Source organism: Deinococcus roseus (assembly GCF_014646895.1).
Lineage (GTDB): Bacteria > Deinococcota > Deinococci > Deinococcales > Deinococcaceae > Deinococcus_C > Deinococcus_C roseus.
The window spans coordinates 115,344-173,014 of the sequence record NZ_BMOD01000003.1 but is presented as its reverse complement, the minus strand read 5'-3'; the positions used below and the strand labels follow the sequence as shown (position 1 = coordinate 173,014).

The following is a 57,671-nucleotide window of genomic DNA, read 5'->3' as shown; positions in this document are numbered from 1 at the left end:
CAATGCGGGGAAACACAGCGCCTTTTTGCAGGCGTTCTGTGCTCACGGTTTCAGCAAGGGCAAAGGCGGCAGCAGTGAACAGTTCATCCGGGATGGTGCTGGCCCCCGCAGCCTGCACCCCCCAGCCCACCCCTGGAAAAATGAAGGTGTTGTTGCCCTGCCCAATTTCGTAGATTCTGCCTGCATGGTACACGTCTGGAAAAGGGCTTCCGGTCGCCACAATGGCCGCTCCATCTGTCCAGGCCAGGGCATGCTCTGGGGTGACCTCTGCCAGGTGGGTGGGATTGGACAGCGCAAAAATCAGGGGGGTGGAGGTGTTTTGATGCACGGCCCGGACCACTTCTTCTGTGAAAGCCCCTCCGGCACCTGAAAGCCCCAGCAGTGCAGTGATTCCAGCGTTCTGGATGGTTTCCAGCATGCTGGGAATCTGGCCTGCAAAAGTCCAATTCTGGATGTCCTGCACTGCGCGGGCAAACGGAGCCTGGTGGTCCTCCAGCCTGGAATCCCCCTGCAGCAGCAAGCCATTGCGGCCCATCAGGTAGATGCGGCTTCTGGCCTCCTCTGCAGAAAGGCCCAGTTGTAACAAACCCTGATAGATCTGCCCGGTCACGCCCATTCCTCCGGCACCTGCGCCCAGCACCAGAAATTTCTGGTCTTTCAGGTGTTTGCCCTGATCGGTGGCAGCAATCAGGCCTGCCAGAGCGGTGGCCCCGGTGCCCTGAATGTCATCGTTGAAGCTGGGAAGCCGGTTGCGGTACCGCTCCAGCACCCGGAAAGCATTGCCCCGGCTGAAGTCCTCCCATTGCAGGATGGCATGGGGAAAACGCTTCTGAAACGCCTCAATGAAGGCATCCAGAATCTCAAAGTAGGCTTCACCCCGCAAACGGGGTTCTCGCATGCCCAGGTAGTAAGGGTCCTGCAAGAGGCTCTGGTTGTCGGTGCCCACATCGAAGACCACTGGGAGGGTGCGGGCCGGGTCAAAGCCCGCCACCAGCGTGTAAAGGGTCAGCTTTCCAATGCTGATCCCGATGCCCCCAAAACCCTGGTCTCCGATGCCCAGGATGCCCTCTGCATCGGTGGCGACCACCAGTTCGGTGTCATCGTATTCTTCCAGAATCTCGTCCAGGCGGATGTAATTCTCTCTGTTGACCACCAGGCCTCTGGGCTCTCTGAAGTTGGTGCTGTAGGTCTGGATGGCCTCTCCCACCGTGGGGGTGTACACGATGGGCAACATCTCCTCCACGTGGTTTTGCAAGAGGGCGTAATACAGGGTGCGGTTGTATTCCTGCAAGGAACGCAGAAACAGGTGCTTTTCCAGCGGATTGTGGTTCTCCTGATACTGGGCATACATGCGCTGAACCTGCTCGTGCAGGGTTTCCACCCTGGGGGGCAGGCGGCCTTCCAGATGAAAGCGTGCCCGCTCTTCGGGGGTGAAAGCAGTGCCTTTGTTCAGAAAAGGGTCTTGCAGCAATGCGCGGCCTTGCAGGGAAACGGGAATGGACGTTTTCACATCTGCCTCCGGAAAAGTTCAGAGATGGGCTCAGGGGCTGACTCAGGACAGGCCAGAGAATTCGGGAAAGATGCACCACAATACCTGCTGGAAGGCAGATTTCCAAATGGTGTAATGCCCTGCCACTACACAGGGCAATGGTGTACTGCAGGAGAGGGAATTCTCTGTTTGGATCGGGAACAGCACTGAAGGTAGAGACAGGGCAGGGGACTGGAAATTCTGCTAAAAACATAATATAATGGTTGTACTTCGCAAGGAGACCCCACTGAGGTTTCCCCACCAGACCTTACAATTCACCCCAGAACACTTTCTGGGAACCCTCAAGGAGAACTGCATGACACAGTTGGCCACCATTGATGCTTTTTCCCCCCAGCGCTTTCAGGTGATGTGCCAGATGGCAGAAGTCTTCATCCGCTCTCGCATGCTGCCCCCCTCCATCCAGACCCCCGAACAGGCCATCGTGATCATGGTCAAAGGGCAGGAGCTTGGATTGCAACCCCTGCAGGCCCTCAACGGGATCAATGTGATCCAGGGCAAACCCACTGTGAGCCCGCAGCTGATGCTGTCCCTGATCAACCGCAGCGGCAAGCTCGAAGACATCCGCTTTGAAATCGGAGCAGATTTTGTGACCTGCACCATGAAACGCCAGGACCGAACGGAACACACCGAACGGTTCGGGCAAAAAGAAGCCCAGAACATGGGCCTGATCGGCAAGGACAACTACAAACGCCAGCCTCTGGTGATGTACAAATGGCGTGCTGTTGCAGCCTGTGCCCGCGTGATGTTCCCGGACATCATCGATGGTCTGTACACCCCCGAAGAAATGGGCGCAGAAGTGGTGGTGGACGACGAAGGCACCATGACCATCCAGGCTCCGCAACTGCAGGAAAAAACCCTCAGCGCAGAAGCCGCCCAGCGACTCACCACCGCCCTCACCAAATTTGGCGTTCAGGATGTGTCCCAGCTTGCAACTGCTGTGCTGGGCCGTGAAGTCAAAGAGCTGACCACCCTCACCAAAACCGAGGGCACCCAGATCTTTGAATTTGCCAAGAAGAACTTCGACGATGCCCAGAAAGCCCTGGAAGCCCAGGCTGCAGAAAAATCCTCCGAAGAAGCGGGCAAAAGCGAAAAACCTGCCAGAACCAGCAAAAAGGCCCAGGCCGACAACCCTGAAACCCCTGAAAATCCCACTGGCCTGAAGGCCGGGTAAAATCCTTCACAGAAACAACCAGAAACAGAAAGCCCTGCACGTTGCAGGGCTTTCTGTTGATTGGGCTTGCAAACCTTGCCTGATCCTCAATCCTCTCCCCCATCCCTGTTTTTCCTGTCTTCTCCCGATTCTCCAAAAGTGGCTTTCAATCCTGAGATCAATTGCTGTTTTTCACTGTCGGTCAGGCGGGCCTCGGGGTGCAGGGGCAGGTAAGAACGGTCTGGCATCTTTCCTTCTTCCACGGTTTCTGCAGCTTCATGGGCTTCCCGGCCAAAACCCGGTTCGTTGATGTTGAACTTGCTGCGGCCTTCCTGCACATGGCTCTGAACCAGCCATGACACCGGAGCCACGTTGGAGTACCAGGGCCAGGTGGTCTGGTTGCTGTGGCAATCCTGACAGGCCCGTGCAAAAAGTTGTGCCGTCACAGGTCGGTCCCATTGGGGGGTCGCCTGCACAGGTGGGTTGGTGTGGGCACGGCCAAAAGGGACAACCTGAATCAGCAGAAAAAGGGCAAAAACGACCAGCAGAATTCGGGGCCAGGGGGAACGTCTGGGAGAATGCATCGGCATATTGATATGGTCTCATGTTCGTGAAACCTCTGCCCGGAGAAAAGTTACCCTTTTGTGAACCCCATTTGACAATCCCCCCCTGTCCCCGTCATGGTAAAAGCTGCATGTGGACCATCCGCAACAAACTGCTTTTGCTCTGTCTGGGGGTGGTGCTGTCGGGTTTTGTGGTGGAATCCCTGCTGACCGGGGTGTTCTACCAGCGCATCGTGCAGCTTTACAGTCAGGAGCGTGCTGCACGGCTCGCCACCTTCATGGCCGATGTGATGCAGTGGTGGTTTGATGGGGATGAGTCTCCTGATCCTGGAGACGAGGACTGGCTGCGTGAAGAACTGGGGCCTGCCCGTTCGATGGTCTACCACATTGATCTGGACACCCGCAAATACAGCAAAACCCCGGTCTGGAAAAGCATGAAAGCCAGTCTGCCCCCGCTGGACCCGGCAGGTTTGCAGCAACTGGCAGACAACCTGCAAGAATCCGATGTGATGTGCGTGTGTGGAGCTTACCGGGTGGCCACCAGACGGGAATGGAAATACATCGTGCAGGTGGCACTGCCCCTCAGCATTGACCGCCAGAACATGGCCGGTTTCAGGCAGACCACGCTGCTGGTGGGGGGCATCATCTTCCTGCTGGTCGGTCTGCTGGCATGGTTGCTGGCCCGCAGCATCACCCGGCCCCTGGTGGAACTGTCCGGGCAGGCCCGAAGCCTGGAAAACAATCCGGAATTTCTGTATGCCTCCAGACAGGACGAGGTGGGGGTGCTGTCGCGCGCTTTGCAGGAAGGGGTCAAAGAAGTGCAGGAGGCCAGAGCAAGAGAGCGGCGTTTTCTGGCTGCAGCCTCACACGAACTGAGAACCCCCATCACGGCCCTGCTGGTCTCCATTGAGCAGGAGGCCAGACGCTCCAGAAGCATCGAGGAGCACCACCAGACCCTGCAACGGGTGCATGCCACCGCGTTGCGTTTGCGGGAACTCAGCAGCAACCTGCTGACCCTGGTGAAACCCCCCTCCCAGACGGATTTGCAGGTCAACCTCACCGAGATCACCGCCTCGGTGGTGGATGAACTGATGCCCCTGGCAGCAGACAAAGGGCTCTGGCTGGACTTTGATGGAGAAAACCTCTCGATGTCCGGGGACCCGCACGCCCTGAGGCAGATGGTCACCAACCTGATGTCCAACAGCATCAAATTCACCCAGCGTGGAGAAGTGGTGGTGCGCCTGGAGCAGCAGGACAGCAACATCGAATTGACCATCGAGGACAGCGGAATTGGTCTGCCCGAAAACCACCAGGATCTGTTTCAGGCTTTCACGCGGGGCAAAGGGGCAGCCCAGCTCAGCCCTGGGTCAGGTCTGGGGCTGGCCGTGGTGCAGGAAGTGGTGCAGGCCCACCACGGCACCATCACTCTGAAAAACCGATCTGCAGGGGGCACCCTGGCCACCGTGCGCCTCCCCATCAAGGAAAAAACATGAAAATTTTGATTGTGGAAGACGACAGAGACATCCGCACCGCCCTGGGCGACGCATTGACCCACGCAGACCACCAGCCAGAACTGGCCGCTTCGGTGGCAGAAGCCTGGGGTCTGCTGGACCTCTACACCTTCGATGCCATCATCTGCGATGTGGGCCTTCCAGAAGGAGAACGGGCAGGCTTTCAACTGGTGCGGGAATTGCGCCACCGTGGTGTTTTGACTCCGGTGATGTACCTGACAGGTCTGGACAGCCTGGAAGACACGGTCAAAGGTCTGGATGCAGGCGGTGACGATTACATCCTCAAACCCTTCCGGGTGCCCGAAGTGCTGGCCCGACTGCGTGCCCATTTCAGGCGGGCCAGACCGGCCAGCATGACCGATCTGGAACACCTGGACCTTGTGCTGCAGTGGGAAAGCAAAAAAGTCACTTTAAAAGGTCAGGAGGTGCGCCTGACCCAGAAGGAGTACCAGTTGCTGGAACTGCTGGCCTCCCACCGGGGCAGGATCTTCAGCCGCGATGAACTGCTGGACCGGGTGTGGGATGGGGAATTTCAGTCCTCAACCAACCTGGTGGACGTGTACATCAGCATGCTCAGGAAAAAACTGGGCGAGGGGTACATCGAGAACGTGCGGGGCCGGGGGTACCGCTTTCCAGAGTGACCTCCTGGATTTTTTGCTGTCAGACAACTTTAAGGTTTTTTTAAGTTTGTTCGGGCACACTGACAGCCATGAAGAAGTTGATGGCAAGTGCACTGTTCTCCTCTGTTCTGCTGGCTTCCTGCAGCAGCGTACAGACCCCCGAATTTCATTCGGAGCTGGCCCCCAGCATCAATCAAAGCATCAATCAATCTGCATCCCAGAACATTCAATCCCAGGCCGCGGGTTACACCATCAGCGGAGCCAACATTCTGGATCCCATTGGTCAGCCTTTCATTGTGAAAGGGGCCAGTGTGGCCTACCAGACGTTTATTTTCAATGGGCAGGACCACGGCGGCTATGACCGGGCCAATTACCTGTACCTGGATGCCATGCTGGACGATCTGAAAGCCCGCGGGGTCAATCTGGTGCGCATTTTTGTGACCGAGCCCATCGCCACCAGGACTGCAGCCTGGAACAAAAACCAGTCTTACCTGACCATGCTGGACCGCGTGGTGGACGCTGCCAACGCAAGGGGCATGGTGGCCCTGGTCACCAACTCCTACCGCAAGTACACCACCGCCGGGGTCAGCTTCGTGGGTTCGCTGGCTTCCCGTTACAAGAACAACCCCAAAGTCTGGTTGACCCCCATGAACGAGCCCAACTGCGCAGGCAACACCTACAGCGAAACCAAATGCGAAAACTGGGCCAACTGGAAAAAAGAGCAGAACCAGTACATTCTGGCCATCCGCAATGCCGGGTTCACCAATCCGATCCTGATCAACAGCATCAGTTACTCCTGGGACCTCACCGGGGTGACCAATCCCAGTTACAAACTCAGCGATCCGCTGAACCGCCTGATTTATGGGGCCCACCGTTACGGCAACGACCATGAAACCTGGACCACAGATCAGGCTGCAGATGCAGACCGCAACTGGGCCAACCTGAGCAGCACCCTTCCTGTGGTGGTGGATGAGGTCGGCGCAGACAACGGTGAAGGCGAATTCGGCACCCCCTTTGTGAACAGCCTGGTGTGGGCAGATGGATTCATGCAGTACGTGAAAAACTGGGTCCAGAACCGTGGGGGAGATGGAGCCATCGCTTTCACCAGTTACACCTCGGATGGCAACACCATGTACGAAGATGCGGGTTACATCAGTGGGAATGTGCCTCAACCTGTTTTGCCCCTCAGGCTGTCTCCCTGGGGAAGCATCTTCTACAACCGTTTCCTGTTGCCCTGAAGGGCAATCAGTAGTCAGCCGTCAGCCGTCAGCAAAAACAATCTCAGCAGCCAGAACCGGACAGGTCATCTGTCCGGTTCTCAGGTTCCCGATCGTCATCATCTGTGATCTGTGGAGTGTCTGTTGTGGAGTGTCGGCTGTGAACTTAATGCGCAGCCTGTACAGGAACTGGAGCAGTCACAGGAAGCAAAGTGGTCACCACTTCTCCTCCCACGGTTTTCAGCAGGTCCTCCACTTTCAAATGGTCTTCGGGAATTTGCACGTCTACAGCCACCATGAATTTGCCTTCATGTTCGGCGGTGGCCTGCACAGCAGCCTGATGGGCCTTGCGGCGCAAGTCGTATCCGGTGCCCACCACACTGCCCAGCACGCCGCCGAAAATGGTCCCCAGCACGGCAGTCACTGCCACTCCCATCATGCCTCCCAGCAGCAAGGGACCCACCGGACCCCACAACGCCAGAACCAGACCAGCGATGGTTCCCATCAGCAGACCCAGCAGGAGGCCACGCGAGGAACCCCTGTCCATGTCCTGCTGCAGGACGCTCATCAGCTTGTTGTTCTGGACGGTGGTGAGGGTGGCACCTGAAATGCCCACGCTTCTGAGTTTTTCCAGGGCACATTCAGCGGTTTCCAGGGTTTCAAAGACTGCGGTGATGCGTTCCACTGTATCCTCCTTGGCTCTGGGATGCATTGCAGGCTGGTGATTGAAGTCCATCTGCGGTGTTGTTGCATTCTTGGAGCGTGCAGATCTATAAGAGATTGGTTTCATTGTAAAGACCTCTGCAGGCAAACAGTTTTGAAAAAACCCTGAAACGCTGAGCATGTCTCCATCAATTCATCAGTTCCCAGACAGCTTTTCTTCAAGCCACATTCAGCTTGCTGATCTTTCGTCAGAAAACCCCGATTTGCAGCACATCCCTAAATGAAACTTTAAGTTTTCCATATCAAGCTGTTTTTCCCATGCATCAACATACAGTCATGCCTCCAAAATCCATGGGTTCCCATTCACAAAACACTGCCCAATCTTCCCCGCCAGACTCCATTTCCAGCCGGGCCAAAGCCCACGTCAGGGACAAAGTTCAAAAAGCTGCCCCCTGGCTGGAAAAATTTGCCCGATTTGGCTACTTCTGCAAAGGGATCATGTACCTGACCATCGCTTTTCTGGCCATCCGGGGGGTGCTGCAGGAAGGGCGCAATCCAACAGACCAGCGGGGGGCGCTGGAATACCTGGGGCGCAACACCTTCAGCGATGTGATGCTGGTGGTTCTGGCCATCGGCTTGCTGGGATACAGCCTCTGGCAATTCCTGAGGGCTTTTCTGGATCCCGAAGGACAGGGGAAAAAATTAAAAGGCATTTTCAAACGGATGGGTTATGCCTTCAGTGGTGCAGCTTATTTGACCCTGTCCTGGGCTGCTGTGCGGGTGTCTTTGCTCAAGGACCACGTGTGGGACCAGAACTCTGAGGAACACTGGACTGCCCGCATTCTGGAGCTTCCTGCTGGCCGTGAAATGGTGGGATTGCTGGGACTGGTGTTTCTGGCGTTGGCACTCAACCAGATCTATGTGGCCGTCAAAGGTTCTTTCATGAAGCACATGGAAAGCTGGCACCTGAACCGTCACCAGCAAACCGCCATGGTGGTGGTGGGCCGGATCGGCATCCTGGCCCGTGGACTGGTGGTGGGCATGGTGGGCTGGTTGTTCCTGAAAGCCGCATGGTACATCGATGCAGAGAAAGCAGGAGGCATGTCAGAGGCCATTCGCAGTTTTGAACGGGCACCAGGAGGTGTCATTGCCTACAGTCTGATTGCATTGGGCATGTTGCTGTATGGACTGTACGCCTGGATTCAGGCCGCATACCGCAGAATCCCTTTGCAGGATTCCTCCCAGCAGGCCTGAATATCTTTTGCTTCGATCCCTGATGCACAAACACACCCCACAAATCACACTCCACAAATCAATTCAGACAAGGATTCAGACATGGAAGCGACCCTGATTTACAACCAGAATGCCGGTGGCAGCAACAGAATCACCCCTGAAGCCCTGATCGATGCCCTGTCTGGCATTGGATACCAGCCCGTCTATCAGGCCACCAGTTGCGAAGATGACCTTGAAAAAGCCCTGCAAGATGCCCGTGGAGCGGTTTTTGTGGCGGGCGGAGATGGCACCGTGAGGGCCACAGCTTTGCACCTGCTGGGCAAAGACCTGTATCTGGGTTTGTTGCCGATGGGGACCGCCAACAACATTGGACGCACCCTGGGCATCATTGGAGAGCCCCTGGAGGTGATTTCCCGTTATGCTGGCGGGACCACAGTGCCCTTCGATGTGGGCCGGGTGCGTGCCCCCTGGGGCGAGGATTTTTTTCTGGAGGCCTGCGGATGTGGCCTTTATGCCGATGTGCTGGCCGCTTACAACCCCCAGAACGGCAAGAGTCCGGTGCGGGCACTGCAGGCCATGAGCACCACCCTGAGTGGCTACCAGCCTGTGCCCACCGTGCTCTGCGTGGACCACGCTGACTTTTCTGGCAGTTACCTGATGACCGAGGTGCTGAACACCCAGGCCACCGGACCCCGTTTGCGCCTTGCCCCTCTGGCCCATACGGGAGATGGCTTTCTGGATGTGGTCACCATCAATCAGGAGCAACAGGAAAGCATGTTCACCTACCTGGGTGGACTGCTGGGAGGGAATTTCACCGATCTGGCCAGTGTTTCCCACCACAAGGGTGAATTCATCGAACTGCACTGGAGCGGGCAGCCTTTCCACATTGATGGGGAAATCCGGCCCCATGGGGCCACAGGCATGGTCCCCAACGCCGAGGGGCAAATTGTGATTGAGGTGATGAAAGGTGCCCTGAACCTGCTGGTGCCCGCACAGGAGAACCACCATGTCTAAGATCACTTCTGAACCCACCCCACCAAACATCCCCTTCACAAATTCCAGCCGTCCTCGTCCCACCATCGATCCGGTCTATCGGGAAGGGGTGCCGGTGATGCGCATTGACCTGCACTGCCATTCGGAGGCTTCCCACGATTGCAAAACGCCCCTGAAATTGATGCCCGGAGCCTGCCTGACCGGCAACATCCGGGTGCTGGCCGTCACGGACCACGATCAGGTGTGGGGCGGTCTGGAATTGCAGAAGATTGTGAAGGAAGAAGGTCTGGATCAGGATTTCTGGGTGATTCCCGGAGAGGAGGTCACCACCAGCGAAGGGGAACTCAACGCCCTTTTTTTAAAAGAGCGCATTCCTCCAGGCCTCACGCCAGAAGAAACCGTAAAGGAAATCAAGGCCCAGGGTGGTCTGGTGATGCTGCAGCATGGCTTCGATCCATTGAAACGCTACCGTTTGCGTCCTGAAGCCACCATGCGCATTGCAGATTCCATTGACATTGTGGAAACCTTCAATTCCCGGCTGTCCAGAAGGCGTTACAATGCCGCTGCGGTGGTGTGGGCCAACGAACGCAATCTGCCCCAGTGTGCAGGCTCTGATGCCCACACCATTCAGGACATCGGGGAAGCCTGGGTGGAAACCCCCCTGCGTCCGGTGCACACCCCGGAGGATTTGATTTCTGCCTTGAGGGCCGGAACCGTGGGAGGGGCCTGGACCCATCCTGTGGAAGCTTTCTTGAAGAAGCAATGGCGGCAAATCAAGCAAAAATACGGGTGGTGAAGGGAGATGCAGGACATCAGGGGAATCCCTGATGCTTCTTCACTTCAGCTTGGTCCTTTAAAATCCAGCCATGCACCATTTCAACACCCCACTTTATGGGGATGGAGAGGGCTTTGTGGTTCCTCTGCCCACCCGACACATTTTCAGTGTTTCTCCGCTGGCAGCACAACAGCTGTGCTCGATTTCAGATTTGTATTATGCTTATGGCCCCCAGGAGATGCCTTTTGGCACCTCCAATCTGGACCAGGCTGCCCGCTTTTTTGAAGTCGATCTGTCTGCTTATGCCCACCTGGGGGCTTACCGTTATCCTTTTGCCCTGGAATCTGCCATTCTGCGCAAAGCCGCTGTGGGTGAGGTGCACACCCTGTATGTGCTGCAAAAGCAGGGTGGGTTTGAGTCGGGCTGGATGTGCCTGATTCCCAACGCGCGGGCCAGTGGCCTGAACCGCATTTTGCAGCAGCACCGCCTGATCGTGGAGGAATAAGCAGGGGTGATTTTTACGCGATGAATTCACTGGAAACGTTTTACGCAATCGATTCCATGACCATTTGACGTTTTTGCCCACCTGCTCCAGCAAAACCCCAGGCCTTCTTGTTGAATTACATCGTTCTGGAAATCCTTTTTCTGGCATTTGTCTTTTCAGAGAACAATTGAAAGCAACAACCACAAAGCACATTTCCTGCTCAAAAACAGTTCTGTAAAGCATTTGTATCGTCTGAAAGCGCTTTTCGCTGTAATAATTCAGAGAGGGTTTGCCTGCTATTCTGCCTGCATCCACTGATCCTGGCAAACTGTTCGTTTCAGTCAGCTTTCCCCTGCGTGCCCTGGTCAAATTCTTCTGACCTCTTCTTGCACACAGCCAACCCAGGACCAGCAATGGCCAGTGAAGGAGCACCATGAACATCAGCACCTACAGCGCCACCACCACCGCATCTGCACAGGCCGTCTGGCAACTCTGGACCAATCCCAAACACTGGCCTACGTGGGATCCCACCCTGCAGAGTGCAGAACTTTCTGGACCCTTCCGTCAGCACGTCAAAGGCACCCTGACCTACAAAGATGGCAAAGCCGTGGCTTTTGAAGTGGTGGCCTGCCACATGCTGGAAAACTTTGTTCTGGCCGTCCCTTATCTGCAAGGCACCCAGCTCTTGATCAAACGTTCCCTGCATGTGCAGGGTGAGGGCGTGGAAATCGAGCAGGAGGTCACCCTGCAAGGTCCTGCCCTGGCCAAACTGATGCTGAGGTCCAAAAAAGACCAGCTGCTGCAAGAATCCGGGCAACAGATCACCCGTTTCTTTGAGATGCTTGAAGGCATCAACAACAAGGAAAAAGGCAGTCATGAAGGAGCCAGATCCAGACAGGCCTTCTGAAGCAGACTTTGAACAGCAACGTACCAGCCCAGTACCGGCTGGTGCTTTTTTGGGTCTGGATTGTTGAGACCCTGCTGCGGGATTCCCCTGACTTGAATTTATTAATAAACAAAGTTAATATATACCCAGCCTTCCCTTCAAACCCACACCAGCAGAGCTGAATCCAGACCTGCCTCAAAAGTTTGCACCCGGATCCCAGAAATTCATGCTCTGGCTGTTCCAGGGGAAAGCCATTCACAACATTGCACCACACCATCAAGGAGAGCCATGACCCAGACCCGCAAACTGTCCATCCTGCTGCTGACGGCTGCCACCCTGAGTGCCTGCACCCAGCCACCCACCCAGGCGGTTGCCCGGCAGGCCACCTGGGATGCGTTTGGCCAGATTGAAGCCGAAAGCCACGACAGCCAGACTGGCACCCAGAAAGAAACCACCACCGACACCGGTGGAGGTCAGAATGTGGGTTACATCGATCCCGGAGACACCCTCACCTTCAACACCGTGAATTTCAGTGCCCCAGCCGTGAAAATGCAATTCCGGGTGGCCAGTGCTTCCAGTGGCGGCACCATTGAAGTACACGAAAACTCCAGCACCGGAACGCTGCTGGGCAAGGTGACGGTCGCTGGAACCGGAGGGTGGCAAAACTGGACCACCGTCAGTTCTGCAGTCAACATCTCCCCTGCCACCCGCAAACTGGTGCTGCTGTTCAAAGGCACCGCCACGGGGGGCCTCCTGAACGTCAACTGGTTCAAATTCCTGAAGCAGGACACAGTCGCTCCCAGCATTCCCACAAGTCTGAAAAGCAGCAACCTGACCAGCAGCAGTGTGGACCTCAGCTGGACGGCCTCCAGCGACAATGTGGGCGTGACCGGATATGACCTCTTCAGGAACGGCACCTCTCTGGGAAGCAGCACAGGCACCAGTTTCAAAGCAACGGGTCTGGCCGCAAACAGCAGTTACAGCTTCACGGTGCGGGCAAAAGATGCAGCAGGCAACACCTCCGGGCAGTCCACAGCCCTGAGCGTCAAAACCCTGGCCACCCAGACCGGCGTGGACCTCACCGACCCACGCAAAAAAGACATCGCCATGCAAATTGTGTCCAGTGCAGAAAACTCCTCCCTGAACTGGAAAGCCCAGTATGCCTACATCGAGGACATCAACGATGGGCGGGGCTACACTGCAGGCATCATCGGGTTCTGCTCGGGCACCGGAGACATGCTGGAAGTGGTGCAGAACTACACCAGCAAAGCCCCCAGCAATGTGCTGGCCAAATACCTCCCGGCCCTCAGGCAGGTCAATGGCACCGATTCCCATGCCGGACTGGACCCCAACTTCACCCGTGACTGGAAAACCGCTGCCCAGGATCCGCTGTTCCAGCAGGCCCAGGATGGCATTCGTGACCAGATCTACTTCAATCCTGCCGTACAGCAGGCCAAAGCAGACGGTCTGCGGGCCCTGGGGCAATTCATCTACTACGATGCCATCGTGATGCACGGACCCGGAGAAGATTCGGTGAGCTTCGGGGGCATTCGCAAAACCGCCATGGGCAAGGCCAGAACCCCCGCACAGGGCGGCAGTGAAGTCACTTACCTGCATGCCTTCCTGGATGCCCGGGTCGCCGCCATGAAAACCGAAGCTGCCCACGAGGACACCTCACGGGTGGACACCGCCCAGCGGGTGTTTCTGAACAATGGCAACCTGGACCTCAACACCCCCCTGACCTGGCAGGTGTACGGAGACACCTACACCATCCAGTGATCTTCAACAGGTCCTGAAAAACGCTTGAATTCCAGCAAAGTGTTCAGTTTATGTAACAAGACATCCTGTTTCATCTTGCTGACAGCAAGCGCAGGGTCTAAAATCAGGACAGGCATCAAGCCTGTAGACCCACAAGATTGGGTCCTGTAGGAGACTGACCAATATCAGTCTCCTCTTTTTGTTTTGCTCCTTACTGCGTTGATCAGTGAAATGGAAGGATTCGGTTGAATCCTTCCATTTCAAAAAATACCGTTCAGAGATCAAACCTCTTATTCTTCTGTCAAAGGCTCTAAAACCCTGACCTCAACGTGCAGGTTCCACCTTGAAATGTTGCTGCAACACCTTCAGAAAAGCACTGGCCTGCTGGAGATCGCCTTCAAAGGAAACCTCAAAAGTCATCACCTTGCTGACCCCAAACCAGGAACTGCGGGTCTGGTCCTGCACACTGACCTGATGACCAGTCAGCACCTCAATCCAGGACCCCAGCGCCTCCGGGGTCCACTTGCTGTTTCCTGCCCGTGAAATCAGTGTGAACCGATGAACGCCCAGCATCATGCCCTCAAGTCTGCCAGAATTGCATGATGTTCAGGTGAAGTCGTCTGGTTTCTGAAACACCCAGGGATTTTACGGATCACAACCAGGGCAAATCCTCTTCTTTTTTCTCAGGGCAAACCACCAGGACACCTGCTGTTCTCTGAACAACACCAACTGAAGCCCAGCCATGCCAAAAATCCAGCACTGTCTAAGCAGACTGGGCATCTCCGGATCATTTCATCTTGCACACTGAAGCCATGAACCTGTGGCCTGAACCTGCCCAGCCCTTGGATGCTCCCGAATTGCTGGCCCTGCAACGCCTGTGTTTTCAATCGGAGTCGGATCTGCTGGGCGGCCTGCCCATCCCACCCCTCATGCAGAGCCTGGAAAGCCTGCAAACAGACCTGCAACAGCAAACTGTGCTGGTGCTGCGTTCAGGAGACCAGCTCATTGGTTCTGTGCGGGCACATCAGCAAAATCACACCTGCCATGTGGGCAGACTGATGGTGCATCCTTCGCATCAAGGTAAAGGTCTGGGCCAGCTTCTGATGCAGCACATTGAGGAAAAATTTGCAGGTGTTCAGCGTTATGAACTGTTCACCGCAAAGGTCAGTGTGGGCAACATCCGGCTGTACCAGAAACTGGGCTACCAGATTTTCCTGGAACGGGAAACGCCGCAAGCAGTCTGTCTGGTGTATCTGGAAAAGCACAACAAAAAGCACAACCCATAACAACACGGGTTGTGCTCTGGACTTCCTATTTTTGATGCTCAGGCTTTATTTGCGGCCCAGTTGATCGTCCCGCAGGGTGGTTTGACGGGCTTTTTCTTCCTCTTCGGTCAGGCGGGTGCCTTCCGGGAGTCCTGCAGAAGCAGTGCGGTCTGCGCGCACATCCACATCCCCGGTCTTGTTGACCTCCAGCACCTCTTTGCCCACGGTTTCGGTGAAGGTCTGGCGTTCGGTCTCGGTGCGTTTGCCCACCTCGACTTCTTCGGTCACGTAAGCGCGTTTCTCGACATCGGCACGCTCGGCTTCCAGGTCCACCCGGATGGTCTGGCGGTCTGCGCCCAGTTGCACATCCCCTTCCACAGGACGTTCTCCGGTCACTTTGTGGCGTTCAATCACCACTTCTTCGCGTTCCAGCTCCACATTGACGTTCTCGGTGCGGGTTTCCACGCGTTTGCCCACTTCCACACTGCCTGCCACATAACGCTCTTTGTCCACAAACAGGCGTTCTTCCAGCAGTTGCAGGCGGGTGGGGCTGTTGTAAAGGCCCTCTCTGTTGTAAAGACCTTCGCGGGTTTCCCCTCTGAAAGCGGTGTTTTCGGTGGCAGCATGGGCATGGTTGCCAGGGTGCAGCCAGGTGCTTTCATCTGCAAGCTGGGAATCGTAGGTGAATTCCTGACCGGGGGTGTAAGCCCTCAGGTTGCTGACCTGTTCGCGGTTGAGGGTGTCAAAGTACACCCCATCGTCCTCAATGCGTGCGAGTCCGACCGGAATGGCCACAATTTTGTTGCTGGCCCAGTTGCCCACGTCCACCAGCAGGTAACGGATGCGGCCATTTTCCTGGGCGAGGGCCTGATGGACGGTCCCCACCTTTTCATTGCCCAGGCCGTAAACGGTCTGGCCCACAGGATTGTAGACCCCGGCGATGTCGTGGCGGTGCGTGTTCACCAGCTCATCCAGCGGGAACAGGCGAGGGCGGCCTTTCTGCTGATCGGTGGTGCCAGCAGTCCAGCTGTCCGGGGCATGCCCGGCTGAACGGTCCACGGTGTTTTCGGTACGCATGGGGGTGTCGGTGCGACCAGAGAGGCTGGAAGCCAGGCTGCCCTGACCAGAAACGCCCTGCAATCCCTCCCCTTTCACATCGCCTCCGTGGTTGCGCAGGATGCTGCTGACTTCCTCGCGGTTCTGGTTTTCGGGCACATTCACAGCCAACAGCACGCCACCATCGTTGAGGGAGCGTTCGTAGTATTCGGCTTCGGTGCGATCATAACCAGCGTCTGCAAGGGAGCCCGCGAGGGTTCCAGTGACGCCACCCACCACAGCTCCGGCGACGGCTCCACCTGCGGCTGCGCCCAGTGAGGAGGCCAAAAAGCCTGCGGTAATGAAGGGTCCCACGCCGGGAATCAACGCTGCAGCCAGACCAAACAGTGCGCCTGCACTGGCCCCCACGGCCAGACCGCGGGCTGCCCCTTTGCCATCTTCATGGTTGGGGTGGTCGACAAGACCATCGGTGACGGTGCCATCGGCCTGACGCGCAATGAAAGAAAGATCAGTGTCTGCAATGCCTCTGGATTTCAATTCATTGACGGCATCCTGGGCTTGCTGTTGGCTGGGAAATACGGCAGAGATACGATAACTCATGATGTTCCTCCTTGATCCCGCTTGACAGGGGATCTGTTTCAGTGATGTGACCACTACAAAATAGGGCATTTCCCTGCCTGCGACTGAGCGAAATGTTCCTTTATTGGTTTCTCAAATTTATCTGACGTTTCAAATGAGGCATTCAAATCACCATGCTTCATTTCCGCCGGTGCTTATTAAAATCAGCGGCTTTTCATCAATGACACACGCTCTCAGTTTAATTTCAGCTGTTCACCTCAGTGAAAACAAGTCAAAATGGGGTTTCAGACAGGGTTTTTCAGAAACCATCTGAGCATCCCAGCTCAGAAGTGCTGCTTGCCTCTCATGGAAGGGACCCAGCCCGGCCATAAGCACAACAAAACCAAAAAAGAAGGAGGCACATCATGGCCTCCTTCTGATCAGAGCAGTTTCCATTCAACCTGTTTCAAGCACCTGCACCCAGGCCCAGACCCTCAAGCCGAGACCCTCAGGCAGAATGCCTGCGCAACTGCTTTTTCACCACCCTTGTAAGTCCCAGGGCAGCCGCCACCGGGAAGGTCAAAATGGTGAGCAGCACTCCGCCAATCAGTCCAGCCACACCGCTCATCAGTTGCATGATCAGGGCAGTGGCGGGACGCTCAGGAATCACCACAGGTTTCTCAGGGGTCTGCTGGGCTTTTTCTGCGGTCTGTTCAGCGCTCAGTCCAGGCTGCTGGGCTTTGTTTCTGGCAGCTTCTCTGGCGGCCAGGGTCCCGTAACGGTGGCTGTAGGCCCAGGTGACCTCTGCTCCAAAGAAGAACATCTGTCCGCTCAGGTACACCCACAAAATGAACACCACCAGGGTTCCGGCTGCACCAAAACTTCCGGCAGGAGAAAAGTGGGCCAGGTACAGACCAATCAGGTATTGCCCAATGACAAACAGCACGGCTGTGGTGAGCGCTCCGAATTGCACATCCTTCCAGTCCAGTTTGACCGCAGGCAGGAAACGGTACAGCAACATGAAAAGCCCGGTGAAAATGCCGATGCTGAGCAGAAAACTGAAGAATTTCAGCAGCAGGTTCAGGCCCACCGCGCCCCCGAACAGGTTTTCGGCCTGCACCGACAGGTAAACGTTGAGGCCCAGAAAAGCCACGATCACCACGCCCAGCACAATGGTGAGCAGCGCAGCCATCAGACGGGACACCACCATGCGTACAATTCCGGTTTTCTCGGGCTGGATTTCCCAGATTCTGTTGATCATTTCTTTGAGCTGCACAAACAAACTGGAAGAGGTCCAGACCAGCAGCAGGGAACCAAACAACGTGGCTCCTGTTCCAGATTTCTGGGTGCTGTTTAAAAAATCGTTGAGGCCATCCAGCGAAGCTGAACCAAACTGCGAGACCACCTGACGCTGGATGCTGGATTCGATGTCGGTGCGGTTCAGGAAGAGGCCTGCAATGCCCACCGCCAGCAGCAACAGCGGACCAATGGTGAAAATGGTGCGGTACGCCAGGGCAGCGGCCATGGTGGGGACATCGTCTGCCTTGAAGGCCTGAAACGCATCTTTAAACACCGGAAGGATTTTCTGCAACCCCGATTTGTGGTGGGCCGCAGGATCTGCCTTGGGATTGGGTTTTTCTTCAGGATGTGCTGTGGGAACCGTCTGCTCGCTCATGGCCTGATTGTAAGAAGCACCCGCAGATGCGGAGGTAAGGATTCACACGGGTTTCAGGGTCCTGAGAATTGTTGAAAGAAATGCTCAATGTGGAAATGCGAACACTCCGGGCCGTGTTGGGCAGCGTCACACGGCCCGGACTGAACATCCTGAAACCTGTCTCAAGGCACTACAAAAAACCCTGCAAAAGACTGTTTCATTTGCAGCAGAATCCCCCTGCAAATCGACAGATGATGGCATACAACCCTGCACCTGGAAACTGTTTTCTGCAAAACAATTTTCTGCACAACAATGCCCAGAAACCGCCCAGAAACCTTGCAGGTTATGGAGGTACAGCATGCCCATCGAACCGAGAGACATGGAGAACACCACCGGAGGCACCCGTGACGGCAGCACCCCTGCCGGAGACCTGAGCATGCCAGACCACACCCCCGGTCTGGGGGACACAATTGGTGGTGCACCTGCTCCCCTTCCTGACACCCCGGATGTGCAAGGGGAACTGGAAGAAGAATCCCGCACAGGAAGACAGATTGAAGACACGTTCCAGCCTGGATCAGAGTAACTGGACCAGAGCAAACAGAACTCCATTCAGCGCAAACAATCAGTGCAAACAAATGGACGTTGCAACCAGAGGAGAAAATGAGGAACTGAAGCCAACTGTAACCGCTGGCTGAATGCGTCCTGAAGGAGAGCTTTCCTCTGGTTGCTGGAGTGAATACACTGGGGGTGTGATGGATCAGGCCAGGCTGGACAAAGATGTATGGACACTGCCCGCCCTGCGGGAGCTCAGCCAGGCAGTTCAGCAGGCCACTTCTGTTCAGGCGGCACTTTTTGAGTTGCATCAGGCGCTGGCCCAGCTGGAAGATCCTTTCTGGATGGTGCTTTTTTCAGAACAGCAGCAGATGCTGGCCAGCACGGGGAACCCTCCCTTTGCAGACCTCCCTTCTTTTGCCGAATGGTCTGACATGCCCGGCACCGAAACCTGTTTGCTGAAACCCCTGCAGCGCGAAAACGGGCTCTGGATGTCACGGCTGGAAAACGCAGTTCTGCTGGCAGGTGGCCCAGAGCGTCAAAGCTCAAGAGGAGCAGATTTGCTGGAAGTGTTGCTGCCTGCCCTTTCCAGGGCCGTGCGGTCCCTGTTCAAATCCTCCCGTTCCGGTCCACAGAATGACTCCACCCTGCGTTACACCTCTGCACTGCTGAAAATCTCCGAGGTGTTGCTGGAAGACCACCTTGAAGAAGAACTGCAGGAGGTGATCCTGCGCGAGAGCCAGCAGGTGATGGGGGCCATCACCTCTACCATTTTCATTCGCAAGGAACAGCAATATGGACTGGATGGACTGGAGGTGCTCTCCTGGCAGGATGCCAATCCAGCGGTGGCCAGCCAGATGCATTTCATCCCCCTGACTGCACACAACCCTGTGGCCGAGGTGGCCCGCACTGGTCAGCCCATGCTGGTCTCCAGCAAAAACGAACTGGTGGAGCGTTACCCTGGCCTGCTGCCTTTGAAAGAAGACATTCGCGGGTCTGTGGTGGTGCTGCTGCCCATCAGCATGGGAGAGCAGGTGATGGGGGTGCTGTACTTTGGTTTCGGGGAAAACCACCTGTTGACCGGGGAAGACCACAACCTGATGCGCAACATTGCCCGGCAGGTGGCCCAGACCCTGGAGCGCCAAAGGCTCCACCAGCAGCAAAACCATTTGATCCAGCAGCATCAGGAAACCGTGGCCCTGCTGCAGGCCATCATGTACAACGCACCCATCGGGCTGGCTTTTCTGGACAACCAGGCCACCTTCAAGATGGTCAACCAGACCATGGCCCAGATGCTCAACAGCACCGTTGAGGATTTCATCGGGTCCACGCCCCTCAACCGCTTCCCGGTGTTTGGGCAATTGATTGAACACCAGCTGCAGAGCGTGATCGCAACAGGCACGTCTGTGCTGAATCTGGAATACAGCATGCCAGAAGGCATGGGCAGGCCTGTGCAGGACTGGCTGGTGAATTACTTTCCGGTGCGCACCCCTGAAGGGCACGTGCTGGGGATCGGGGCCACCATTCAGGACATCACCCGACAGAAAACCTCTGAGCGCATCTTGCAAGAAAGCCAGCTGTTTCGGGACAAAATCATGCAGACCGCTCCGGTGGTGATCTACCTGATTGACCTGCACAAGCAGCACATCGTGTACTCCAACCAGCACATGGCCGAAGTGCTGGGTTACATCCCCGAGGAAATCGAAAGCATGTCCGTGCAGGACGTGCTGAATCTGGTGCACCAGGAAGACCTATCGGCCACCCAGCGGGTGCTGGAACGCATGGAACACCTTTCTGAAGGGGAGGTGCTGAGCCTGGAGGCCCGTTTCCGGCACAAGGACGGAAGCTGGCGCTGGTTTTTTGTGAAGTACACCGTGTTCTCCCGTTCTGACAACGCCCTGCTGGTGCTGGGTCTGGCCCTGGACATCACCGAACGCAGGCAGATCGAGCAGGCCCTCAACGAAAGCGAACAGCGCTTCCGGGCGGTGGTCAACAGCGTGCCCATCCTGATCTGGATGAGCGACCAGAGCAAGAACCGCACCTTCTTCAACAAAACCTGGCTGGAATTCACCGGACACACCTCTGGACAGAGCGCAGGTTATGGCTGGACCGAGCGGGTGCACCCGGAGGACATCGAGCATTACCTCACGGTGTACCACCAGAGCTTCCAGGAGCGTACAGAATTCCAGATTGAGTACCGCCTGAGGCGCTTTGATGGGCAATACCGCTGGATTCTGGCCCGTGGCGTGCCCCGGTTTTCTGCCCGAGGAAGCTTTCTGGGCTTCATCGGGGGATGCATCGAAATGCATGACCGCAAAATGGCCGAAGAAGCCCTGCAGGATCAGGAAATCCAGTTGCGTGAATTGATGAACGTGCAAAAACGCTTTGTGGCGGATGCTGCCCACGAACTCAGAACCCCCCTGACTGCCATTCAGGGCAACCTGGACATCCTGATCCGTCACCCACACATTCCCGAACGGGAAAAACGGGAAATCATCATGGATGTGCAGCGAGAAGGCACCAGGCTGGGACGGCTGGTCAACGACATGTTGCAACTCGCCCGCGGAGATTCCGGTCTGTCCATGCAGGAAGACGAAGTGGGTCTGCACGAAGTGCTGCGGTCTGCTTTTCGGGATGCAGAACGGCTTTCTCCTGACCACCGCCTGAGTCTGGGCAAGGTGGAGGAGGTCAACCTGTACGGAGACCGGGATCGCCTGAAACAGCTGCTGCTGATCCTGCTGGAAAATGCCATCAAGTACACCCCAAAAGGCGGGCACATCCGGGGATCGCTGGTCTGCAAAGAGCGACGGGCAGAATTGCGCATCTCAGACAGTGGCATTGGCATTTCCGAGGAAGACCTGCCCCGGGTGTTTGAGCGTTTCTACCGTGCAGACCGTTCCAGACAGCGCAGCGAAGACCCCGGCGGGACCGGTCTGGGCCTCCCCATCGCCAAATGGATTGTGGACCAGCACGGCGGTCAGATCTGGATTGAAAGCGAACTGGGGGTGGGCACCGAGGTGGTGGTCCAACTCATGGTGGACACTGTGCAAAATCCCTGACCAGGGTCAGAGCAGGGTTCAGGGCAGAACCATTCAGGCATTTCGCTGATGTTTTTCCAGCTCTCACAAATTGAGATTTCGTACAAAAGGCCCTGCTGGGGGCATTTATGCTTGGCTTAAATGCCCTGATCGAATGCATTGTCAAATGCATTCTGAAACCAGAACTTGCCTGCTCAGAAAGCCAGTCCGATTCAGCAAGCTGGTTCATCTGCGCTTTTGCAGGCTGCTTTTTCGCAAATCGACAGAGAACAAAATCCCCAGAACGGAATTCATAAAGGAGCTTTATGTCAGACCACAAACCATCAGATTTGCAACCAGCAGACCTGTCCCAGACCAGCCTCTCTGCAACCGACGAAACCCTGATCGTGACCCCTTCCCTGCGGCAAACCGCTTCCCAGCAAGAAGGCATGGCGCAGACCGGCAGCTTTCACAGCACCCTGGAACACACCCAGCAGACCCGAACCGCAGACCTCCAGCAAGACCCCGACAAAATTCTGGTGGGCACCCTGGAGTTGCGGGAAGAGGTGCCAGAAGTGCAGATCCTGCGGGAAAAGCTGGGGGCCATTTCGGTGCGCCGGGAACGTCGGGTGCGCGAGGAAACCATAACGGTGGATCTGGTGACCGAAGTGCTGGTCATTGAAACCACTGCTGGAACGCCCTCGGTGACGCTGCTGGGGGTGGAACTCCCGGTGGGCGAAGCCCTGGAACTGGAAATCTACCGGGAAGATGCCGAGATCAGCAAAAAAGTGGTGCGCTCCGAACACATCAAGGTCTTCAAAGATCGGGTGACGGAAACCATCAGCATCCCCACCGTGCTGGCCCGCGAAGAACTGGTGGTGGATGAACACCCTGCTGCAGAAACCACCCTGCCAGACCAGACCCACCGGGACAACAGCTGAAAATCCAGCCTCTTATCGGGCAGCAGGAAAAGCTGTGACATGCTCCCAGTCCATGGGTTGCCCATGGTTCATGCGGACCCGATAAAGGTCCATGACCATCCCAGATGCAGATCTGGGTGCAGGAACTTCGGGCAGCATGGAAAGGTCTGAGCTGTACTGGGTCATCTGCTTCAAGAGGGGAACCCCTGGTTGCCAGGGGTTGTTGGTGCGGTAACTGAACGGTTCTCCTGGCGTGAATTCACAGAACAGGGACACCAGAGACATGATGGTGGACCACACCTTGGTTTTCAGGTGCAGCAAATCCATGTTCTGCTCTCCAGTGGACATCAGGCTGCCGTCCCAGTGCAGGGTGCCATCTGCAAGCCAGCGTTGCTCTCCCAGGTGAAGGGGAACAGGTGGGAAATCCTGCAAACTGACCTGCAACCTCTGGATCAGGGTGCCGCAGGGCACACAGGGGCGAAAGAAGGATTTGATGGTGATCTGTGGCGGCATCAGCAGCACATCGGGTTGGTGCTGCATCCAGTGTTCCCGGAAAGCCATCACCTGCCGCTGGGTGTCTTCATCCAGCCGGAGCAAAATCGCATAAGTGATGTCCTGTTCCACAGTTTTCCTTTCAGCCCACAATGCGGTTGCGGCCTGCGTTTTTGGCCTGATAGAGGCATTCATCGGCCTGCATCAGGATCTGGTCGATGCTCTCCAGGTCTGTGCGGGCACAAATGCCAAAACTCATGGTGATGCTGCGGTTTTCCAGCAACCGTTGCCAGGGATAAGCATGCAACCTGTGCTGGATGCGTTCACAGGCCAGTCTGGCCCCCAATGCATCCGCACCAGACAGCAAAAGCACAAATTCCTCGCCTCCATAGCGGGCCACCAGATCGCTGGCCCTGCGTTCCTGCCTCAGGATTTCCGAGACGATTTTGAGCACCAGATCACCGGTTTTGTGGGAGTGGGTGTCGTTGATGCTCTTGAAGTGGTCGATGTCCATCAGCACCACACTGAAATCCTCTCCGGTGCGCCTGATCCGTGCGTGTTCCCGCTCAAAATGCGCAAAGAACAGGCGGCGGTTGGGAAGCCCGGTCAGGGGATCTGTGTTGGCCAGCCGCTCGAATTCCTCGGATTGCTTTTCCAGACGTTCATAAAGCATCTGGCGTTCTTCGCTGAGGTCGTAGAGTTTCTGATAGGCCCCCTCAAGTTCCAGCCGCATGGACTTCTGGAAATCAAAATTCTGCTGGTTCTGGCGCACCTCGGTGTGCAGCAGCAGGGGTTCATGGTCATGCTGGGGATCCGCGGAGAATTCCAGTTCCAGACGGGCATATTCCAGCAGGTGCCGGGCAGCTTCTTTGCGGGGCATCCCTTTCAATCCAGTCAGCATGTAATGGGCCTGCCGGGTGAACCGGGGCAGGCCCAGCTGTCTGGAAAGTTCGATCACCTGCTCCAGGGTGGTCCGTGCCTCCTGGGGGCGGGGAATGCTTTGCAAGGCCCAGGCCATGTTGATGAGCTGTTGAATCTGGCCCGTCTGGTCTCCCATCTCCGTGAACAGCCGATGGTTTTCCTGGTAGGCCAGCAGGGCTTCCCGGAATCGCTCAATCCAGGTGTAGACCCCGCCCACCCCGTTCAGCAAATCCACCCTCTGCTGGATGGGGGCCTCTGCAGGCAGCACCTGCAAACCCAGCTGAAACAGCTTCAGCCCTTCAGGGTACCGTTTAAGGGCACACATCACATTTCCCAGGTCCTTGTAGAGCAGGGCTTCCTGAGAGCCATCCAGCTGGACATGCAAAGGAAGATCTTGCAGAAAAGCTTCCAGTGAGGTGTCCAGAATCTGGGTGGCAGACACATCCAGCAACAGGGCATGGTCCAGCACCTGCTCTGCTTGCAAACGGGTCAGCAGGTGCCACTGGGTGGTGCGGGCTTCCTCGAAGCGCTTCAGGCCCTGCAGCACTTCGATGCTCTGGCGCAGGAGGTGCTGTTGCTGTTCCCACAACCCTGCAGCTTTCGCTTGCTGGGTGGCCTGCTGCAAGACCACCAGGGCCTCCTCACTTCGGAGGTGCTGGTGCAGCAGAGAAGCCTGCAAGAGGCGCAGTTCAAGCTGTTGGGACAGCCCTGCCTGCGGGTTCAGGGTTTGCAGATGTGTGGTCAGCACCTCCAGAGCGGCCTGCAGGTTGCTCACCTTCAGCAACATGGACAGCCGATGGTGGAAGTCAGAGAAATCGTCTGGAAGGGGAAACGCCTGCGCATCGCCAGTCATGGGGGGTTGGTTTCAGTGTACCAGCAAGAAACAGCCAGAACAGGTCAGGCAGAAAAACACCTGACCTGTTGGTCCTGGGAGGTTCAACCTGAGAAATGCAGCCTGAACCTTCAGGTGATGGAGCGCCGGAGTTCAGGGGCCGGAGCGTCCGGGAACAGCCTGGAGGCATTGAGTTTGAGCAGGAGTTGCATCGGCAACCAGAACTCCTGTCTGCGGTCTTCGGTGACCACCTGAACATACCCTCCATCGGTGCGTTGCACCGTGCCCTGAATGTAGTCAGGGCACATGACCAGGGTTCCTGCCGGGATGAACAAATCACTCAACATGGTTTCTCCTTCAGCCAGAGCGGGCTCTGGGGACCAGTGGGGTGGGGGCCTTCCGCAAACCCGGTGGGTTGTGGAGGGGAAGAAAGAATCAGGTGACGGAAGGCATCCTGGCGAAGCGGGATTGTGGTGGGGTTGCTGACCTGTTGCCCGGCTTCCTGTGATGTTGTGGTTTCTCCATTGTACTGGAAACGGACCACAAAGCTGAAAGCAGGACCACAAAACACGCTGCCAGAAGTCTTCTCTGCCCCTGTGGATGGCGCTGGTTTCTGGAAACCTTCCCGGTTTTCAGAAACCACAGAAGCTGCTGGGAGGATGGATCTGCGAAGCCCTGGGTTTCTGGCTGTTCTGATCAGCATGTTTTTTGAGGCTCCGCTCTTACAGCATGCAACCTGGGGTCTTAAAAGACTCTTACATTGGGAGCAAAAAAGCCTTTTTCCGAAAGCGCTTCAAGTGAAGGGGTTCAGGCCTTCTTTCACTTTTGCACTGCTGGCCCCAGCATGCGGTAATCGATGGTGCGAAACCCATTGCGTTCATAGACCCGCACAGCTGCAGCGTTGGCCGCTGTCACGTACACCACCCGACCCGCGACTTCTTTTTCTGCAAACCACTCCAGCAGGCTGGCAATCAGCGGATCTGGCACCCCCAGTCCCCGGCTCTCTGCATCCACATAAAGCCAGGACAGTTGCCCAAGGGGCACCCCCAGATAGGGATCCTGCCGGATGGCTCCCTGAATGATGCCCAGCGGCTTCTCTCCATACACCCGCACAAACTGCTGGGGGTCTTCAGAGGCCTTCAACAGATCCTGCCATTGCTGCGTGGCCACCTCTGCAGGGTTGCTCTGGGCGGCTGTCTGGTAGGCTTCTTCCCAGTACGCGATGTGTTGCCTGATGTACACTTCCAGCCAGTTCTGAACGACACTCTGGTCTTGTGCAGTGAGGGGTCTGAGCATGAGGCATCATAACGCCAAAACCAGCAACCCACTTGAATACAGGCTGCTGGTTTTCAGATCACAGGGTTTACTGCGTTTATCCGTGAAACAGAAGGATTCTTCCGAATCCTCCTGTTTCAAACAACACGAACCCACGAAACAACCTCTTATTCTGTCAACTGCTTTAGACGCTGTTTTTGTTGCTGAGAATCACTTTGAAGGTGAGGGTTTGCTCTCCCCTTTTGACTTTCAGCGTGACCTGGTCTCCAGCTTTCTTGCTGCGCAACACGGCAATCAAATCGTCTGAGTTGCGCACGGTTTTGCCTTCTGCAGCCACAATCACATCAGCACTGCTGATCTGCTGGCGCACCCGGCCTGAATCATCGCGGAATTCGCTGACTTCAGGGTCTTTGAAGCCTGCTTTCTGGGCCCCCAGACCGGGCCGGACTTCCGTCACCAGGGCACCTTCGGTGTTCAGGTAATCCTGGGCATCGGCAATGCTCACACCGATGATGGGAACAGAGCGCTTGAAGCCTGCCTGCAGGTCTTTCACAATCTGGCTGCTGGTGGTGACAGACACGAAGTAACTGCTGAAGTGTCCACCTCCACTGCTGATGGCGGTGCTGACGCCCACCACTTCACCCTGATTGTTGAGCACCGGACCGCCCGAATCTCCGGGGGCCAGGGGCATGCTGGAGGCCACCATGCTGGAGGGGAAAGAAGCGCTCAGGCTGGCCCCAAGCCGGGTCACCTTGCCTGCCCGTCCGCCTTCAAAAGCGCCTCTGGAGTTGCCAATGGCGACCACACCATCCCCCACTTTGGGTGCAGAGGAGGCCAGTTTCAGGGGAGTGAAGTTGCTGCCTTTGACTTTCAGGATGGCCAGGTCACGGATTTCGTCGTAGCCCACCAATGTGGCAGGGTGGTCCTTGCCGTCCGAGGTGGTCACACTGAGGGGTTCATTGGTGTCTCCGAGGGCCACATGGGCTGCAGTCAGAACATAACCGTCAGAGGTGAGGAAAAAACCACTGCCCAGACCAGAACGCCCGATGTTGACGCGCACCGCACCGGGAATGGATTTCTGGTACACCTCTTCCAGGGTGTTGCTGGCCACATTGCTTTGCTGGTCTTCCCAGGGGCTCAGGGCCGTGTCATCAGAAGGTTGAGGATCCCTGAAAGGAGACTCAAAATCCCGGGGCTGAACGCGTTGGCTTTCCATCCAGGGCTGGGTGTTCTGGGGCTGGGTGTTCTGGGAAATCTGAGGCTGCACCTGCAGGGGGTTGTGGGAGGACAGGTGAGGAATGGCCGCCAGGGCCAGGGTGACAGGAATCAATAAAAGGGGGAGCCTGCGCACAAAACTTCTCCTTTCGAGAACACAACAAAAGCACCGGGAAAGAGGGCTGGATGGACAAGGTGGATGCAAAGAGACCAGCCGCTCTGAAAAAAGCAAGTGAAAGTGTTTCCCAGCCACCAGAAGAAGCTTCTTCTGGTGCTTGACCAAGTATGCCCGCAGGCAGTTAAACGGCAGTTATCGTCTTCATAACTTCTCCATAACCCCTGTGCAGTAAAATGCGTGCATCAGATGGGTTTTCTCATGGCCATCACAGAGAAAACCCAGAAAGAGTGAACCCTTGCGCCTGCTTCTGGTTGAAGATGAATTCAGCATTGCCCGCCCCCTGATCCGTGCCCTGGAAGCCCAGGGCCATCTGGTCAAGCATGGCCCGGACCTTAAAACCGCTCGCCAGTTGTTGCTGGAATTCGAGCCGGATTTGATGCTGCTGGATGTGCGCCTGCCCGAAAGCCCGGATGGGGGGTTCATCCTGGCCCGCGAAGCCCGCAAAGCCGGATACACAGGTCCCATCCTGTTCATGACTGCGCGGGATGCACTGGAAGACCGGGTGATGGGCCTGGATGAAGGCGGAGACGATTATGTGGTCAAACCCTTCGAGTTGCCAGAGTTGCTGGCGCGCGTGCGGGCGTTGCTGCGGCGCGTGCATGAGGTGCGCACCAGCGTGATCCAGCAAGGGGGGCTGGAAATGGACCTGGGCAAACGCAGCGTGCGCTGGCAGGGCACCCTGGTGGAACTGTCCAGCCGGGAATACGCTTTGCTGGAACGCTTCATGATGTCTCCTTCCCGGGTGTACCGTTCTGAAGAACTGGTGGATCTGGTGTGGGGAGATGAAGCCTCCGATCCGGGCGTGGTGAAAGTGTACGTGCATCATTTGCGCAGCAAACTGGCCCCCCAGGTGGTCAAAACCGTTTCTGGAGGGTACCGTCTGGGGCTGGAGGAAGCGTGACCCTGCGGCAGCGTCTGGCGGCGTTCATTGCCGTCACCACCCTGGTGGCCCTGATCGTGCAGGGCACGCTGGGTTACCTGAGTTTTCAGCATCAGGTGAATTCCAGCCTGGACCGGGAACTCAGCAGCTATGTGGAACGCCTGATCGGTGTGATGCGCAAACGGCCCCTCAGCAGCAACCCGCACGATTACGCGGGCCTCAATGCGGGGTTTGAGGGTTACGTGACCCGGGTGCGTCTGGTGCACGAGGGAGAGGTGATCTGGCAGAATGGAGACTTCCCACAGGACATCCCACTGCCTGCTCTGGATCCACAGGTGTATCAGGCCTGGCAAACCCTGGGCTTTCCCAGAGGCACGGCCATGGTGTCTCTGGGAAGCAACAAGAACCAGGGAAACTGGCGCACCGGAAGCTGGGTGATCATTCCTCCAGCGGGAAGCAGCCCGGATTTTTTTGTGCAGGGCACCATCCGAGAACTGCATTCCAGTCTGGTGAATTACCAGCAGACCATGCTGCTGACCACCTTGATTGTGACGTTTGTGGGGGCCATCCTTGCCCTTTTGCTCAGCCGTCCGGCCCTGAAACCCCTGCAGCACCTGCTGGACACCACCAAAGAAGTGGCCCATTCGGGCAACCTTTCTCTGAGGGTGCCGCAGGATGGCGGCGGAGAACTGGGGGAACTCAGCGAAACCTTCAACCACATGCTGGACAGGCTCTCTGACTTTCGCAAACGGGAAACCGAATTCACCCGCAATGCCTCCCACGAACTGCGCACCCCCCTGACCGCCATGAAACTGCATCTGGGCAACTGGAAAGCCGGTTATGCCACCCCTGAGGAAACCCTGGAAACCGTGGCAGAAGAAGTGGACCGCATGACGCGCCTCAGTGAATCTTTGCTGACCCTGGCCCGTGAGGGACGCACCCACAAGACCCACTTCGATTTTGCAGAACTGGTGCGCGAAAATGCAGAAAGCAAAGGGGTGCCTTACTCAGGTCCTGAGCACCTGACCCTTTGTGGTGATCCGCTGCTGTTGCGCCAGGCCCTTCTGAACCTGTTCAACAATGCCCACAACCATGCACCAGAGGCACAGGTGCAGGTGTCCCTGTGCACAAAGCAGCAAGAGGAACAGGATTATGCCATTCTGCAAGTCTCAGACACTGGCCCAGGCATGTCCGAAGAAACCCGTGCAAAGGCCACCGAGACGTTCTTTCGGGCACCCGGGACCCGTGCTCCGGGCAGCGGTCTGGGCCTCAGCGTGGTGGCCCAGGTGGCCCAGGTCCATGAAGGCCAGGTGGAGCTCAAAGAAAACCATCCGAGTGGGCTGATCGTGGAATTGTGGGTGAAAATCAGCACCTGAATGTTCTGCTGCAAATCCAGCGGGGACAATTGTCTTTTGTCTTTTTTTGAACATGTTCAATACTGAGGCTGGAGGTCACCATGCAAGTGCCCACGATTTCAGTGCCCACGATTTCACTGCCCCCTTTTCAAATGCCCGCCATTCAGGGAACCCTTCGCAGGCGCATTCTTGCCAATTATCTGGTGGAACCCCAGGTCATGCAGCGGTACCTTCCCCCTCCCTTTCAATTGAAACTTCACCAGGGCTTTGCTGTTGCAGGTCTCTGCCTGATCCGTCTGGAACATGTTCGTCCCAGGGGCATCCCAGAATTCATCGGACTGAGCAGTGAAAATGCTGCCCACAGGGTTGCGGTCACCTTTCAGGAAAATGGAGTGCAGAAAGAAGGGGTGTTCATCTGGCGCAGGGACACCAACTCCCAGGTGCATGAATGGCTGGGCGGGCACCTGTTCCCTGGAGATTACCAGCACGCCACCTTCGAGGTGCAGGACCAGGACCCCAGCATTGCTTTAAACATCCTTTCTCAGGACCAGCAGGTCAAAATCTTTCTGAAAGGACAGGTGCAAACCCATCTGCCAGAGACCTCGGTGTTTGCAGACCTGCAAACCTCTTCGGCTTTTTTTGAAGCAGGATCGGTGGGCTATTCCCCGGACCGCCAGGGGCAGAAACTGGACGCCATGGAACTGAAAACCAGAGGCTGGGAGGTGCATCCTCTGGGGATTGAACACATCAGGTCCAGTTTCTTTGACAACCAGGATCTTTTTCCAGCAGGGAGCATCCGGTTTGACCACGCCCTGATCATGCGCGACCTTGAGCACGAATGGCATGGGGCCGGAGAACTGCGGGTTTAAACCTGCACCAGCAACATCAATCCTGCTCTTGCTGAACCCTGAAATTTTATGGGCGTCAAAAGTGATCTGGATTCAAGGTGATGGTACAGATGCATGAAGGTTGTATGCTCTTGAGAAAGAAGCTTCTGGGCCTTCAGATTGAAGCTTTCTTCTCATGGTCTGATTGCTTCAATCGCTGAGGATGCTGCTCAAAACCCTTGATCTCATAAGATGTACCAGAGGGAGCATGAAACAGAAAGACAAATGGTTCATAAAAATAATGTGGCATATTCCATTATTGATTGGAATCTCTTATTTCATCAGCTGTAAATCTTTTCAACCATCCTTTATCTACTATGATCCTCTGGTGATTTTATGGGCTTTGATCTTTTCTTCGCCAACGCTGTACTATTGGTTCAGAAACCAGTAGAACATTCTTACCCCTGCAATTCCACCTGAAAAACCGCTCCTGAGCCGTGCTGGTTCCAGGCCCGCACGCTGCCTCCATGCAGTTCTGTCAGGGTGCGCACGATGGCGAGGCCCAGCCCGGTGCCCCCGGTTTCACGGGTGCGTGAACCATCTGCCCGGTAAAAGCGTTCAAAGATGTGGGGCAAAGCATGTTCAGGAATGCCATTTCCAGTGTCTTGCACGCGAATGGTGACCCGTTGCTGGATGCGTTCCACAGCCACATGAATCTGGCCCTGGGGTGGGGTGTACCGCACGGCATTTTCCAGCAGGTTGCTGATCACCTGGGCCAGACGATCCGGGTCTCCCGGAATCAGGATGGTGTCGTCGCTGCTGTTCATCTGAACCTGCACCTTCTGGCGGTAGGCCACGGTCTGGTACTCGCTGACCACGTTTTCCACCAGGGCAGCAATGTCCACCACCTGGGTGCTGAGGTCCAGTTTGCCTGCATCTGCCAGGGACAGGGTGCGCAAATCGTCCACCAGACGGCTGAGCAAAGCCGTCTGGACCTGCAGCCTCTGCACAGCATTCTGGTCCAGAGGAACGATGCCGTCTTCCAGGGCGTCCAGTTTGGCTTTCATCACCGCAATGGGGGTGCGCAGCTCATGGGCGATGTCTGCAATCATGTGCTTGCGTTCCTGCTCCTGGCGCTGCAGGGTTTCGGCCATCAGGTTGAAGTGCTGGGTCAGATGAAACACCTCATCCTGTCTGGCGGCAGGGGCATTGCTGGGCATCTCCACACGGGTGCTCAGGTCTCCCACACTGACCTGCGCTGCAGCATGGGCAATGGCCTCCAGGGGTCTGGCCAGCCTTCTGGAGAAGAAAACCGCCAGGGCAGCCCCGATCAGGCAGCCCAGCAAGGTGGACACCAGCAGTGAGTTCTGCAGGTCGTCCCTCAGGCGCAGTCCACGGGGCACCTTGACCATGCGGGGCTGCTCTGGGAGTGGAGAAATGGTCAGGGGGGGCGTGGTGACCACCTGAATGGTGAAATCCTGCACATTGGGCACTGCAGGTCCGATTTTGCTGTCTTTGTATTCCCTGCTGTCCTGCTCCCAGCGCTGCTGCAACACCTGTTTGAGGTTGGGGGGCAGGTTCTCAAAACGCTGCCAGGACTGGTACTGCATGAACCCCACGGTGATCAGGTTGGTGAGGATCACCACCGCCAGGGTCATCAGGCTCAGGCGGCCCGCAATGCTGTAAATGGAAGGCCTGCTTAATTTTCGAGCCACAACCGGTACCCCACTCCCCGCACAGTTTCCAGCATGCCCACGGCACCTGCAAGTTCCAGTTTACGCCTGAGGTTCTTCAGGTGGGTGTCCACCACCCGTTCCAGAGCGTCCGAATTGGGCAAGGAGGCTTCCAGCAGTTCCACCCTTGAGCAGGCCCGTCCAGGGTGTCTGGCCAGGTACTCCAGCAGCCTGAACTCTGCCGGGGTGAGGTCCAGCCTGTGCGGTCCCACCCGGGCCAGCATGGCATTGGAATCCACCTCCAGCTCCCCAATGCGCACAATGGTCTGGGTTTGCTGCTGGGTGCGCCTGAGCACCGCTTTCACACGGGCCACCACTTCGCGCGGCGAGAACGGCTTGACCACATAATCGTCTGCCCCGAGTTCCAGACCCAGCAGTTTGTCCAGGTCCTCGGCCCGCGCCGTCACCATGATCACCGGGGTGAGGTGCTTCTGCCTGATGTTTTTCAGCACATCAAAACCACTCAGTTTGGGCAACTGGATGTCCAGCAGCACCAGGTCAGGCTGGGCAGCCCGGAACAGATCCAGGGCACGTTCTCCGTCCAGGGCGTGTTCGGTGCGGTAGCCATCCCGCCGCAGGTAGGCTTCCATGAGTTCCAGCATTTCGGGCTCATCTTCCACCACCAGGATCAGGGGGCTTGTTTTGGGGATCGTCTGCACCCCTGTATTGTGCAGCAGGGTTGTGAAGAACTGAAAAGGTTTATATGGAGATTTAATGGAGATGCCGCAAGAGGGTGGTTCCTCTGTGGGAATCTGGTGTAACGGAAGCAGGCCAAAAGTGATTTCAAACGGACTTGCAGGTTGTTTTTTCTGCAGGTCCATCCCATCATGAAAAAGACCCATGGCCCTCACCTCTTCCCACCTTCAGTTGATCCGGCAAACCTTTCATGACCTGATTCCCCAGGATCCCGAAATGGAGGTGTTTTTCGGAGATGTGTTTTACAGGCGGCTGTTCTCTCAGCATCCAGAATTGCAGCCCCTGTTTCACACCCAGCTGGCAGAGCAGGCCCACCGTCTGGTGACCATGCTGCGCTGGATGGTGGACCACATCAGTGAACCCGCAACTTTTGCAGCGCAGGTGCATGCCCTGGGAGAACGCCACCTCAAATATGGCGTGAAACCTGAACACTACGATCAGGTCGGTGAGGCCCTGATCTGGGTTTTGCAGGAAACACTGGGAGAGGACTTTACCCCTGCCGCCAGGGAAGCCTGGACCGAAACTTTTGGCCTGATTGCCAGCACCATGCGGGGTCTGGCATGACCCTGAGGGTGCAACTGCTGGGAGGCTTCAGGGTGTGGTCCGGGACTTCTGCCCTGCCCGAAAAAACCCTGAGCCGCAAAAAGGTGCGTTCGGTGTTCAAGATGCTGGCCCTGCATCCAGCCCACCGTCTGCTGAAAGATGCTCTGATTGAGGAGTTGTGGGCAGACCTGGAGCCCGAACAGGGCGCAGCCCAGCTTTACAACGCCCTTTACAACCTCAGGAAGGCCTTTCAGCCGTTTTCAGGCATCGAGGTGGGCCTTTCCAGAGGGGAAATTGTCTTGCAGGCCGAGGGTGGGGTGGTGGTGGATGCGCTGGACTTCGAGAAGTTCACCCTGACGGCCCTGAAATCCCGGGCTTTCACCGAACTGCTGGACGCCCTGAACCTGTGGACCGGGGAATTCAGCCCGGAAGACCTCTACGACGACTGGAGCGAGCCTTACCGCATGCGCTTTTCAGAGTTGAGGCTGCAACTGTTGCTGGTGCTGGGAGAAGAAGCCCTGGGACGGGGAAACCTGGAACAGGCCCAGCAGGCCTTTTCCACTGTGCTGGAAGTCTTTCCGGCCAGCGAGGGTGCCCACGTGGGCCTGATGCGCCTGAGTTGCCTGCTGAAGAACCGCGACCAGCTGGTGCGGCATTTCGAGCGTTACAGCGCCGCCACCTTTGAGGAGTTTGGAGAGGCTCCTCCTGCACATGTGCAGGACATTTTTGAGCAGTTGAAAACCACCCTGGAGCAGGAGCTGGAAAAAGAAATTACTGTGCTGCCTGCTTCTCCTTCGGTGACAGCAGTTTTGCCAGGAAGACAGGCAGAACTGGAACGCCTGCATGCCCTCTTTGCAGAAGGGGCCCGTCTGGTCACCATTCTGGGCATGGGAGGCCAGGGAAAAACCCGACTGGCCCGGGCTTTCTGTGAGCAACTGGCTGGACCACATTTGCTGGTTTCTGCAGAATCCTGCTTTGGCGTGCCAGACCTGCAAGACCGCCTGCGCCTGCAACTGCAGATCGGAGAAGAAAAAACCAGTGTTCTGGACGTGCTGGCCCTGCAAGGGGAAGTGCTGCTGGTGCTGGACAACCTGGAGCAGGTGCAGGGCATTGAGGACTGGGTGAATCTGGCCCTTACACGGGTTCACGGCCTGCGCATCCTCTGCACCTCCCGCAGGCCACTGCAGGTGGCTGAAGAACAGCTGCTGGAACTTTCGGGGCTGGATCCCGGCACAGCCATGCAACTCTTCTGTGCACTGGCCCTGAAATCCAATCCAGAATTCACCCTCACCCCTACAGATGAAACGGCTTTGCATGCCCTCTGCGTGCAGGTGGGCGGCTCTCCTCTGGCCCTGGAACTGGCTGCAGGATGGGTGCGCCTGATGACCGTCCCGGAGATTCTGGAAGAGGTGCAAGACAGCCTGGACTTTCTGGATGCAGGTCCTCAGAAGAACCTCTCGCAAGTGCTGATGAGCACCTGGGAACGGCTGGAAAGTGCCGAACAGGAAGCCCTCAAGGCACTCAGCACCTTCGCAGGCAGCTTCAATGTGCAGCAGGCCAAAAACACCTTTCAGATCCGGCCCCAGGTGCTCATCAAGCTCTCCCAGCTGGGACTGGTGCAGAAAAACGGTGCTCAGCTGAACCTGCACCCGCTCATCCGGCAAATGGCCCGCAGCCACCTGGAAGCAAACAGCCCACACTTGCTGCAGCATGCCCGCCACCATCTGGAACTGCTGAACCGCAACCACAGCATCCTCAATGGTGCAGACCGCCATGCTTACCACACCGCCCTGGAACACACCCGCCAGTTGATGCCAGAGGTCCTGCCCGCCATGCAAGAAGCCCTCAGAGGACAGCCTGAGCTGTTCCGGGACAGTTGCGTGGCTTTCAGTGAAGCCTGCCTGTTCTCTTTTTTGCTGCCTTCCGGTCTGGCCTTGCTGCAGCAAGGCCAGCTTCATGCAGACCCCAGTGTTCAGGACATGTCGCTACTGTGCCTGGCAGAAATTTACGTGTGGCAGGGAGAACTGGCTGCAGCGCTGGGCTGTCTGGAAAACTGCAACAGAAAAAATCTGGCCGAAGACCTGCATTACCGCTGGTTCCTGCACCGGGGTCTGGTGGCAGAACGCCAGGGTCAATTTCAGGACAGTGTGGGGTTCTTTCAGGCAGGTCTGGAGGTGGCCACCTTTGAACAGGCCTGTGCCCTGCTGCACATGCAACTTGGCGATGCCTGTGCAGCAAAGAGCCTCTTTGCAGAAGCCTCCGAAGCATACAACCGGGCAGGCCTTCTCAGCATCACCCAGAACAACCCCCGGCTGTATGCTTCACTGATCATGCGCCTGGGCACCCTGGCAGGCCGCACCGAACAGTGGGGCACTGCAGAAGAACGCTTTCTGCAAGCCATCCAGGTGTTCAGTGTGATGGAAGACACCGGCAACCTGAACCGGGCGGTCAACAACCTCAGTCTGGTTTACCTGAGCACCGGACGGTATCAGGAGGCCAGAGAGCACATCCAGCACAGCCTGATCCGGGCCCGGCTGTTTCGCAGTCCAGGCACCCTCACAGCCCTCCTGAACAACCTGAGTGTGGCCTGCCTTGCCAGCGGAGATTTGCAAACCGCACGGGAAAGCGCCCAGGAATCCCTGAAAATCTGCCGGGAAAGTGGGTTCAGCAGACGCGTTCCTTCCTGCCTGCTGCATCTGGGAGACATTCACCTGGCGGCCCGAGAATTTGAACTGGCCCACATGGTGTTCAAAGAGGCCCACGCCCTGTTTCAGGGCTGGAACCCGCTGAGCCAGCTGGACAATTTGTGCGGCCACAGCTGGGTGCTGGCAGAACTGGACAGGCATGAAGAAGCCCGTCTTTTGCTGCAAGAAGGTGAAGCCCTGCTGCAAAAACACCCTTCCCGAAGGCTGCGTTTTCATGCCACCCGGGCTTACCTTGAATGGAAAGCAGGCCACTCCTCAATTGCCAGGTCTCTGCTGATGTCTGCCCTGAATGCCTACGATCCCGTCAAAGACGAGCTGCACCTGGGATGGGTGTTGCCTTCACTGGAAACCCTGCAGGACGCAACTTTCACCCAGGAGCTCTGCAGTGCACTGGCCCAGTCCAACAGGGTGCACTGGCTGCACAAAACCTGGGCTGCACAACAGGACCTTCAAACCCCTGCTGGAACGGCAGCAGACAGCATTCGGGGCTTTCTGGGAAGGTCCGTTGTGCAGTGACTTCAATTAAACTCTGGGGTTCTGTGCATTTCAAGCTTGATGAATGACAGAAACCCTAAACATATTTTTCATTGGAGTTGTTGTTTTGTGATTTCGCTTTTCTGCTTTACCGTGCCATTTCATTTTGAAGCAATCAGATTCGTTCAGATTCATGATCCAGATGAGACAACATTAAATTGTTGACAACTTTCAATTCTGCATATCCCACAGATCCCTGCTGAGGTCCCTGTTTATCCTGAAGCCCAGGAGGTGCTTCATGCCCTGGAATGCTCAGGATTATCCTCAATCTTTGAAGAATTTCAATCCAGAAGTGCGCGAAAAGGCTGTGGAAATCGCCAACGCCCTGCTGCAAGAAGGCCACTCTGAAGGCAGTGCCATCGCCATTGCCACCGAAAAAGCCGAGGAATGGGCCAGAAAGCGTGACATCCCCATCAAGAAACCCAGTTGAAACCTTTCCGGGTGGTGATCCACCCGGTCGTTTTTTTGCATTGGATCCCCATGACCACCACAGACAACAAAACCCAACCAGCACGCAACAAAGAAAAAGCCACCAGCACCACGCTTTCCACCCCCAACAAGAAGTTTGATTACTCCCTGGATTACCCGAATCTGGACCTCAGAAAACACCCTGAGCTGTACCGGGTCGGGGTGGGGGAACAGGGTGTGTTGCTGGTGGAGCCCTACAAAAGCGAAATTTTGCCGCTCTGGCGTTTCAAAACCCCGGAAATTGCCACAGAGAGCAGTGAAAAAATTTACCAGTTGTTTTTGAATTACCTTGCTGAAAATGATTTTGTGGGGGCAGACATGGCCCGCAAATTTTTGCAGATGGGGTACACGCGTTCCAGACGGTACGCCAACCATGCCTCAGGACGCAAATACGATGCTGTGACGGGTGAAATGCTGCCTGTTCAGGAAGATCCCGTGAAAGCCCGATCGGCAGAGGTCTTCAAGGAAGCCTGGGATGAGGCCCGCAGGCATCCCAGGTACCAGCAGTTGTTGAAAGCACATCGGGAGAAGTACGGCTGAATGGGCTGATCCAGACACCATCAATGAACGGTGACTCCGGCTTCCAGACGGTAGGCGTTTTTGACCATGTCTTCTTCCAGGTGGTGGATCTGGCGGTGAATCTGCTCCATGCGGCTCCAGGTTTTCTCGATTTCCGGGTCTGTGATCTGCAGGGCTTTTAAAATCTGGGGCAAACGCTCCAGGGTGAAGTGGCTTTTTACGATCTCCTCGATGCGCTTGCGGGTGTAACGGTAAAAGGCCCGCAGGGTGCGCGTTGGCTCACCTGCCAGAGCTTGCAATTTGTTCCAGATTCCTTTTTTGCCTTCTGCAGAAAGCACTTCGGTCATGAAGACAGGCAGGTACAGCTGTTTGGAGCGCACAATCAGCTGGGTTTGCAACTGGTGATATTCCTGATAGAGCTTTTCATAGAGTTCGGCTTCTCTTTTTTTGACCACCCGCACATACATGGAGAAAGGGGATTGGAATTTGTGAATGCGGCGGGCAGAAAGCTGCATGATCTGGTAAGCCCGGTCACATAAGATGCAGTCCATGTGGTAGGTGGTGGTGGTGCCTGTCATGGGGTCTTCTGTGGTGGTGGTGGTCACCGTGCTTCTAGAACAGGGGCAAGGATATTTGCGTTCATAGATCTGGACCATGAAGCCACTTTACCTGTTGTGACGTGAAAAGAAACAGGTGTTTTGGTGTCCCAGGTTAATGTTGAGTTCATGGATGGCACATGACTGTCGAAACTCAGTCTGGATTCAGAATGCGAAGGCAATGAAACCGTTTGTCACATGATTATCAACACAAGAAGGTGTTTAAATTGTGAAGTGCAGTCAATTTGTCCTCAGTCTGGCCTCAGGTGACTGGAATTCTTGCAAAAAACTGCTACGATAGCAGACGGAACGGACTTTTCCGAATTCCAAAAGTGGTCTTCTGGCCCTTTTTCTGTTGCTCTTAAATGTCAAAATCCACACCCTGGTAAGGACACAAATGCCGAAACCCAAACCTCCCCTTCTCCCCCAGAGCCCCTTTCTCAGGTGGCTGCTTCAGGGCCAGACCCAGGAAGTTGAAGGGCCATTTGAAGCGGAAAGCAAAGCCGAAAAACACACCCACCCCTGGTGGCAGGTCATGTGCCTCACCGGGGTGGATTACTTTTCCACCCTGGGATACCAGCCAGGGATTGCAGCACTGGCAGCAGGGGCCCTCAGCCCTTTTGCCACCCTGGTGCTGGTGATCGTGACCCTCTTTGGGGCCCTCCCCATGTACCGCCGGGTGGCCGAAGAATCCCCCCACGGAGACGGCTCCATCAGCATGCTGGAAAGGCTGCTGTCCTTCTGGCAGGAAAAATTTCTGGTGCTGATCCTGATTGGCTTTGCCCTCACCGGGTTCATCATCACCATCACCCTGTCTGCCGCAGACGCCACCGCCCACATTGTGGAGAACCCCCTGGTTCCCCACTGGATGGACCAGCCTGTGGCGGTCACCCTGATTTTGATTGGCCTGCTGGGGGGCATCTTTCTGAAAGGCTTCAAAGAAGCCATTGGAATTGCCATTCTGCTGGTGGGTTTGTACCTGGTCCTCAGCGGGGTGGTCATTGTCAATGGGTTCATGGAAATTGCCCGGCACCCTGAAGTCTGGCAAAACTGGAAGCAGGCGGTTTTCTCATCCCACAGCTGGCTTTCCATCTTTGGAACCAGTTTCCTGCTGTTCCCCAACCTGGCACTGGGCCTGTCGGGCTTTGAAACCGGGGTGCTGGTGATGCCCCAGATTCAGGGCCGTTCGTCAGACACCAGTGAAAAACCTGTCGGGCGCATTCAAAACGGCAAGAAACTGCTGACCACCGCCGCCCTGATCATGAGTGTGTTGCTTTTGTGCTCCAGTCTGGTGACCACACTGCTGATTCCTGCAGCAGCATTCAAAACAGGAGGGGAAGCCAATGGACGTGCCCTGGCTTACCTGGCCCACGAGCATCTGGGACCGATTTTTGCCACAGCATATGACATCTCCACCATTCTGATTCTGTGGTTCGCAGGTGCAAGCGCCATGGCAGGGCTCCTCAACATCGTTCCCCGCTACTTGCCCAAATACGGCATGGCCCCAGAATGGACCCTCGCCTCCAGACCCCTGGTGCTGATCTTCACCCTGATTGCCTTTGTGGTGACCATCATCTTCAAAGCAGACGTGAACGCCCAGGCTGCTGCATATGCCACCGGGGTGCTGGCCCTGATGGGATCCGCTGCTGTGGCCACCACATTGTCTGCCAAACACAAAAGCCAGCGCCTGCTGATGGGCTTTTTTGCCGCCGTCACAGTGATTTTTGCTTACACCATTGCCGTCAACCTTTACCAGGATCTGGGCGGTCTGAAAATCGCCGGGTTCTTCATCCTGCTGATCACCTTCACCTCCCTGATTTCCCGGGTGTTCCGGGCCACCGAACTGCGGGTCAGTGAAGTCACCCTGGACGAAGATGCCCGCCGTTTTGTGCGCGAAGAAGCCAGACACAACCACGGCAGAATCCGCATCATTGCCAACCGCAAGAACGCCGGAGATGAGCGCGAGTACCGCCTGAAAGAAGCCCAGGTGCGCGATGACACCCACATCCCCGAAGACGATGTGGTGCTCTTTCTGGAAATCTCCATCGATGACGCCTCTGACTTTGCCCACCGTCTGGACCTGTACGGGGTGCAGGTGGGACCGCACCGCATCCTGAGGGGCACCAGCTCCAGCATCCCCAATGCCCTGGCTGCAGCCTTGCTGCACATCCGGGATGAAACCGGACGCATCCCACACATTTATTTTGGCTGGACCGAAGGCAATCCAGTGCTGTATTTGCTGAGGTTCATGCTGTTCGGAGAGGGGGACATTGCCCCGGTGACCCGCGAAATCCTGCGCAAAGCCGAACCCGATCCCAGACACCGGCCTTACGTGCACGTGGGGGGATGATTCAGAACCATTCACCGGGGGAGCTCTGTCTCCTCCGGTTTTTGCATGGCTGATTTTTACATGGAACAAGAACACAAAAACGGTTGCTCAGGGATCTGCCCTGTTTCACTTTCACCTTGCACATTTGCACATTTGGCCTTGATTTTTCGTGCCGCATGGGATCATACTCAGGGTGCCCCTGCAGAAATGATCAGGGCCTTGCATCCCAAAAGACCAGGGCCCCGGAGTCGCCCGAATGCCCTTTGTGCATCGGGCAATTTTCTGATGGGTGGATGGTGGATTTCCTGTAACCCAACCATAACCCGAATCTGGTACACTTCAAAAGATCCTCAGGAGTGTGTGATCAAAATATTGCCCCGGTCTGAAAACGTATGGTTTCTGCCGGGGGTTTTTTATGGGTGGGATTCTTGCAGATGGGGTGACAATCGCTGCCCGCCTGCTGCCCTAAGATGGGAGGCATGTTTCGACCTCCTCTTGCTCCCTCTCCTGCTTCCAGAACACCCATGGGCCGCCAGAGCTTCCAGCAGCTCAGGCGACTGCTGGCTTATGCCCGTCCTTACCTGGGGGGTCTGGTGGTGGCCGGGATTGCCAGCCTGATTTCCACCGGATTCAATCTGTTTTTTCCGCAACTGGTGGGCCGCCTGATTGACGCTTCTTTTCTGGAGGCCAACCTGGGGCAACTGAACCGCATTCTTCCCATTCTGCTGGGGGTTTTTGCAGGACAGGCCATTTTTACAGGCATTCAGAATTACCTGGTGGCCCGCTCCGGGGAAAGCGTGGTGGCCGAGTTGCGCAAATCCCTGTACCGTCACCTGCTGGGCCTCTCCTCCAACTTCTTCGAGAACAACCGCACCGGAGACATCACCAGCCGCCTGACTTCGGACATTTCCACCGTGCAATCGGTGGTGTCCACGACACTGGTGCAGGTGTTCACGGTGCCGATTGTGCTGGTGGGCACGCTGGCCATCCTGTTTTTCACCAACTGGAAGCTGTCCCTGCTGATCCTCTCGGTGGTGCCTGCTGTGGCCCTGATTGCCCGTTATCTGGGCAGGCAGATCCGCCAGATGTCCAAGGCCTTTCAGGACCAGGTGGCCAAAGCCAACGCCCACGCCGAAGAAACCCTGTCCGGGGTGCGGGTGGTGCAGTCTTTCACTGCAGAGAACCATGAAGCTGCCCGTTATGGGGACCTGATTCAGGATTCCCTGAAAGTGGCTTTGCAGCGGGCCAGAATGAGCGCCGTGCTGGGGCCCATGATCTTTTTCTCAATTTTTACGGCCCTGGCTCTGGTGCTGTGGTATGGAGGTCGTCTGGTGGCGGTCAAGGAGATCAGCCCTGGTGTGCTGCTGACCTTCGTGCTCTACACCTTCAACATTGCAGGCACGGTGGGCACCCTCACCAGCATTTTTGCGCAGGTGCAGAGCGCCCTGGGGGCTTCCAGCCGCATTTTTGAGTTGCTGGACACCCAGACCGACCTGCCCGAACCTGAAAAGCCCACCCCATTGCCACAGGTCAAGGGGACGGTTCAGTTTGAGGAGGTTGGTTTTTCCTACGGAGACCGCGGAAAGGTGCTGGAAAACATCTCCCTGACCGCCCATCCCGGAGAGGTGATCGCCATTGTGGGTCCCAGTGGGGCTGGAAAGAGCACCCTGGTGTCTCTGGTTCCGCGTTTTTACGATGTCACTTCAGGAAAGATTCTGCTGGACGGCATGGATCTGAGAGACATGGAGCTGCAGAACCTGCGGGGCCACATCGGGATTGTGCCTCAGGAAACCCTGCTGTTTTCAGGCAGCATCAGTGAAAACATCCAGTATGGCAGGCTGCAAGCAGGCGAAAATGAAGTTCTGGAAGCCGCAAAAGCCGCCAATGCCCACGAGTTCATCAGCCGCTTTCCAGAAGGCTACGCAACGGTGGTGGGAGAACGGGGCGTGAAGCTCTCTGGCGGTCAGAGACAGCGCATTGCCATTGCGCGTGCGTTGCTCAAAAACCCACGCCTGCTGATCCTGGACGAGGCCACCAGTTCGCTGGATTCGGAATCGGAATCGCTGGTGCAAGAAGCCCTCAACACCCTGATGCAGGGCCGCACCACCTTCGTGATTGCCCACCGGCTGTCCACGGTGCGCAGCGCAGACCGCATTGTGGTGCTGGACCAGGGGAAAATCGTGCAGGAAGGCAGGCATGAAGACCTGCTGGAACAGGGAGGATTGTACAAAGACCTCTACGAATTGCAGTTCAGGAACAACACGCAGGCCTGAGTCCTGCTCCTGCGTGTTGCTTTTGTGAATGATGTGAATGAGAAGTGGGTCAGCCGTGGGATTGTGTCTGCGGCTGGTCTTCCAGCCAGTAAGGGAACACGCCCCTCAAAACATAACCCACAAGCCATGTGAAAGGAATGGCCAGGGCCGCTCCCAGCACCCATTGCCACCAGGGAAGCATTTGCCAGATTTCGCTTAAAGTCACCTGATACATGTTCATTGTGATTCCTCCTTGCCACAAGTACGAAAAGGGAAATCCAGAAGTTGCAGGACTTCTGTCCTGGTTTTCATGTCCTGGTTTTCAGTCGTCTTCCGGGCTGCGCCAGTAATGCCCGTGGTCCATCAGGCGGCCCTGACCATTGGGTCCCAGAGAACCCGAGGCGTATTCCTCGGGCTGTCCCTGCTCCCAGGCTTTCAGGATGGGGTCCAGGATGCGCCACGCCTCCTCCACCTCATCGAAGCGCAGGAAGTGGGTCTGGTCGCCTTCTGCAGCGTCCATGATCAGTTGCTCGTAGGCCGTGAAATCAATTTCCTGCTGTCTGGAAATGTCGGTGCTCAGAACCACCGTGCGGGTTTCCAGGTCCAGACCGGGGGTTTTGGCGTAGGCGACCAGATCGATGCGCTCCTCGGGTTTCATGCGGAAAATCAGCCAGTTGCTGAGGTCTTCCACCCCAGAGAAGAGCTGGGTGGGCACCTCTTTGAATTGCACCGCCAATTCGGTGTAGCCCTGCTGCATGCGTTTTCCGCTGCGCAAATAAAAAGGAACACCTTCCCAGCGCCAGTTGTCGATGTAAAGTTTCACTGCAGCAAAAGTCTCGGTGCGGGAGGTCTGGGGAACACCCTCTTCTTGCATGTACCCAGGAACCTCTTTGCCCCCCATCTCACCAGCACCATACCTGCCCCTCACCGCGAAATCCTTCACCCGATCCTGCGGGATCGGGCGCACGCTTTGCAACACCTCCACCTTGTGCTGGCGCAGGTTGTCTGCATTCCATTTGCTGACGGGTTCTATGGCGGTCAGGGCAAAAATCTGCATCAGGTGGTTTTGCAGCATGTCCCTGAGGGCTCCGGCCTGATCGTAGTACTTGTAGCGGCCCTCCAGACCCAGGGTTTCTGCTGCGGTGATCTGCACCTGTGCGATGTTGGCGCTGTTCCAGATGGGCTCCATGAAGCGGTTGGCAAAGCGGAACACCATCAGGTTCTGCACGGTCTCCTTGCCCAGAAAGTGGTCGATCCTGAACAGTTGCGGTTCCTGCCAGTGCTGGTGCAGTTTTTCGCGGAGTTGCTGCGCAGATTGCAAATCCCAGCCAAAAGGTTTTTCGATGATCAGCCTGCGCCAGCCCGATTGCTCGTTTTGCAGGCCCACACTGCCCAGACCGATGGCCGCATCGTCAAACAATTGAGGAGGCAAGGCCAGATAGAACAGGGCATTCCCCTGCACCACGGGCTCCAGGGCTTTCAGGTGCTCCGGGGTCAAATCTCCTGAGACATACTGCACCTGGGCTTTGAGTTTTTCCCAGCTTTCCTGCGAAAAATCAGGCACAAATTCCTGCATGTTCTTTTCCAGATGCTGCTGGAACTGTTCTGTGGACCAGTCCTCCATGGCATAACCCACCACTTTGAGGTCAGGCAAGCGGCCCTTGGCAAACAGGCGGTAAACGGCAGGAAAGAGCAATCTGCGGGTGAGGTCTCCAGTGGCGCCCAGAATCACCAGGGTAAAAGGGTCAACTTTCATGATGCCTCCTTGAATGTGAATGCTTGCTGGCCCAGAACGGCACGTGGCCCCTGCAGGACACAATAATCTTGATGCCAGCAGGATTTCGTATCAATCACAACGAACACCTGATTCTGTGATACCCCAGCAAGGTGATTGTGGGCTGAATTTTGAGGACCAGTTTGCCCCTGTGCCCCCAATCATGCTGCAATCATTGAGGGGCATGTAAGGTGGAAGCATGCAAGAAGCGAGGTCTTCTGCAAGGGAGCTTACCACCATGAAACAGGCCATCAAACCCGTGTACAGAACACTTTTAATGCTGGGCAGCACACTGTGCTTTGGAGCGCAAGCCGCCCCACAGATGCTTTCTTTCACCAACATTCAAACCATCCCGAAAAACGATCAGGTGCAGTGCCCCACCCGTGAAGGCGGCCAGACCCTGATGCCCGACATGGGCGCTGTGCTGCAAGACAAAATGTCCGAGGCCCAGAAGCAACTGCAGGACCGCCTCAAGGAGATGTCTCCCACCGATCCGGGATACAGCATCCTGAAAGGCATGCTGGACAACCTTTCCAGACAACCCGGAGAGGTGCTCAACCAGCCCCGTCCGGCCCTGGATGAAACCCTGCCCGGAAGCCAGCAGGAAGTGAACCTGGAGCAGGCCATCGGCATGTTGCAGGCGGCTCTGGAAGGATCCCTGAGTCCAGAGGCTTTCACGGTTCTGAAGGCCATGCCCGAATATCAGTCTGCCCAGAAAGCCATCAGCATGGTGCCTGTGGCCCTTGCCAGCGGCAAACCCCTGGCGGCCATGGCTTTGCTGCTGCGTGCCCATGAACTGGAACCCCAGAACCCCAGCCATCTGGTGAACCTGTCGGGCCTCGCCAACTTCTATGGTTTCTGGTACGAGAGTCTGGCTTTGCTGGATGCTGCAAAAGTCCTGCAGGATGCCACGCTTGCCCCCTGGAGCCTCAACAAACAGGCTTTGCTGCTGAACAACCAGGGCCATGCCCTGCTTGGCATCAACAAACCCGCACAGGCCGAGGTGGTCCTGAGGCAGGCTGTGCAACTGGAACCCCTGCTCCCCGAAGCCAAACGCAACCTTGCCCAGGCCCTTGGAGAGCAGGGCAAGTGTGAAGAGGCTGCACGCTGGTACCGTCTGGGTGTGTACCGGGAACCCATCAAGGACATGCTGGGCCCCAACAAGGAGCCCGTGGTGTCTGAAGAAGCCGACGCCATCACCCTGAAACCCTGGCAGGAAGCTTACGCGCTGGACCGTGGGGTGGAGGGGCGTTTCCCCCACATTCCCATTCCTGCCAACACCAAAGTTGCCACCCTGGCCATGGGTTACATCAGCACCGAACTGGGGCGGGCTTCACAGGGGATGGCCAACTTCACCCAGAAGTACACGGAGATGTTCCCCAGAGTGCAAGAAAAAGCCAGTGCCATGCTGAAAAACCCCAAGACCCGCATGACCGGCGAAGTCTCCTTGCACCTGCTGGGTCCCATCAACTCTGCAGACCCCGAAGACCGCAAATTGAATGACCTGTACCAAAAAGTCGATGAGGCTTTCATGGAGTATGGCAAGGCCAGAGAAAATGCAGACGACATCTACTTCAGGGCAGCCCAGAACACCGCAGAGGTTTACGCCTCACAGCAGCTCTCCTGCGGCACCAACGGTCCCTGTCAGGAGCGGGCACGCATCGAGTACGAGCAGCACATGTGCAGCCACGGTCAGAACTGGAATTCTTCACTGGTCGGGCAGGTGCAGAAGTACGACATGGCCTACCGGGCCTACTACCGCCCCTTCCACAAGACCATGAGCGGCCTGACCGGTGAATTCAGCGACCCCGAGTTTTACGCCGCCGCCAACACCCAGACCCGCGCGCTGTATTTCCAGCACTACTACAGTTACCTGAGCCTGGTGGGCATGCATGTTTTCACTGCGGGCAACTATGGCAGCATGTGCAAAGACGAAGTGCCCCCGGCAGACCTGAAAGCCGAGGACCCCGAAGACCCCGAAATCTGCGAGAAGCCCGACCTCAAACCCAAAGCTTCTGCAGGCATCATCGAGGTGACCTACACCTGTGAGGCCATCGAGGTGGAAATTGGCTCGGATGGCAAATTGCCCCTGTTCGGTCAGGTGACCTACGAGTTTTCGCAGCGCTACAAGCGGCTCACCGATCCCAAAGAGCGTTTCATTGAAGCCCAGGCCGGAAGAAACCCGGATGCTGTGATGCAGCTCAAACAGTACGGGTATGCCTTTGATGGCAAGGTGACCGTTTTTGCCGGAGCCAAACTCTCCGCTGCAGCAGAACTCGGACCCATTGAAATGGACGCTGGCGTGAAAGGTGGCCTGTACATGACCGTGGATGGCAATTACGACATCACCGATGCCGGAGCCAAAATCGACATTGCCCGCTCAGACATGATTGGAGGGGCCGTGAAGGTCGGGTACGAACAGAGCCTTTACGAGGGATCCATCAGCCTGATTTCTGCTAAAGAATAAACACTGCAAAACCCCCACCGCAAAAAGCGCCGGAACATTCCGGCGCTTTTTGCTCCTCCCCCACAGAGGCATTATTTGACCAGCACGGGTTCCCTGTTCTGTCTGGCTTTGATTCGGAAGGTGTTCTCGGGGCGTTTGAGGCCCAGGTTTTCACGCAGGGTCTTGCCCTCGTATTCATGGCGGAACAGGCCCCTGCGGCGCAGTTCGGGAACCACCAGTTCGATGAAGTCATCGAGACCAGCAGGCAAGACCGGACCCATCACGTTGAAGCCGTCTGCGCCACGGTTCAGGAAGCGTTCTTCCAGTTCGTCTGCAATCTGTTCGGGGGTGCCGATCAATTGCCAGTGACCGCGTCCTCCCGTGACGGAAAGGTAGAGGTCACGGATGGTGAGGTTGTCGCGTCTGGCCTGCTCCACCAGCAAAGCCTGACGGCTGCGGTTGTTGTTGGTGAGGGGCAATTCTGGAACGGGACCCTCCACATCGTAACCGCTCAGGTCGAAACCCAGCAGGCTGGAAAGCTGGGAGAGGCCCAATTTGGGCAGCACCAGAGACTGGATCAGGTCGAATTTGTCGCGGGCTTCCTGGGCGGTGCGTCCAACATAAGGCAACACACCAGGCATGATCTTGAGGTCGTCTTCAGAGCGGCCATATTTTGCAAGGCGGCCTTTGAGGTCGTTGTAAAAATTCTGGGCATCTTTGAGGGTCTGCTGGGCGGTGAACACCACTTCTGCGGTGGCGGCTGCCAGTTCCTTGCCTTCTTCAGAAGATCCGGCCTGCACGATCACCGGGCGGCCCTGGGGAGAGCGGGCCACATTGAGGGGACCCCGGACCTTGAAGTGCTTGCCCACGTGTCCCAGCACATGGGCTTTCTCTGGATCGGAGAACACGCCGCTCTCTTTGTCCCGGATGAAGGCGTCATCTTCCCAGCTGTCCCACAGGCCCGTGACCACTTCAGCAAATTCATGGGCGCGGTCATAGCGTTCTTCAAAAACCACGTGGCTGTCCCGGTTGAAGTTGAAGGCTTCGCGGCCATTGGCGGAAGTCACCAGGTTCCAGCCTGCACGCCCGCCGCTGATCTGGTCCAGCGAGGCAAATTTGCGGGCCAGGTGGTAGGGCTCGTTGTAGGTGGTGGTCTGGGTGGCAATCAGTCCGATGTTGCTGGTCACAGTTGCAAGCGCAGAAAGCAACGTGAGGGGTTCAAAGTGTGCCCCTCTGGAGGTGTGGCTGAACACGCCATCGTCGTCGATCCAGGCGGCAGCAGAATCTGCAAAGAAAATGGTGTCAAATCTGGCCGCTTCTGCCTTCTGGGCCAGTTCCTTGAAGTGCTCGAAGCTGACATGGGCATATGGGTTGGCTTCTGGGTGCCTCCAGGCAGCGATGTGGTGTCCATCGGTCATCAGGAATGCGCCCAGCTTGATCTGTTTTTTGCTGTCTGAGGGGGTATGGTGTGACATGAAGAGTCTCCTTGAATCGGATTTCACACAGAACAGGACCACTGCACCTTCAGAAACGCCTCGGCAAACGTTTGGGTGGTCAGGGCGGGTGTTCTGGTTGCGAAAGAAAGGTGGGCTCTGCCCTTTCGTCAGGAGGGCAATGAAGTGAAGTGCAACGTTTTCAGTGTTTACAGGGTTGGAAATCCTGGGTGCTCGTCAGGGTTGATCCTACAATAGTTGATGAAACTTGTCAATTATTAAACCCTATCCCCATCCTTGCAGCCACAGCAGACCCCTCTCACTCCCTGGTCGTCCAGCCTTTCCCTATCCCTCAGGGGCATTTTCCGATACACTGCTACCAACCGGCTGTCACTGAAAAAGTGCACTCTGGGCCAGGAGGAACGTGACATGAAGCAAAAAATTGCCCTTCTCACCCTTGGAATTATGGGATTTTCTGCAGCACACACCGGAATTTCCAGCACAAGCAGCTTTATGCAGGGCTTCTCACATCCCCTGACCGGACTGGATCACCTGCTGGCCATGGTTGCTGTGGGCATCTGGGCCACCCAGTTGAAAGGAAAAGCCGTCTGGGCTGTGCCTGCCACCTTTGTGCTTCTGATGCTGCTGGGAGGCGTGCTGGGCATGCTGGGCATGGCTTTGCCTTTCGTGGAAACCGGCATTCTGGCCTCGGTGCTGTTGCTGGGCCTGCTGATCCTGCTGCAAGCACGGTTTTCCCTGATGTCCAGCATGGCCCTGGTGGGCCTGTTTGCTGTGTTCCATGGGCATGCCCACGGTGCAGAAATGCCCGCCACTGCAACAGGTCTGCAATACGCACTGGGCTTCGTGCTGGCCACCGCCGGGCTGCACCTCTCTGGCCTTGCAGTCAGCCTGCTGCTGAAACGCCTTCTGCCTGCCCAGACCCTGCGTTACACCGGACTGGGTGTGTTGCTAGGCGGCCTTTCACTGATGTTCGCCTGATGCATGAAGCCAGCATTGCCCTCGCCCTGCTCGAACAGGTCAGCGGGGTGCTGCAGGAACACCCCGGCCAGCGGGTGAAAAGCGTCACGGTGCGCATCGGGGTGCTGAGCAGTGTGGTCCCGGAAGCCCTGCAATTTGCCTACCCTGAAGCGACCCAGGGCACCTTGCTGGAAGGTTCTTTGCTGCATGTCGAGCAGGTGCAGGCTGTGGGGCAGTGCCCCAGCCACCAGCAGGTGACCCTGAACCTGGCAAAAGGCATCCGCTGTCCGATCTGCGACGCCCCCATCGTGCAACTGTTTTCTGGCGAGGAACTGGAACTCGACCAGCTTGAATTGGAGGAAGCATGACCCTGTCCACCCCCCGAATTGTCACCGTCCGTCAGGGCATCCTGAAGAAAAACGATGAGCTGGCCCATGAAAACCGCCAGATCTTCCAGCAGGCCGGGGTCAGGGCCATCAATCTGGCCTCCAGCCCAGGTGCCGGAAAAACCGCATTGCTGGAACGCACCCTCTCCGACCTCAAAGACCGCCTGCAGGTGGCCGTTGCTGTGGGCGACCTCGCCACCGAAAACGACGCCCTGAGGTTGCAGCGCACCGGGGTGCAGGCCGTGCAGATCGTGACCGGGACCATCTGCCACCTGGACGCCCAGATGGTGCAAAACGTGCTGCCCCAGTTCCCCTTAAAGGCCCTGGACGTGCTGTTTCTGGAAAACGTGGGCAATCTGGTCTGTCCTTCCAGCTACGACCTCGGGGAAGCAGCGCGGGTGGTGCTGCTGTCCGTCACAGAGGGAGAAGACAAACCCCTCAAGTACCCCACCATGTTCAACACCGCAGATCTGGTGGTGATCACCAAAATGGATCTGGCAGAAGCGGTGGGCTTTGACCGGGAACTGGCCCGCGAAAACATTGACCGTTCCCGTCCGGGCGTGAAAATTCTGGAGGTTTCCTCCCGAAAAGGCCTGGGGCTGGAAGAATGGTACAGCTTCGTGCAGGGCTGATCGGGTGAGCACCAGACTCTCTGGCCTGAAACGTTCTTTGCTGCCTCAGTCTGCTGCAGAACCTGTGCAAACTGGACCTGCAGCAGGTTTGATTCGCATTGACCGTTTGCCAGAACAAACCCTGCAAACCCTGCAAACCCTGCAGGTGGTTTCCCTGCCCATGACTTGCCTGGACCGCCACCGGGTCCGGCGCAGGCTGCACACCCCGGATGGACTGGAACTGGGTCTGGCCCTGCCCACTGGCACCGTCCTGCACCCCGGCATGCTGCTGCACCTGACCCCTGAAAAGGCCTACCCGATTGAAGCTGCCCCGGAAGAGGTGCTGTGCATTTTTCCGTCGAGCATGGAAGAAGCCCTGAAAGTGGCCCACGCCATCGGAAACCTGCACCGGGATGTGCAGATCAATGGCATGCAACTCTGCATCCTGCACGAACCCACCATGGAACTGGCGCTCAACCGCCTGGGAGTCCATTTTGAACGCAGCACCCGGGCTTTTCTGGGCAAACCCGCCTGGGAGCATTGATTTCAGGGGTTGGACAGGTTCCCGCCCAGTTGCAGCACCTCCAGAAACACCCGCACAATCTCGGGGTCCAGCAGGGTTCCTGCTTCTTTCAGGAGTTGCTCCACGGCTTCCTGAGGGCTGAAGGCCCGCTTGTAGGGCCGTTCACTGGTGAGGGCATCGTACACGTCCACCACTGCAAAAACCCTGGCCAGATAGGGGATGTCTTCACCTTTGCGGCCTTCGGGGTAGCCACTGCCATTCCAGCGTTCCTGGTGGTACAGCACGATGTCCAGGGTGCGCTGGGGCAAAGACGGAATGGCGCGGGTGATCTCAAAGCCCACCACCGGGTGCATCTTGATCACGGTCCATTCATCGGGGGTGAGTTTTCCGGGTTTCAGCAGCACGGCATCGGGGGTGGAAATCTTGCCAATGTCGTGCAGGTAGGCTCCCCAGCGCAATTCTTTGAGGGTTTCCTCGTCCAGGTCCAGCGCCACGCCCAGTTGCACACAGAGGGAAATCACCCGGTCGGTGTGGCCTTTGGTTTCGTAATCCCGGTATTCCAGGGCCAGTCCCAGGGTGCGCATGGTTTCCTCGCGGGACATTTCCAGGCGCTGGAAGCTGATCAGTTTGCCGTAGGCCAGGCTGACCCGTTCCTCAATGGCGGTCAGCAGGCGCTTTGTGCTGTCGCTGACCTGCACATTCTGGCGGTGTCCAAAAACAATCAGGCCAAACACTTCTCCTTCTGCATGGATGGGCAGCAGGGCAAACGCCTGAAACAGCTCTCGATCTGGATTGCTGGCCTCCAGCAACCAGAGGTCGGTGGCAGAAATGAAGATCGGCTGGTTTCCCTGCATCAGTTGCAGCACCCGATCCTGATCGTAAGACTGCATCACCTGCTCCAGCTGGGTTTTGATGTCTGGACCGTGGGGACTGTGAAAAGCCTCCAGTTGCAACCGTCCATCCTGGAAACTGATGAACAATCCAAATTCATACTCGGTGAGGGGAAGGGCCAGACGGATGGCCTCATTGGCCACCTCCAGCGGCTGACTGGAACGCAAAATGCGGTATTTGAGTTCCAGCAGGGAGGTGTAGCGGTCCGTTTGCTGCTGGGCTTCCTGCTCGGCTTTCTTGCGGGCATCGATGTCTTCGGTGACCACCAGCAGCCACTGTTCTTCAGGCTGGTCAGGGCTGCCAATCATGCGCATGGTGCTGGACACCCACACGGGCTTTCCGCTGCGATGCCTCAGGCGGTATTCAAAGCCTCTGGATTCCACGTTCCCTGCCCAGAGGTCCTGCATCACCCCTTTGCCAAACACATGGTGGTCCTCCGGGTAAAGCAAACCATCCGACTGGTTCAGCAGTTCTTCGGGGGTGTACCCCAGAATGCGCTCACTGGAAGCAGAGGAGAACACGCACTTCCCTTCCCGATTGTACATGCGGTGCAGGCCGGGGCTGTTCTCGATGATCACCCGGTAAAGGTATTCGCTGTCTTTCAGGGTCTGCTGGGCTTCCAGCTGTTCCGAGACATCCCTGTGGGTGGACACCCAGTACCGGCCTTGCGGTTCCAGATCAATGGGCATCATGTTCAGTTCGGCCCAGTACACCTCAAAGTTCTTGCGTTTGAAGCGGGCAATGGCGTGGTAGGGCTGAATGTTCTGCACGGCGGCCAGCAATTCGGATTGTTCTGCAACGGTGATGTAGCGGCTTTCCAGCATGCGGGGGTTGTGTCCCAGCAATTCTTCCCGGCTGTACCCGGTGATGTTCTCGGCACTGCGGTTGGCGTACAGGATGGTGACGGCTTCAGGCTGGACATCCAGGATCAGGATGGCATCGAAGGAAGATTCCAGGGCAGCAGAGGTCAGTTTGAGCCAGTCTGGGGTGTGCATGGTGACCTCCTCTTATTGATGTTCTCAAAAAGCGTGGCCGTGCTTTTGGCTGAGAAAGCGCCCAGTGCGAACCCGGCCGTCCGGGGAGCACGCTTTAGGGGCAAGAAAGCGAATGGAACGGTCAGGACACTTGAGAAACCTACAGTTCTTTTGGCGTAGATCAACAGAGGACGAAGGGGAAATTGAGGTTGTTCTGATTGTACACAAGCCGTCTGCCTGCAGTTGCAAGCAAGCTTTCAGTGGACATCTCCTCCAGCTGAAAGCGCGACAAGAAGACCAGGATCAAAAAGCATCCTGGCCCTGAAAGTTTCTGGTTTGATCCTGGTTTGAGGTGTTCTGTCAGCGGCTGATCTGTTCTCTGCGCTGGGTGTCCCACTGGCCCCGTTTGCGGTACAGCACCACAAAAGCAATCACCCGCTCGAAGGCCAGAATCTGGCGGTATCCCAGTTGCTCAAAGACCGTGGCCAGCATGATTTTCAGTCGGTCCCAGAAACGGGTGTAGCGCTTGATCATGAAGCCTTCAATGCCAATGGAGGCCATGCTGACCAGAATCCCGTAGAGCAGCGCCATCACCAGGAACATGATCGCAAAGTCGGTATTGAGCTGGTGGGTCAGGTACAGATAAAGCGTAAAGAGGTACCCGAAGATTTCCAGCAGGGGAGCAAATGCCTCAAAGAACAGGTAGTAAGGCATGCTGAACATGCCAATTCTGCCGTACCTGGGGTTCAGGAACATGGCCCGGTGGGTCCAGAGGGTTTCCAGCAAACCACGTTGCCAGCGGTTGCGTTGCTTTCTGAGCATGCCCATGTCGCTGGGCACCTGGGTCCAGCAGATGGGGTCCATGGTGTAGCGCACCCGGTAGGGTTTTTTCTGCTCTCTTTTCTGGCGGTGCATGCGCACCACCAGTTCCATGTCTTCGCCCACCGTGTCGGTGCGGTAGCCTCCCACCTCGATGACGGCACCCCGGTGAAACAGTCCGAATGCGCCAGAGATGATCAAAAGCACCTGCATGGCACTGAAAGTGGAGCGTCCTGCCAGAAAGGCCCGGGTGTATTCCACCACCTGAATGCGTTCCAGCCAGGTGCGGGGGGAGTGGGCTTCCTTGATGGCATCTTCTTTGATGGTGGCTCCATTCAGCACACGCACGGTCCCACCCACAGCCACCAGGGTGTCGTCTTCCAGAAATTGACGGCTCACCCGGATCAGGGCGCGGGCCTCCAGAATGCTGTCGGCGTCTACAGAGCAGAAAAGGGGTTTGGTGGAGTGCACGATGCCTGCATTGAGGGCATCGGCTTTGCCTCCGTTTTCCTTGTCGATCACCAGCAGGTTGGGGTGTTTGATGCTGCGGTACAGGCCCCGGATGGGTTTGCTCTCCAGCACCCTGGAGGGGAATTCACTGGTTTCTTCCAGCATGAATTCATCCATCAGTTTTTGCAGGGTCTGGTCTTCAGAGCCGTCGTTGATCACGATGACTTCAAACTCAGGGTATTGCAAACCCAGAAAAGAGTGCACCGAGGCTGCGATGGTGTTTTCCTCGTTGAAGGCAGGCACCAGCAGGCTGATGGGGCGGTAATAGCCTTTTTCCAGATAGGATTTCATCAAAACGCGCTCTCCACGCAGGGCGGTGGCCACCATCACGCGGGAGGCCACCATCACACTGATGGCGTAAACACTGTTCAGAAAAGCAAAATAGCAGATGATCAGCACTTCTATGGCATGCAGGATGACAGCCTGGGTGTTGTTTTCCATGATCAGGCGGCCTGCAGGTACTGGGAAGCCATGTCCCGTGCGTAGCGGTCGGGGTGCTGCAGCACGGCGGTTTCCAGGGCACGCTGACCTTCGGCACCCAGTTCACTGAGGGCCTGGGCGCTGTTGTGGCGCACCCACCAGGCTTCATCTGCCAGCGAATCGTAGAGTTTTGTGGTGACCTGGGGAACTTTCAAAAGACCGCAGGCCAGCGCAGCCTGGGCACGCACAAACCACACCGGATCGTCCAGCAGGCGGTACACGTCCTTGACGGCCTCCTGGGGCACCTGATGCATGCTGGAGAGCACCTTCAGGCTGGAAGCCCGGATGTCGGGGTGTTCAGAGTGCAGCAGATCCAGGCATTCGTCCAGGCATTCATCTGCACGCACGTAGGCCAGGGCACGCAAAGCACGAAGTTGCATTTCAGGAGCGGGGTCTTTGAGGAGGTCCTGCAGCAACACGATGCCCTGGCTGTCCAGCAAAACCAGCACCTGTTCAATCCAGCCGGAGCTGAACCGGTCATCGCGGATCAGTTCATGGAAGGTGTGGGCCACTTCGCGGCGGGACACCCCGGAAAGGCCCATGGAACGGGCCAGGGCAGTGAGGGCCAGGCGGCGCAAATCGTCGTTTTTTGAAAAGCAGAAGTGGTACAGGGTCTGGTGGGTCTGGGGGTCACACAGGATGGCCCAGCGTTCAATCACCCGCACTTTGCCCAGCAGGTTGCCCGGTCCCTGCATGATGCGCATGTCTCTGGCCAGCAGACCGCTCATTTCGTAGGTGTGGCGGGCCCTTTCGGCTTGCTGGGGGTCCATTTTTTCTTTGAGCAGCAAGAGGGCCTCTGCAGCCACCACATCTGCAGTGCGCGTGGGCAGGGGGGCTTTGTTGTACATCACCTCGTTCCAGACGCTCATCCAGCGTTCGCGTTCCCGCCTGTGGTGCTGGAAGCTGGATTCGCTGTATGAAAAGTAAGCCGCCTGGTAAATCACGGTGGTCACGATGGACAGCAAACTGAGCAGGCTGAACACCACCAGCATCCGGTACACCACTTCGGGTTGCCGGTAAAAGTTGGGCACCACCAGCACATACACCAGAACCGCCAGACTGACCACCACTGCAACCGCCACAAAAAGCGAAAAATAATTCAGTCCATTCAAACCAAATCTTCTCCACATGGTCTTTTCCTCCTCATCAATCCAGTTCAAATTCAGCAGATGTGTTTGATGGGATTGTGCTGATTTTCAACTGAAATGTTTTTTGTTTTTAAAAAGCAATGCGTTATTGTCTACAGGAAATCCCTTATCCCAGACCAGACCAGCTAAGACCCATTATCTTGGGCCAGAACCAGGGTACACGGAGATTTGCCACAATCTGAACATCAAGTGTAGACTGCATGACTTTGATTTCCGTCATGGGTCTATCATTTTTGCCAGCAGAATATGACCTGAAAATGGATATTATGGATCAAATGCAGGTCATCGAATGGTTTCGTTTTTCAATTCCATGCAACAAAAGAGCAGGCCATCTGGCCTGCCTTCTTGCTGAGATAGGTCTTGCTCCAGGTCAGGGTGTGCGCTCGTAGGCCCCACGGTCCACCGTTCCACCCTGGGTGCGGGTGGCTCCCGTCAGGTCGCTGGACACACCGCTCACCGCGCTGTTGCTGCCCGAATCCACCCCGGTTCCTCCGCTGGAGAGGTACAGACCATCATCGCTGGTGGCCCACAATCCATCTGTTCCGCTGGGGTTGCTGATGCCCACAAAGGGATCTGCGGTCAGGTTCAGGTTGTTTCCGCCGTTGGTGCCCTGAGAAGTCACCCAGGTGGAACCCGAAAACCCGTTCTGGATCAGGCTGTAGGAGGTGGTGATCCCACCGCCGTTGTTGTAAATCGGACTGCCTGAAGCTGCAGCAGCAGTCCAGAACACGCTGCTGGTGATTTTCGGACTGGTTCCAGCGAAAAAGTACAGGCTGGGTCCAGAGGTGGCTGCGGTGTTTCCCGAGAAAGTGGCATTCAGGAAGGTCGGAGAAGAGGTGTTGGCTGCAGGAGAATACACATGCACTGCCCCGCCATAGAGGGCTGCTTTGTTGCGGTCAAACACCCCATTGGTGATGCTGGGGATGACAGTTCCTCCAGTGTCTGCATCGATGAAGAGGGCTCCGCCCCCACGGTTGTTCTGGTTGTCGTTGGTGGTGGTGTTCTGGCTGAACACCACATTGGTGAAGGTGGCGGTGCTGTTTCCGCGGTTGTACATGTCCAGGTACACAGCACCCCCTCCGTAATACGCACTGTTCCCCACAAAACGCACGTCTTTGATGGTCGGACTGCAGGTGCCACTGTTCTCTGCAAAGCAGAAAAGGCCTCCGCCACGCGCATTGTAGAAGCTGGTGCTGCTGGCGTTTCCTGCCGTGACCGTCAGACCGCTGAGCACCGTGCTGCTGGTCACAGCAGCAGCCGTTCCCTGCATGAACAGCACATGGTAACTGTTGCTGCCCGAAATGTTGCTGTAGCTGGTGGTGATGCCCCTCGAATCGCGGGTGTCATTCTGGTCAATGTCTGCAGAAAGCACCGTGATGTTGTTGTACACATTGCGCTCTGAAAGGGCGTTCTCGGTGCCACCAAACCCACCGTACAGGCTGGTCCCGGCATACACGAAGAAGGTGGAACTGGTGTTGTTGTCTTTGGTGCCCAGCAGGTTCCCAGAGGTGTCTGCCACCCAGTATCCGGTGTCGGGCCAGTACACCCCATCTGCAATCCACAGGTTCTTGCGGGTGCCACTGTTGCGAGAAATGTACAGGGCGTCTGGTAAGTAGGTCATGGCATTCTTCCAGCTGGAACCCGAGCCGTCTCCGGTGGCGTCCCGGTCCACCCGGATCACGTCACAGAGGGAAGAATCCGACTGGCGTTCAAAAGCACCGATGTCCACAAAAGCCGTCTGACCGCCCTGGTTTCCGCTGTCGCTGACCCCGGCATCGGTGCTAAAGCGGGGATTGCCGTTCAGGTCCACGGTTTCAGCAAGCAGGCTGCCATCTCCAGCATCCGTTGCCACCGAGCAGGGCACCAGGGTCACATCGCCACTGCCCACATCTGTGAACAGGGGGGTGCCGTAAGGGTAGGCCAT

Annotated in this window: 50 protein-coding genes (2 of these 50 cut by a window edge); 29 read left to right on the top strand and 21 right to left on the bottom strand. The window is 56.6% G+C overall.

The genetic code is table 11. From position 1 onward, the window contains the following. On the bottom strand, positions 1-1,510 hold the 5' portion of the coding sequence (locus IEY52_RS06240) for an NAD-dependent malic enzyme (RefSeq protein ID WP_189001451.1). 161 nt of this gene lie to the left of the window's left edge; 1,510 of the gene's 1,671 nt are visible here — the first part of the coding sequence; its start codon is at positions 1,508-1,510; its stop codon lies beyond the left edge, outside the window. 334 nt (positions 1,511-1,844) lie between these two features. Between IEY52_RS06240 and IEY52_RS06235 the strand changes: the two genes are divergently transcribed. After that, a complete protein-coding gene (locus IEY52_RS06235) occupies positions 1,845-2,720 on the top strand; it encodes a recombinase family protein (protein WP_189001450.1) in 876 nt (291 codons plus the stop codon). Positions 2,721-2,806: 86 nt separating this feature from the next. On the opposite strand, the gene IEY52_RS06230 is transcribed toward IEY52_RS06235, so the two are convergent. After that, entirely contained in the window at positions 2,807-3,283 is a 477-nt protein-coding gene (locus IEY52_RS06230; protein ID WP_189001449.1) for a heme-binding domain-containing protein, read from the bottom strand. Between the two features lie 110 nt (positions 3,284-3,393). On the opposite strand from IEY52_RS06230, the gene IEY52_RS06225 reads away from it, so the two are divergent. The 3 genes from IEY52_RS06225 to IEY52_RS06215 all read left to right on the top strand — a co-directional run bounded on the left by IEY52_RS06225 (position 3,394) and on the right by IEY52_RS06215 (position 6,631). After that, the gene (locus IEY52_RS06225; protein ID WP_189001448.1) at positions 3,394-4,755 is read left to right on the top strand and encodes a sensor histidine kinase; all 1,362 of its coding nucleotides are present in this window, start codon (positions 3,394-3,396) and stop codon (positions 4,753-4,755) included. After that, positions 4,752-5,414: a response regulator transcription factor gene (locus IEY52_RS06220; protein WP_189001447.1), complete on the top strand. Its 663-nt coding sequence runs from the start codon at positions 4,752-4,754 to the stop codon at positions 5,412-5,414. Before IEY52_RS06225 ends, IEY52_RS06220 begins: the two co-directional genes overlap by 4 nt. 68 nt (positions 5,415-5,482) lie before the next feature. Continuing rightward, positions 5,483-6,631, top strand: coding sequence for a cellulase family glycosylhydrolase (locus IEY52_RS06215; RefSeq protein WP_189001446.1), 1,149 nt, complete (start codon positions 5,483-5,485; stop codon positions 6,629-6,631). A gap of 145 nt (positions 6,632-6,776) precedes the next feature. Here the strand turns inward: IEY52_RS06215 and IEY52_RS06210 are convergent, their stop codons facing one another. Continuing rightward, positions 6,777-7,295: a hypothetical protein gene (locus IEY52_RS06210; RefSeq protein ID WP_189001445.1), complete on the bottom strand. Its 519-nt coding sequence runs from the start codon at positions 7,293-7,295 to the stop codon at positions 6,777-6,779. A 314-nt stretch (positions 7,296-7,609) separates the two neighbouring features. Between IEY52_RS06210 and IEY52_RS06205 the strand changes: the two genes are divergently transcribed. The 6 genes from IEY52_RS06205 (at position 7,610) to IEY52_RS27030 (ending at position 13,423) form a co-directional block, all read left to right on the top strand. Further along, on the top strand, positions 7,610-8,527 hold the full coding sequence (locus tag IEY52_RS06205) for a DUF1206 domain-containing protein (protein ID WP_189001444.1): 918 nt from the start codon (positions 7,610-7,612) through the stop codon (positions 8,525-8,527). Between the two features lie 81 nt (positions 8,528-8,608). Continuing rightward, entirely contained in the window at positions 8,609-9,520 is a 912-nt protein-coding gene (locus IEY52_RS06200; protein WP_189001442.1) for a diacylglycerol/lipid kinase family protein, read from the top strand. Continuing rightward, positions 9,513-10,295 (top strand): PHP-associated domain-containing protein, encoded by a 783-nt coding sequence (locus tag IEY52_RS06195; RefSeq protein ID WP_308424992.1) that lies wholly within the window; start codon positions 9,513-9,515, stop codon positions 10,293-10,295. The genes IEY52_RS06200 and IEY52_RS06195 overlap by 8 nt, the downstream gene beginning before the upstream one ends. Before the next feature lie 70 nt (positions 10,296-10,365). Further along, a complete protein-coding gene (locus IEY52_RS06190; protein WP_189001440.1) occupies positions 10,366-10,779 on the top strand; it encodes a hypothetical protein in 414 nt (137 codons plus the stop codon). A 412-nt stretch (positions 10,780-11,191) separates the two neighbouring features. Then, positions 11,192-11,665, top strand: coding sequence for an SRPBCC family protein (locus IEY52_RS06185; RefSeq protein ID WP_189001438.1), 474 nt, complete (start codon positions 11,192-11,194; stop codon positions 11,663-11,665). A gap of 267 nt (positions 11,666-11,932) precedes the next feature. Further along, positions 11,933-13,423, top strand: coding sequence for a chitosanase (locus IEY52_RS27030; protein WP_189001436.1), 1,491 nt, complete (start codon positions 11,933-11,935; stop codon positions 13,421-13,423). A 303-nt stretch (positions 13,424-13,726) separates the two neighbouring features. Here the strand turns inward: IEY52_RS27030 and IEY52_RS06175 are convergent, their stop codons facing one another. Continuing rightward, entirely contained in the window at positions 13,727-13,978 is a 252-nt protein-coding gene (locus tag IEY52_RS06175) for a hypothetical protein (RefSeq protein ID WP_189001434.1), read from the bottom strand. Between the two features lie 236 nt (positions 13,979-14,214). Between IEY52_RS06175 and IEY52_RS06170 the strand changes: the two genes are divergently transcribed. After that, on the top strand, positions 14,215-14,688 hold the full coding sequence (locus IEY52_RS06170; protein WP_189001432.1) for a GNAT family N-acetyltransferase: 474 nt from the start codon (positions 14,215-14,217) through the stop codon (positions 14,686-14,688). A 45-nt stretch (positions 14,689-14,733) separates the two neighbouring features. On the opposite strand, the gene IEY52_RS26605 is transcribed toward IEY52_RS06170, so the two are convergent. After that, the gene (locus tag IEY52_RS26605) at positions 14,734-16,323 is read right to left on the bottom strand and encodes a PRC and DUF2382 domain-containing protein (RefSeq protein ID WP_229684655.1); all 1,590 of its coding nucleotides are present in this window, start codon (positions 16,321-16,323) and stop codon (positions 14,734-14,736) included. A 466-nt stretch (positions 16,324-16,789) separates the two neighbouring features. After that, the gene (locus IEY52_RS06160) at positions 16,790-17,956 is read right to left on the bottom strand and encodes a YihY/virulence factor BrkB family protein (RefSeq protein WP_189001430.1); all 1,167 of its coding nucleotides are present in this window, start codon (positions 17,954-17,956) and stop codon (positions 16,790-16,792) included. A 337-nt stretch (positions 17,957-18,293) separates the two neighbouring features. Between IEY52_RS06160 and IEY52_RS06155 the strand changes: the two genes are divergently transcribed. The 3 genes from IEY52_RS06155 to IEY52_RS06145 all read left to right on the top strand — a co-directional run bounded on the left by IEY52_RS06155 (position 18,294) and on the right by IEY52_RS06145 (position 22,445). Continuing rightward, complete coding sequence (locus tag IEY52_RS06155; RefSeq protein ID WP_189001429.1) at positions 18,294-18,518, top strand: hypothetical protein; 225 nt, start codon at positions 18,294-18,296, stop codon at positions 18,516-18,518. 169 nt (positions 18,519-18,687) lie between these two features. After that, positions 18,688-21,546: a PAS domain S-box protein gene (locus IEY52_RS06150; RefSeq protein ID WP_189001427.1), complete on the top strand. Its 2,859-nt coding sequence runs from the start codon at positions 18,688-18,690 to the stop codon at positions 21,544-21,546. 284 nt (positions 21,547-21,830) lie between these two features. Beyond that, positions 21,831-22,445, top strand: coding sequence for a DUF2382 domain-containing protein (locus IEY52_RS06145; protein WP_189001424.1), 615 nt, complete (start codon positions 21,831-21,833; stop codon positions 22,443-22,445). 12 nt (positions 22,446-22,457) lie between these two features. On the opposite strand, the gene IEY52_RS06140 is transcribed toward IEY52_RS06145, so the two are convergent. The 5 genes from IEY52_RS06140 to IEY52_RS06120 form a co-directional block, all read right to left on the bottom strand. Beyond that, positions 22,458-23,048 (bottom strand): hypothetical protein, encoded by a 591-nt coding sequence (locus IEY52_RS06140; protein ID WP_189001422.1) that lies wholly within the window; start codon positions 23,046-23,048, stop codon positions 22,458-22,460. 10 nt (positions 23,049-23,058) lie between these two features. Then, a complete protein-coding gene (locus tag IEY52_RS06135) occupies positions 23,059-24,690 on the bottom strand; it encodes a GGDEF domain-containing protein (protein ID WP_189001420.1) in 1,632 nt (543 codons plus the stop codon). A 110-nt stretch (positions 24,691-24,800) separates the two neighbouring features. After that, positions 24,801-25,016, bottom strand: coding sequence for a hypothetical protein (locus IEY52_RS06130; RefSeq protein ID WP_189001417.1), 216 nt, complete (start codon positions 25,014-25,016; stop codon positions 24,801-24,803). Between the two features lie 472 nt (positions 25,017-25,488). Then, positions 25,489-25,965 (bottom strand): GNAT family N-acetyltransferase, encoded by a 477-nt coding sequence (locus IEY52_RS06125; protein ID WP_189001415.1) that lies wholly within the window; start codon positions 25,963-25,965, stop codon positions 25,489-25,491. A 163-nt stretch (positions 25,966-26,128) separates the two neighbouring features. Next, positions 26,129-27,295 carry a S1C family serine protease gene (locus tag IEY52_RS06120; protein ID WP_189001413.1) on the bottom strand — a complete coding sequence of 389 codons (1,167 nt, stop codon included), beginning with the start codon at positions 27,293-27,295 and terminating at the stop codon, positions 26,129-26,131. A gap of 277 nt (positions 27,296-27,572) precedes the next feature. Between IEY52_RS06120 and IEY52_RS06115 the strand changes: the two genes are divergently transcribed. The 3 genes from IEY52_RS06115 (at position 27,573) to IEY52_RS06105 (ending at position 30,441) form a co-directional block, all read left to right on the top strand. Next, entirely contained in the window at positions 27,573-28,238 is a 666-nt protein-coding gene (locus IEY52_RS06115; RefSeq protein ID WP_189001411.1) for a response regulator transcription factor, read from the top strand. Continuing rightward, on the top strand, positions 28,235-29,593 hold the full coding sequence (locus tag IEY52_RS06110) for a sensor histidine kinase (RefSeq protein ID WP_189001409.1): 1,359 nt from the start codon (positions 28,235-28,237) through the stop codon (positions 29,591-29,593). Before IEY52_RS06115 ends, IEY52_RS06110 begins: the two co-directional genes overlap by 4 nt. An 80-nt stretch (positions 29,594-29,673) precedes the next feature. After that, positions 29,674-30,441 carry a DUF2071 domain-containing protein gene (locus IEY52_RS06105; RefSeq protein ID WP_189001408.1) on the top strand — a complete coding sequence of 256 codons (768 nt, stop codon included), beginning with the start codon at positions 29,674-29,676 and terminating at the stop codon, positions 30,439-30,441. Between the two features lie 416 nt (positions 30,442-30,857). Here IEY52_RS06105 and IEY52_RS06100 read toward each other — a convergent pair whose 3' ends face one another. Then, positions 30,858-32,114, bottom strand: coding sequence for a sensor histidine kinase (locus IEY52_RS06100; RefSeq protein WP_189001406.1), 1,257 nt, complete (start codon positions 32,112-32,114; stop codon positions 30,858-30,860). Continuing rightward, positions 32,099-32,791, bottom strand: a complete 693-nt coding sequence (locus tag IEY52_RS06095) for a response regulator transcription factor (protein WP_268239710.1) — start codon at positions 32,789-32,791, stop codon at positions 32,099-32,101. The genes IEY52_RS06100 and IEY52_RS06095 overlap by 16 nt, the downstream gene beginning before the upstream one ends. Positions 32,792-32,972: 181 nt before the next feature. On the opposite strand from IEY52_RS06095, the gene IEY52_RS06090 reads away from it, so the two are divergent. The 4 genes from IEY52_RS06090 to IEY52_RS06075 all read left to right on the top strand — a co-directional run bounded on the left by IEY52_RS06090 (position 32,973) and on the right by IEY52_RS06075 (position 37,618). Further along, positions 32,973-33,392: a globin domain-containing protein gene (locus tag IEY52_RS06090; RefSeq protein ID WP_189001404.1), complete on the top strand. Its 420-nt coding sequence runs from the start codon at positions 32,973-32,975 to the stop codon at positions 33,390-33,392. Beyond that, positions 33,389-36,592: an ATP-binding protein gene (locus IEY52_RS06085; RefSeq protein ID WP_189001401.1), complete on the top strand. Its 3,204-nt coding sequence runs from the start codon at positions 33,389-33,391 to the stop codon at positions 36,590-36,592. Before IEY52_RS06090 ends, IEY52_RS06085 begins: the two co-directional genes overlap by 4 nt. A 256-nt stretch (positions 36,593-36,848) precedes the next feature. After that, a complete protein-coding gene (locus tag IEY52_RS06080; protein WP_189001399.1) occupies positions 36,849-37,040 on the top strand; it encodes a DUF2188 domain-containing protein in 192 nt (63 codons plus the stop codon). 50 nt (positions 37,041-37,090) lie between these two features. After that, positions 37,091-37,618: a DUF4385 domain-containing protein gene (locus tag IEY52_RS06075; protein ID WP_189001397.1), complete on the top strand. Its 528-nt coding sequence runs from the start codon at positions 37,091-37,093 to the stop codon at positions 37,616-37,618. Positions 37,619-37,638: 20 nt separating this feature from the next. Here IEY52_RS06075 and IEY52_RS06070 read toward each other — a convergent pair whose 3' ends face one another. Continuing rightward, complete coding sequence (locus tag IEY52_RS06070) at positions 37,639-38,253, bottom strand: hypothetical protein (RefSeq protein WP_189001396.1); 615 nt, start codon at positions 38,251-38,253, stop codon at positions 37,639-37,641. Positions 38,254-38,590: 337 nt separating this feature from the next. On the opposite strand from IEY52_RS06070, the gene IEY52_RS06065 reads away from it, so the two are divergent. Continuing rightward, complete coding sequence (locus IEY52_RS06065; protein ID WP_189001393.1) at positions 38,591-40,543, top strand: APC family permease; 1,953 nt, start codon at positions 38,591-38,593, stop codon at positions 40,541-40,543. A gap of 458 nt (positions 40,544-41,001) precedes the next feature. Then, entirely contained in the window at positions 41,002-42,795 is a 1,794-nt protein-coding gene (locus tag IEY52_RS06060; protein ID WP_189001391.1) for an ABC transporter ATP-binding protein, read from the top strand. Positions 42,796-42,844: 49 nt separating this feature from the next. Here IEY52_RS06060 and IEY52_RS06055 read toward each other — a convergent pair whose 3' ends face one another. Both IEY52_RS06055 and zwf read right to left on the bottom strand, forming a co-directional pair. Beyond that, a complete protein-coding gene (locus IEY52_RS06055; RefSeq protein WP_189001389.1) occupies positions 42,845-43,015 on the bottom strand; it encodes a hypothetical protein in 171 nt (56 codons plus the stop codon). A gap of 81 nt (positions 43,016-43,096) precedes the next feature. After that, entirely contained in the window at positions 43,097-44,530 is a 1,434-nt protein-coding gene (gene zwf, locus IEY52_RS06050; RefSeq protein WP_189001387.1) for a glucose-6-phosphate dehydrogenase, read from the bottom strand. Between the two features lie 256 nt (positions 44,531-44,786). Between zwf and IEY52_RS06045 the strand changes: the two genes are divergently transcribed. Next, a complete protein-coding gene (locus IEY52_RS06045; protein ID WP_189001385.1) occupies positions 44,787-47,015 on the top strand; it encodes a tetratricopeptide repeat protein in 2,229 nt (742 codons plus the stop codon). 71 nt (positions 47,016-47,086) lie between these two features. On the opposite strand, the gene IEY52_RS06040 is transcribed toward IEY52_RS06045, so the two are convergent. Next, entirely contained in the window at positions 47,087-48,469 is a 1,383-nt protein-coding gene (locus tag IEY52_RS06040) for an LLM class flavin-dependent oxidoreductase (protein ID WP_189001383.1), read from the bottom strand. Between the two features lie 387 nt (positions 48,470-48,856). Between IEY52_RS06040 and IEY52_RS06035 the strand changes: the two genes are divergently transcribed. From IEY52_RS06035 to IEY52_RS06020, 4 genes are read left to right on the top strand one after another with little or no spacing between them, the layout of a single operon-like run. Further along, a complete protein-coding gene (locus IEY52_RS06035; RefSeq protein WP_189001381.1) occupies positions 48,857-49,426 on the top strand; it encodes a HupE/UreJ family protein in 570 nt (189 codons plus the stop codon). After that, positions 49,426-49,773 (top strand): hydrogenase maturation nickel metallochaperone HypA/HybF, encoded by a 348-nt coding sequence (locus IEY52_RS06030; protein WP_189001379.1) that lies wholly within the window; start codon positions 49,426-49,428, stop codon positions 49,771-49,773. The genes IEY52_RS06035 and IEY52_RS06030 overlap by 1 nt, the downstream gene beginning before the upstream one ends. After that, entirely contained in the window at positions 49,770-50,423 is a 654-nt protein-coding gene (hypB, locus tag IEY52_RS06025; RefSeq protein WP_189001377.1) for a hydrogenase nickel incorporation protein HypB, read from the top strand. The genes IEY52_RS06030 and hypB overlap by 4 nt, the downstream gene beginning before the upstream one ends. A gap of 4 nt (positions 50,424-50,427) precedes the next feature. After that, positions 50,428-50,946 (top strand): urease accessory protein UreE, encoded by a 519-nt coding sequence (locus tag IEY52_RS06020; RefSeq protein ID WP_189001375.1) that lies wholly within the window; start codon positions 50,428-50,430, stop codon positions 50,944-50,946. Positions 50,947-50,948: 2 nt separating this feature from the next. Here the strand turns inward: IEY52_RS06020 and IEY52_RS06015 are convergent, their stop codons facing one another. From IEY52_RS06015 to IEY52_RS06005, 3 genes are all read right to left on the bottom strand, one after another. Further along, entirely contained in the window at positions 50,949-52,811 is a 1,863-nt protein-coding gene (locus tag IEY52_RS06015) for an HD domain-containing phosphohydrolase (RefSeq protein WP_189001373.1), read from the bottom strand. 339 nt (positions 52,812-53,150) lie between these two features. Further along, a complete protein-coding gene (locus tag IEY52_RS06010) occupies positions 53,151-54,560 on the bottom strand; it encodes a glycosyltransferase family 2 protein (RefSeq protein ID WP_189001371.1) in 1,410 nt (469 codons plus the stop codon). 2 nt (positions 54,561-54,562) lie between these two features. Then, a complete protein-coding gene (locus IEY52_RS06005; protein ID WP_189001369.1) occupies positions 54,563-55,729 on the bottom strand; it encodes a HEAT repeat domain-containing protein in 1,167 nt (388 codons plus the stop codon). 218 nt (positions 55,730-55,947) lie between these two features. Here IEY52_RS06005 and IEY52_RS06000 point away from each other — a divergent pair, with 218 nt between their 5' ends. Then, complete coding sequence (locus tag IEY52_RS06000) at positions 55,948-56,136, top strand: hypothetical protein (protein ID WP_189001367.1); 189 nt, start codon at positions 55,948-55,950, stop codon at positions 56,134-56,136. On the opposite strand, the gene IEY52_RS05995 is transcribed toward IEY52_RS06000, so the two are convergent. Continuing rightward, positions 56,118-57,671, bottom strand: partial view of a beta strand repeat-containing protein gene (locus tag IEY52_RS05995; RefSeq protein ID WP_189001364.1) — the 3' portion only. The gene runs 3,423 nt beyond the window's last position; 1,554 of the gene's 4,977 nt are visible here — the last part of the coding sequence; its start codon lies off the right edge, out of view; it ends in the stop codon at positions 56,118-56,120. The genes IEY52_RS06000 and IEY52_RS05995 overlap by 19 nt on opposite strands.

Bases quoted from the DNA above. Each gene is read 5' to 3' on its own strand.
- IEY52_RS06235 (WP_189001450.1), top strand. From the start codon at position 1,845: ATGACACAGTTGGCCACCATTGATGCTTTTTCCCCCCAGCGCTTTCAG.
- IEY52_RS06230 (WP_189001449.1), bottom strand. From the start codon at position 3,283: ATGCATTCTCCCAGACGTTCCCCCTGGCCCCGAATTCTGCTGGTCGTT.
- IEY52_RS06225 (WP_189001448.1), top strand. From the start codon at position 3,394: ATGTGGACCATCCGCAACAAACTGCTTTTGCTCTGTCTGGGGGTGGTG.
- IEY52_RS06220 (WP_189001447.1), top strand. From the start codon at position 4,752: ATGAAAATTTTGATTGTGGAAGACGACAGAGACATCCGCACCGCCCTG.
- IEY52_RS06215 (WP_189001446.1), top strand. From the start codon at position 5,483: ATGAAGAAGTTGATGGCAAGTGCACTGTTCTCCTCTGTTCTGCTGGCT.
- IEY52_RS06205 (WP_189001444.1), top strand. From the start codon at position 7,610: ATGCCTCCAAAATCCATGGGTTCCCATTCACAAAACACTGCCCAATCT.
- IEY52_RS06200 (WP_189001442.1), top strand. From the start codon at position 8,609: ATGGAAGCGACCCTGATTTACAACCAGAATGCCGGTGGCAGCAACAGA.
- IEY52_RS06195 (WP_308424992.1), top strand. From the start codon at position 9,513: ATGTCTAAGATCACTTCTGAACCCACCCCACCAAACATCCCCTTCACA.
- IEY52_RS06190 (WP_189001440.1), top strand. From the start codon at position 10,366: ATGCACCATTTCAACACCCCACTTTATGGGGATGGAGAGGGCTTTGTG.
- IEY52_RS06185 (WP_189001438.1), top strand. From the start codon at position 11,192: ATGAACATCAGCACCTACAGCGCCACCACCACCGCATCTGCACAGGCC.
- IEY52_RS27030 (WP_189001436.1), top strand. From the start codon at position 11,933: ATGACCCAGACCCGCAAACTGTCCATCCTGCTGCTGACGGCTGCCACC.
- IEY52_RS06175 (WP_189001434.1), bottom strand. From the start codon at position 13,978: ATGATGCTGGGCGTTCATCGGTTCACACTGATTTCACGGGCAGGAAAC.
- IEY52_RS06170 (WP_189001432.1), top strand. From the start codon at position 14,215: ATGAACCTGTGGCCTGAACCTGCCCAGCCCTTGGATGCTCCCGAATTG.
- IEY52_RS26605 (WP_229684655.1), bottom strand. From the start codon at position 16,323: ATGAGTTATCGTATCTCTGCCGTATTTCCCAGCCAACAGCAAGCCCAG.
- IEY52_RS06160 (WP_189001430.1), bottom strand. From the start codon at position 17,956: ATGAGCGAGCAGACGGTTCCCACAGCACATCCTGAAGAAAAACCCAAT.
- IEY52_RS06155 (WP_189001429.1), top strand. From the start codon at position 18,294: ATGCCCATCGAACCGAGAGACATGGAGAACACCACCGGAGGCACCCGT.
- IEY52_RS06150 (WP_189001427.1), top strand. From the start codon at position 18,688: ATGGATCAGGCCAGGCTGGACAAAGATGTATGGACACTGCCCGCCCTG.
- IEY52_RS06145 (WP_189001424.1), top strand. From the start codon at position 21,831: ATGTCAGACCACAAACCATCAGATTTGCAACCAGCAGACCTGTCCCAG.
- IEY52_RS06135 (WP_189001420.1), bottom strand. From the start codon at position 24,690: ATGACTGGCGATGCGCAGGCGTTTCCCCTTCCAGACGATTTCTCTGAC.
- IEY52_RS06130 (WP_189001417.1), bottom strand. From the start codon at position 25,016: ATGTTGAGTGATTTGTTCATCCCGGCAGGAACCCTGGTCATGTGCCCT.
- IEY52_RS06125 (WP_189001415.1), bottom strand. From the start codon at position 25,965: ATGCTCAGACCCCTCACTGCACAAGACCAGAGTGTCGTTCAGAACTGG.
- IEY52_RS06105 (WP_189001408.1), top strand. From the start codon at position 29,674: ATGCAAGTGCCCACGATTTCAGTGCCCACGATTTCACTGCCCCCTTTT.
- IEY52_RS06090 (WP_189001404.1), top strand. From the start codon at position 32,973: ATGGCCCTCACCTCTTCCCACCTTCAGTTGATCCGGCAAACCTTTCAT.
- IEY52_RS06085 (WP_189001401.1), top strand. From the start codon at position 33,389: ATGACCCTGAGGGTGCAACTGCTGGGAGGCTTCAGGGTGTGGTCCGGG.
- IEY52_RS06080 (WP_189001399.1), top strand. From the start codon at position 36,849: ATGCCCTGGAATGCTCAGGATTATCCTCAATCTTTGAAGAATTTCAAT.
- IEY52_RS06075 (WP_189001397.1), top strand. From the start codon at position 37,091: ATGACCACCACAGACAACAAAACCCAACCAGCACGCAACAAAGAAAAA.
- IEY52_RS06070 (WP_189001396.1), bottom strand. From the start codon at position 38,253: ATGGTCCAGATCTATGAACGCAAATATCCTTGCCCCTGTTCTAGAAGC.
- IEY52_RS06065 (WP_189001393.1), top strand. From the start codon at position 38,591: ATGCCGAAACCCAAACCTCCCCTTCTCCCCCAGAGCCCCTTTCTCAGG.
- IEY52_RS06060 (WP_189001391.1), top strand. From the start codon at position 41,002: ATGTTTCGACCTCCTCTTGCTCCCTCTCCTGCTTCCAGAACACCCATG.
- IEY52_RS06055 (WP_189001389.1), bottom strand. From the start codon at position 43,015: ATGAACATGTATCAGGTGACTTTAAGCGAAATCTGGCAAATGCTTCCC.
- zwf (WP_189001387.1), bottom strand. From the start codon at position 44,530: ATGAAAGTTGACCCTTTTACCCTGGTGATTCTGGGCGCCACTGGAGAC.
- IEY52_RS06045 (WP_189001385.1), top strand. From the start codon at position 44,787: ATGAAACAGGCCATCAAACCCGTGTACAGAACACTTTTAATGCTGGGC.
- IEY52_RS06040 (WP_189001383.1), bottom strand. From the start codon at position 48,469: ATGTCACACCATACCCCCTCAGACAGCAAAAAACAGATCAAGCTGGGC.
- IEY52_RS06035 (WP_189001381.1), top strand. From the start codon at position 48,857: ATGAAGCAAAAAATTGCCCTTCTCACCCTTGGAATTATGGGATTTTCT.
- IEY52_RS06030 (WP_189001379.1), top strand. From the start codon at position 49,426: ATGCATGAAGCCAGCATTGCCCTCGCCCTGCTCGAACAGGTCAGCGGG.
- hypB (WP_189001377.1), top strand. From the start codon at position 49,770: ATGACCCTGTCCACCCCCCGAATTGTCACCGTCCGTCAGGGCATCCTG.
- IEY52_RS06015 (WP_189001373.1), bottom strand. From the start codon at position 52,811: ATGCACACCCCAGACTGGCTCAAACTGACCTCTGCTGCCCTGGAATCT.
- IEY52_RS06010 (WP_189001371.1), bottom strand. From the start codon at position 54,560: ATGGAAAACAACACCCAGGCTGTCATCCTGCATGCCATAGAAGTGCTG.
- IEY52_RS06005 (WP_189001369.1), bottom strand. From the start codon at position 55,729: ATGTGGAGAAGATTTGGTTTGAATGGACTGAATTATTTTTCGCTTTTT.
- IEY52_RS06000 (WP_189001367.1), top strand. From the start codon at position 55,948: ATGACTTTGATTTCCGTCATGGGTCTATCATTTTTGCCAGCAGAATAT.